Below are 57,671 nucleotides of genomic sequence, written 5' to 3'. Positions count from 1 at the left end.
CATTATTAACGAAGATGACCGTTATATTCTCACCCCTTGCTGCGGCATGAATGACTTCACTTATTCCAATTGAGGCCAAGTCGCCATCACCTTGGTAGGTAAAAACAAAACGGTCAGGTAAAACCCGTTTCACTCCAGTGGCCACTGCTGGCGCTCGGCCATGTGCTGCCTGAGTCATATCACAATTAAAATATTCATACGAAAGCACCGAACATCCGACTGATGCCACACCAATCGTATCTTCTAAAATATCCATTTCATCTAATACTTCACCAACAAGACGATGGATCATACCATGTGTACAGCCAGGACAATAGTGCGTAGGTTTATCAGTCAACCCGCTAGTCTTTTTAAAGATTGTTTTCATTGTCATACAGGAATCCCCCCGGCAACCGAGATGATTTTATCGTAAATTTCTTCTTGAGTTGGGACAACGCCGCCAGTTCGTCCAAAGAAATCTACCGGTGCACAGCCATTGACAGCTAACTTTACATCTTCAATCATTTGCCCGGCACTCATTTCAACGGAAACATATCCTCTTACTTGATTTCTAGTTTCGAAAAACGGTTTTTCGGGGAAAGGCCAAAGGGATATAGGCCTAATTAAACCAACTTTAATGCCACTTTTTCTAGCGCTATTAATAGCATTCATGGTAATTCTTGCCACTGTTCCGAAAGCAACCATGATATAATCTGCGTCATCAGTGAAGTAGGTTTCATAGCGAACTTCATTTTCCTTCATCATGGCAAATTTTTTCTGAAGCTTCCAGTTACGCTTTTCGAGACTTTCCGCATCTAGCTCAAGTGATGTAATAGTTTTAGGACCTCCATCACCACGCGTTCCCGTTGTGGCCCAATCCTTTTTATAATCCCTTTTTTGTATACTTTCTCCAAATTCAACAGGCTCCATCATTTGTCCTAACATGCCATCCCCCATGATGATAACAGGTGTTCGATATTGATCAGCGATATCGAAAGCAACCTGTATTAGTTCTACAATTTCCTGTAAAGTTGCTGGTGCTAATACTGGAATATTGTAATCACCATGCCCGCCGCCTTTTGTTACTTGAAAATAGTCCGATTGTGCTGGTTGAATATTTCCTAACCCTGGACCACCACGGACGATATTACAGATAACAGCAGGGAGTTCTGAACCCACTAAATACGATATCCCTTCTTGCTTTAAACTAAAACCTGGACTTGATGAAGAGGTCATTACTCTCGCCCCAGTACTGGCAGCACCATAAACCATATTAATCGCAGCTATTTCGCTCTCCGCCTGCAGGAACAGACCGCCTACTTCTGAGAGTCTTCTTGCCATATAAGCTACTAGTTCGCTCTGCGGCGTAATTGGATAGCCGAAAAAATACTTACAGCCTGCATGGACAGCTGCTTCCGCGATCACTTCGTTTCCTTTCATTAACACTTTCCCCATTTGTAACGCTCCCTTTCATTACACAGTCTGCAATACTTTTACTGGTTTATAAACTGATATAACAGCATCTGGGCAAATTTGGCCGCATTTTGCACAACTGATACAATGCTCCTGGTCCTTTACTGCAGCCGGACGGTAACCGTTTAGATTGATATAATCTGCTAGAAAAATAACATTGGTTGGACATACCTTGACGCATAGCCCGCAAGACTTGCAATTGTCTTGATTAAAAACGACCCTTTTTTCCATGTCAGTTCTCCTCCATTTCCCAAGGTAATTTCATAAATCTTTCAATAAACACAACTTTATGTGTGTTTGTAAAGTCTTCTGCATCCTCTTTCAATTGATCGGATATCGTAGTACATAGAAGTGGAATGCTAAGCTTTTCAGATACAGTCTTACATAATTGATATCCCCTTGTGATATCCTCGATAGTGGTTTCTCTTCCAATATTTGTATTGTTAATGATTCCTTTTACCTTTAATCGAGCGGCATTCTCAATTTGCCTTATTGTATAAATGGCCCCTTCTAAGGTACTAACATAGGGACGATTACCATTTAGAACAAATAACAAGTCAGGTCTTAATTCATTCCAATCATGATAATATTGCCCCAACGCCATTGCTCCATCTTTATCACCACCTGCATCCACAATTAATCTGTAGCGAGCATCATGCAATACTCGATAGATCTCTCCTGAGACAATCGGCAAATCTGCTGATGCAAGCCGCCCTCTTGGTGCAATCAATTCGACATCATGGGCCCGTAAGATGTCGGCTGCATCTCGCGAACGAAAATAGGGGTTAATGATATCTAGATCATTAATAGCTACTTTTTCATGTTTTAATCTTTCGGTTAAGGCCATATTGATTGCCAATTCTGTTTTTCCGCTTCCAAAATGACCGGATAGAACGGTAATCCTTTTATGTTCATACACTGATAGAGCCACTTCCTTTTCCTTTTTGTAAGCGTTTGCATAAAAAGATGCGTAAATTATTACAACTATAACTCCCCTTAATTATAAATTATCTACAGTCAACACACGTAAAATAAAGACACACTTTCATTGGATTGTCATAATTGATATTTAAATCAGGCGGAATTTATATCCGTTATTGACAGGATATTTTTAAACACACGACTCATACTAAGATTACCTTGAAAGAAAACAGGCTGGAGGGAATTTTAGTGGACAAAATACGAATTCCATTTTTACTTATCATATGTTTTCTAATTTTGCTTAATTTCCCCTTTCCTTCGTTAGCAGGGGAAACTACGCCAGAGAGGCAAGGAAATGTTACTCTGCGTATACTTGAAACCACTGACTTGCATGCTGATTTAATCAATTATGATTACTATCAAACGAAAGTAGATAACCGAATTGGTCTAGTTAAAACGGCTACACTAATACATGAAGCAAGGAGAGAGGTTAAAAATTCATTGTTATTCGATGACGGCGATCATTTGAAAGGAAATCCTCTCGGAGAGTACCTTGCGAGAATAAGAGGCATGCATAAAGGTAAAATCCACCCCGTCTATCGAGCCTTTAATTATTTGCATTATGATGCGATTGCCTTAGGAAATCATGAATTTAATTACGGTCTAACCTTTTTAAATAAGGCCATCAAAGGTGCCAAGATGCCTGTATTAAATGCTAATGTTTTTTCAGTTAAAACTAAAAAACCATACTTTACACCATATGTAATTTTAAAAAGGAATGTAGTGGATGATAATGGCAGGAAACACGAGCTTAAAATTGGGGTTATCGCTTTTATGCCTACCCAAATCATGAGATGGGACAAAGCAAACCTTGAAGGTAAAGTCATTCCTAAGCCAATCGTTGAAACGGCAAAAGATTTTGTCCCGATTATGAAATCTGAAGGCGCTGATATCATTATTGCCCTTGCCCATACTGGTATAAGCAGTGAACCATACAGCCCTGAAACAGAAAATGATGTTTATTATTTAACGAATATTTATGGTATTGATGCAATTCTGGCTGGACATTCACATAGTGTCTTCCCAGGTCCCGCCTATCAGCATTTACCTAATACGAATATGGAAATGGGAGTAATCAATGGAAAGCCAGTCGTAATGGCGGGGGCTTTTGGAAGCAGGCTGGGAATTATTGATTTAGAGCTAAAGCAAATCGCGGGGAAGTGGTCCATTTTATCTAGAAAATCCTTCACTAGACCCATTACAAATGAAAATGGACAATCAATTGTAAAAACAGATCAGCGGTTATATAAATTAGTAAAACCCGAGCATGAGGAAACAGTCGATTTCATAAAGAAGCTAGGGCTGTAAAAAAAGTCAAAACCGAGCTGTACCCGGTTTTGACTTTTTAATTTCTAATAAAAGACAAACAGAACGATAAAGTAGACAGCCATCGTAATTAATCCAACAGGAACACCAAATCGAGCCCATTCTTTACTTGTAATGTTAAGCTTACCTGCGGCAATTATATTGGGAATATTGCCAGGTATTAGCATACCACCACTAATTATTAGACCAAGTAATACAGCCCGAATGGTACTCTCGTCCATTGCTGGACTAATTTCAGCCGCAGCAAGTGTCGCATTATCTAGAATGGCAGAGATCATATTAATCCAGTATAAAAGAAAAGAGTCTAGGCCAAGAATATATTCATTAATTAACGGCTCAAATCCATGCCCAAGAAATGTTAATCCCATGACAAACAAGTAAATTTTTAAGGAGCGAATAATAATTTCTTGATAACTTTCTGTTTTTTGGTCTGCATCTAAACCATTTTTGCTTTCCTGCGGTTTAATTAAAAACAGTGTTAAGAAGCCAAAAATTACAACAGCGGTAATGACTTCTGGACCTATTAATTTTAATAAATAGAAGAAATCCTCATTTAATTTACTGAGGGTGATGGTAGCTAATGGCTCACCAATTGGTGTTAATGCTGCTCCAAGACCAATCGAAAAACATGCTAGCACAGTAAACCGTACTTCAGACTTTCGATCGAGTGGAAGTACATTGATGATAATTACCAATACAATCGCCGCTATGATTGCCGTAATAATGCTTGAAATAAGGCCTAAAAAAATGACGGTTATTGCGAAAAATATCCGTGGTGTCAGGATTCTACTCATTGTTAGAATAGACTTTTCTAATTGAACTTGGCCCCACTTACAAATTAATCCAGCAATTAATACCGCAAGTGTAATATTAATCGGATCAAGTAACGCCTTTTTAATTAAATGTAAATCCATCATTCCACTAATGACAGCTGCCAAAATCCCCATAATAAATAGAAAAATTTCTAAGTTGTGTTCAACTTTTTTCACTAAAAAAGGTAAAAACAAAACCATAAGTAAAATAATAACCAAACCTATCATTGCCCCAGATCCTTTATTCTAAAATTATGTATGATACTTATCCCATTATACACTTTTTGAATAAAACGAAATATTAAAAATATTTTATCCTATTCAAAAAAAGTAAAAATAGAGGCAGAAATATTTCCCTCTTTTTCTGCCTCTATAAATTCTTAACTCACCGTTTATTCCATCCAGTGTGTATGAAAAATACCTTCTTTATCAGTACGCTGATACGTATGTGCACCGAAATAGTCCCGCTGTGCTTGCAATAAATTAGCTGGAAGCGTTTCAGTCCGATAACTATCATAGTAAGCAATCGCACTCGCAAATGAAGGAACTGGAATACCACGCTCAATTGCTACAGAAAGAACTTGACGTAATGCATGCTGGTAGCTCTCCACTATTTCTTTAAAATATGGATCTAATAGAAGGTTGGCTAAGTGAGCGTCACGATCATAAGCATCTTTAATTTTTTGAAGGAATTGAGCACGTATAATACAGCCGCCCCTGAAAATCATTGCTATATCACCGTAGCGAAGATTCCAATCATACTCCTCGGAAGCGACTCGCATTTGCGCAAATCCTTGTGCATAAGAACAAATTTTGCTCATATATAATGCTTTTCGTACAGATTCAATTAGTTCCTCTTTATTCCCGTCGAATGGTTTTACCTTAGGCCCGTTCAACACTTTACTAGCACTTACACGCTCTTCTTTCATTGCAGAGATGAAACGTGCAAAGACTGACTCGGTAATAAGCGGCAGCGGAACACCTAAATCCAAAGCATTTTGACTTGTCCATTTTCCTGTACCCTTTTGTCCTGCTGTATCTAAAATGACATCAACCAAAGGCTTTCCAGTTTCTTCATCGACTTTAGTAAAAATGTCAGCAGTTATTTCAATTAAGTAACTATCTAATTCACCTTTATTCCATTCAGCAAAGACATGATGAAGTTCTTCTGCACTAAGTCCAAGTACATTTTTTAGAATAAAATAAGCTTCAGAAATTAATTGCATATCACCATATTCAATGCCATTATGCACCATTTTCACATAGTGACCGGCACCGTTTGGTCCAATATATGTACAGCACGGATCTCCCTCAACCTTGGCGGAAATTGCCTCTAAAATAGGCTTTACAAGTTCATAAGCTTCTTTTTTTCCACCTGGCATAATAGATGGTCCCTTCAATGCACCTTCTTCACCACCAGAAACGCCTGTTCCAATGAAATGGAATCCGGCTGATTCAAGTTCCTTATTCCGTCTAATGGTGTCCTGGAAGAACGTATTACCACCATCGATTAGGAGATCTCCTTCTTCAAGGAATGGTTTTAAGGACTCAATTGTTGCATCGGTTGCAGCCCCTGCTTTAACCATTAATAAAATTTTTCTAGGCTTTTCTAAGGAGTTTACAAATTCTTCGATGGTTTGGGAACCAACAAAGTTTTTTCCTGCTGCTTCATGTTTTAGAAATTCTTCTGTCTTATCATAGGAGCGATTAAAAACAGCTACAGAATATCCTCTACTTTCTATATTTAGGGCGAGATTTTTCCCCATAACAGCTAATCCAATTACACCAATTTGTTGTTTAGACATTTATATCCCTCTTTCTTTTTTTAGACTTATTCACTTTTGGTTTACCCTTCTTCTTGTAATAGTTTGCTCCAATTGTAAAGTATAACACTTATTAACTGTTTAATATTATTGATAAAGCTTACAAATTTCATGATAAATTTTTTATAATAGTCACTTAATGTTCAAGAACGTCACTTTTTGTTCAATATTAAGCATATTTTTTATTTTATAATAGTTGTATTGATGTAAATTTGTTAAGATGGGTGTGTTTTTTATGGAAAAGTTACTTTATATAACGGCGAATCCAAAGGGTTTAGCGAAATCAAAGGGATTACAAATCGGAGAATCCTTTCTTGAGGCGTTTCGTGAGGACCGTCCCGATGTGGAAATAAAGAAAATAGATTTGTTTGCCTTAGACTTCCCGCAAATGGATGCAGATTTAGTTTCGGCAAGAGGAAAATTAGCTGGTTACGGCTATACACTAGATGAATTAACCGTTTTAGAAAGAGAAAAAATTTTAAAAATGCATGCACTTGCAGATGAATTTATTACTTATGATTACTTTGTATTTGTTTCTCCCATGTGGAATCTAAATTCGCCAGCAATACTAAAAGCCTTTTTGGACAATTTATTTATTTCAGGGAAAACTTTTGCTCACACCCCTGATGGTCCAAAAGGTCTATTATCAAATAAGAAAGCCCTTCATATTCAAACAAGGGGCGGCAAATATATTAATACTCCCCTTCAGGAAATCGAATCAGGGGACAGGTATTTAAAGATTGCCCTCCGCTTTTTAGGGATTGAAGTAATGGATAGCGTAATTGCAGAGGGATTTGATATAAATCCACAAAAGGTACCAGAAATTATTGCTAAAGGTAAAGCACATGCAAGAATAGCAGCGAAAGAATTAGCTAAGGGTTTAGCGATGCATATGTAAAGACATACAAAAGGCTTCCTTTTTCTAGGAAGCCTTTTTGTTAAATAGTTTTACTCTTATACAATACAGGGATTATATTATATAATAACAATGGTTTCAAAATTTTAAAATTTACCTGCTTATCACCAACATTATTAATTATCAGGGGACTCTAATGTTAAAAGACTTTATTTCAAATGCTGCTCTCTTAATTGCTTCTTTTTCCATTATGGGAGTGTTATTTAAAGATAAGCCATTGTATGTTACCTCACCATTATCCTCAAAATTATACTGGGGTCTTTGTTTTGGCCTGCTAGGGAATATATTAATGTCTTTCAGTATTCAAATTAATGCAACGACTATTGCAGATTTACGGCATTTAGCCATTGTGATTGCAGCGGCTTTTGGCGGTGTGATCCCTGCTTTATTTGCAGCCCTTCTCATTTCTTTAGGAAGAATAATTCTGTTTGGTTTTAATTCTTCAGCTCTCCTTCCATCCGCAGGAGCCATTCTGATTGGCCTGTTTTGTGGTTTGATATCTAAGCTGAACATTAGTCGCACCTATAAGGCTTTCATAATGAATTTAATCGGATTGTTCATTATCTCAATTATTTTTGCCATTGGGATTGACGATTATCTAATTTTAAAGAATGTTTTAACCCTTCATTATCTTATCTCTTTATTGGGTGGTTTTATTGCGTATCATTTTTTTGTGTTTGTAGTTGATTCAAATGAAGCTCAAAATCAATTGAAACAAAGCTTAACTAAATTAAAAGAAACTGAGGAGCGCTTCCGTTTAATCGCAGAAAACTCAAGTGACATGATTACCATGCACAATGAAATGTCAGAGTACATATACATCTCACCAGCCGTTAAGGAAATCATCCATTTTGAATACCCAGAATTATTAGGTGAAAAAATGGAGAACTTCATTCATTCCGAAGACATAAAACGGACAAATGAAATGTTTGCAAAAGCAATAAATGAAGGAGATGCTGAGTGCACTTATCGATATCGCTCAAAATTTGGCGATTACGTATGGATCGAATCGACTTTAAAAAGCGTTCCATTTCAAGCAGATGGTACGAAGCGAGTTATCAATGTTTCAAGAAATATTACCGATCGAAAATTGACGGAGCAAAGGTTACAAGAAGCTAATGAGCTGCTAAACCGACTATCCTATATGGACGGTTTAACTGGCATTGCGAATCGACGTTATTTTGATGAAGTGCTCAAAAAGGAATGGTTAAAGGCTTATCGGACCAAATTACCATTAACCTTGCTGATGTTCGATATTGATTATTTTAAAAAGTTTAATGATACATATGGACACTTACAAGGTGATGCTTGCTTACAATTGGTTGCAGAGACTATAAATGATTTAGTTGAAGAAAAGCCTAGGTATACGTTTTGCCGTTATGGAGGAGAAGAATTTTCTCTAGTCTTACCTGAAACCAAAACCGAGGACGGAATAAGAATGGCGCAGCGAATTCATGAGCGAATTCAGTCACTTAAAATTCCCCACAAAAGCTCTGAGATTGCTGAAATTATCACACTTAGTATTGGGTTATCTACAATAGTTCCTATTTCAACTGAATCACCAGAATTGCTTATTAAAGCAGCGGATTCTGCCTTGTATTTATCCAAAACAAACGGTAGAAACAAAATTTCAATCCATTGATAAATGTAGGAAGGATTGAGGAAAACTACTCCACAATCCCTCCTATTTTTTATTTCTAGCTAATTTTTCTAAATATTTTGCGAATTTTGTTGTAAGTTGTGGAAAATCCATGTAAAATTTTCCTATTAGCCCCGTTTGGATGGTGAAGGAAATGGAAATTACGAAACACCTTTTCTTAAATCTTTCCTTATTAATTATTCTCTTATTTATTTGTTTAATGTTTCTTGAAAAATGTAAAAAGCTTTCTCTATCTAAATTTTCATTAATTCTTTTGTTAATTCCAACATTATGGCTTTGTATTCAATTCTCGTACACCCCAGTCCCATACGCAAGGTATGATCTCAGGATTATCCCTTTGGTCCTCGGTGGTCTTTATGTTGGAATTGGTCCCTTGCTTTTCGCTGCAATTTTTATTCTAAGAAGTATATATGGATTAGACTTAGGGTTTGTTCAAACTGTTCTTCTTTATGGTCCAGCTAGTGTAGTACTATGGCGCTTATATCCGTGGTTTTTAAAACAGGCCCCGAATCGAAGGATACTTGTATGCGTTTGTGCTGGAATGACTCTTGGTGTTTTAACCGTCTTTGGTATGAGCTTTAATAATATTTACTCCAATTGGTTTGATGCCTGGTTTGCTTATCTTGTGATCCCTCCGCTTGGGATTGGTATTATTTCATATGGGATTGAATTTGTTAGAAAAAATAATGAAATGCAGCAGCAATTAATTAAGGCAGAAAAATTAAAAGCTGTTGAACAAATGGGAGCGGCTATTTCTCATGAAATACGAAATCCACTAACAGCGGCAAGTGGATTTGTTCAACTACTTCAAGATGACTATCTATCCAGACAAAAAAGAAAAGAGTACCTATTAATTGTTAAAGAAGAATTGGTTTCGGCAGAAAAAGTCATTCAGGATTACTTAACATTTGCAAAACCTTCTTTGGAAACGATCGAAGAGCTAAACGTAAAAAGCGAGCTAAGACAAATTATTAATATTCTTCAACCCTTAGCGAATCAAAATTCTGTAGAAATTATCACTGACTTTTCTGTTATTGGTTTTATTAAAGGAGATGGTCAGAAGTTCCGCCAATGTTTTGTTAATGTTCTTAAAAATGCAATAGAATCAATGCCTAATGGCGGCTATTTAACCATCTCCACCATGTATAGCCAAGCTGATGTATCAATTCAAGTGACAGATACTGGTGTTGGTATGACTAGTGATCAACTTCAGCGATTAGGCGAACCTTTCTATTCTACTAAAGGAAAAAATGGAACTGGCTTAGGAATGATGGTGGTATATAGTATTGTTCGGGCTATGGATGGAACAATCTCAGTAGAAAGTGCAGTAGGAAAAGGGACTTCCCTTCTTTTTAGGTTTCCAACGATTCAGACTATGGTGCATCATCAACAGACCGACAGCATTTGATTGCTGTCGGTCTGTTTTTATATTATCTTAACCCCTTGTGCAATAAATCTTTACTTCCCAATAAACATTTGTGTCCAGTGCTTTCCAGTTTGTTCAAATCCAACACCAATATGTGTATAATTGGCACTTAAAATATTTTTGCGATGACCTTCACTATTCATCCAGGCAGTTACGACTTCTTGTGGTGTCCGTTGCCCTTGAGCAATATTTTCGCCTGCGGATTTATACGTCACACCAAAATCCCTCATCATGTCGAAAGGAGAACCGTAGGTTGGACTCGTATGTGAAAAGTAATTATTTTGTTGCATATCCAATGATTTTTTCTGGGCCACACCGTTAAGCTGTGTATCGGCTTTTAAAGCTGGCAGCCCATTTTTACTGCGTTGAGCATTGGTTAAATCGATAACTTGTTGTACATATTGACTAACTGAACCAGAAGTTTGTGCATTATTTTGTGATTGTTTTGCTGGCGCTTGTTGTGCTGGTGCCTGCTGTGCTGGTGCCTGCTGTGCTGGTGCTTGTTGTGCTGGTGCAGGTGTTGGCTGAGCCGGCTGGGTTACCTTTGGTACTGGTACTGGGGCCGGGGCTGTTGCAATAGGTGTTTGTTGCCCTGTAAAGTTCTGACCTTGTTGCCCCCTATTTACAAACCAATTTCCTTGTCTTGGATTGATGCGGATATACTGATATTTTGCATCGCGAATTAGTACTGCTCTTGTATGCGGATATTGGTTACTATTCAAATTTGTCTGATAGGCAGAAATCATATCATCATTATTTTTATTTATTCTGCTTGTTTTCCGATTATTGAACAGATTTGTATCTAGGTCACTTTCATTGTTGTCCCGATTTGTATAATCCTCGGTTAATGGTCCGTTATGATCAATACCGTCATCCCTGCCATTTCGTACATTAACAATATCGTTATCCCTATTATTTGAATTCATTCCCACTCTATTAGTGGTCTTATCATTTATATCATTACGATCGTTATTGCATGCAGCAAGTCCCATCGTAAGAACTGCGGTTAAAATCAGCCCAATTGATTTTTTTATCAATTTGAAATACCCCCTTTAAAAAAGTTTACTTACGTTCTTATTGTTGATTTTTTCAAGGAAAGTATTTATGGTAATAAACGTATGATAAAGATGAAATAAACAAAAAAAACACCAGATTGATGTAAATCTGGTGTTTTTTTAACATAACCTTAAATATAAATGTTATCGTTTCATATCAATCATAAATTTATAACGGTCCGCTCGATAAACGGATTTAACAAATTCTAGGGTTGCTCCATCTTCAAGGTAGGCATTTCTTTGAATCAGCATTACTGGAGCCCCCTTTGTGATGTTTAAGTTCATCGCTTCATTTTCATTCGCAACGGAGGCCTCTATAATTTGTGAGGCTCTGGCAATTCTTAGGTTTAATTGCTCTTCAACATATGCATAAATAGATTGACTCACAATTTCTTTTGTAAGCCCCTTAATAAGATCGACTGAAATATAGTTTGTTTCTAATGCCATAGGGATATTATCTGCTAAGCGAATCCTTGTAATTTCATACACCGGTTCATTTACGGAAATCTTTAGTTGTCCTGCAATCTGGCTTGTCGCGGGCACAATATCAAAATTATTAAGCTTATTAGCTGGCGTGAATCCTCTCGCCCTCATATCTTCTGTAAAGCTAATAATCCCTTGCAGCGGCTTTTCAATCTTCCGCTCAGCTACAAATGTTCCCTTTCCCTGCTGACGATATAAATAGCCCTCATTGACTAATTGCGTAAAAGCTTGTCTTACTGTCATTCGGCTGATTTGGTACTTTTCAGCATATTCTCTTTCCGGAGGCAGTGAATCTCCTGCTCTTAAGTCACCATTATCAATTAAGCCTTTAATAAGCTCTTCTAACTGATAGTAAATGGGAATAGGGGAATTCTTGTTAATCATTTTCCATATTTCACCCTTCTAAAAATAACTAAAGAATTAAGTATTGAATAATTGATGCTAACCCTGCAGACTGTCAAGAACATTGAATTGTAAACCTGAAACAGCTGCTTTATCCGCAATAATTGTAACATATGGGTGTTGTTTTAACACAGAAGCTGGAAAATTTTCCGTGACATTTTCAGTCAATAATTTAGCCATTGCCTGATTCTTACTTTCACCTGAAACAAGCAGTAGAATTTCTTTGCTTTTCATAATGGTGGAAATCCCCATTGTAATGGCCCTTGTTGGTACTTCTTCGATTTTATTAAAAAATCTTGCATTAGCTTCAATGGTGGATGGAGCTAACTGGATGACGTGGGTTTTGGTATTAAATAATGTGCCTGGTTCATTGAAACCGATATGACCATTACCGCCAATTCCAAGGATTTGCAAATCAATTCCTCCATGTTGGGTTAGTAATTGTTCATACCGGAGGCATTCTTCATCAATATTCAAACTGTCCCCATGCGGGACATGGGTATTTTGTTTATTGATATCAATATGATTAAACAATTGTTCATTCATAAAGTAACGATAACTATTTTTATCTTCACCTGAAAGACCAATATACTCATCCAAGTTAAACGTGGTGACTTGTTGATAAGAAGTCCCATTTTTCTTATGGTCTTCAATTAAATTTTTATAAGTTCCAATAGGAGTTCCACCTGTTGCAAGCCCTAACGTTAGTGTAGGATTTTGACAAATCTTTTCAATTATATATTTTGCAGCTCGCTGACTCATTTCAGTATAATCATTTACTTCAATTATTTTCATTGTGTGTTTCCTCCCTTTTGTAAGCAAGCGCTCCCCGGCAAAATGTCATGTATACCTCCATTTGATCGTCAAGGATGACAATGTCAGCATCCTTCCCAGCTTCTAGGCTGCCTTTTCGATCAAAAATTTTCAATTGCTTTGCTGGATTGACTGAGGCCATTTCAATTGCCTCGGGCAAGGTACATCCCGTAAATGTTATAATATTCTTTACAGCTTGGCCTAGTTTTAAGATACTTCCTGCAAGTGTACCATCGGCAAGAACGGCCTTTCCATCCTGAACTATTACGTTTTGCCCGCCAAGGTCATACATACCATTTTTTAAGCATTTTGCCCGCATGGAATCAGTAATTAAAATCAAGCCTTCGCTATGCTTATTTTTATAGGCAAGATTGACCATCTCAGGGTGAACATGTACCCCGTCTACAATAATTTCTGCGATTAGTTCCTTTCTTAAGAAGGCAGCTCCTACCACTCCAGGTTCTCGGTGATGCAGTCCTCTCATTTGATTATAGAGATGAGTAACATGATTTGCCCCAGCATGTATTGCTTCGTCTACCTCTTCAAACGTTGCGTCAGTATGGCCAATGGAGGCAATAATTCCACTTTCTTTTAAATAGCGTATCAATTCCAGTCCGCCTGGCTGCTCTGGGGCAAGTGTTACAAGTTTAATCGTATGATTGGACTGTCTTTGCCACTCTTTAAACAAAGACAAATTAGGTTCAATAATATACTGTTGTGGTTGTGCCCCTGCCTTATTTGCATTTACAAATGGTCCTTCAAGATGAAGACCAAGTATTTCAGCTTTTCCGTAATCAGCTTGCTCACTAATATATTTACCCGCATTTAATAGGGCTTTTTCGATTTTTTTATCTTCTTGAGTCATAGTGGTAGCTAAAAAACTAGTTGTTCCTTCTTTCGGTAATGCGTTAACCATGGTATCCAATGCATCCGTTGTTGCATCCATTGTATCTGCACCATTTACCCCATGAATATGCATATCGATAAAGCCTGGGACAGCCTTGAATTGAGCCGGAACTTCAATCACTTCAAAATCATCAAGATTTGAAAGTTGCTCCATGGAACCTATTTCCGTTATTTTTTGGTCTTCTATTTTTATATATCCATCTTTGATCACATTATCGTTTGTATAAATTTGTATCCCGATAAGTATGCTAGTCTTAATCATTTTTTGATACTTCCTTTCAGATTATATCTTTATTTTAACCTCTATAAGTATAGTTGTCTATACCAATTATTAACTCAATAGTTTATTTACTATTTATAGTTATTTGTACTAATCGGTTACTTATACCTTTTGAAATTTGCCCTCCTATTCAGGGTACACGGCAAAAAAATCGACAGGTTTTCCTGTCGATTTTTTTATGCATATAATTTGGATTCTTCATTTTGGAAAAAGCTTTTCATGGCATGAAATACATCAGCCTTTTGCTTAAGAATATAATAGCGGAATTGTTCATCTTTGATATTTTTGTATGCTGACATTAAAGTGGAATGGCGATTGTATTGATTCACTTCCCCATATCCAAACATATTGGAAACCTTCATCAATTCTTCAACTAATTTCACGCAACGGGCATTATCTGAGGTGAGATTATCACCGTCTGAAAAGTGGAATGGATAAATGTTGAACTTTCGTGGATTATATTTTGCATCAATTATTTCTAAGGCTTTACGATAGGCTGATGAACAAATGGTTCCACCGCTTTCACCTTTTGAGAAAAAGTCCTCTTCTGAAACTACTTTCGCCTCAGTATGATGCGCGATAAACTCAATTTCTACGGTCTCGTATTTTGTTCGTAAAAAGCGTGTCATCCAGAAGAAAAAGCTGCGGGCCATATATTTTTCCCATATTCCCATACTACCGCTTGTATCCATCATGGCAATGACCACTGCTTTAGAATCTGGTTTAACAACCTCATTCCATGTCTTAAATTTCAAATCGTCCTTATAAATTGGGTGGAAGGCTGGCTTGCCACTCATGGCATTCCGCTTAAAAGCTGACATCATGGTACGTTTTTTATCAATGTTCCCCATTAGCCCAGTTTTTCGAATATCATTAAACTCAATGTTTTCAACTAAATGTTCTGGCTCCTCTTTTTTCTTTAAATTTGGCAGCTCTAGTTGTTTAAATAAGGCTTCTTCTAGTTCCATTAAAGAAACTTCTGCCTCAAAATAATCTTCACCAGCTTGATCTCCTGCGCCTTGGCCTTTACCGGGTCCTTTTTGCGCACTCGAACCGTCCCGTGCCACTACGTCACCGACTTGACTATCACCGTCACCTTGGCCCACGTGTTTGTTTTTATCATAGTTATAACGAATTTTATATTCGTCCAACGACCGAATTGGTATTTTTACCACATCTCGACCATTTGACATGATAATACTCTCTTCTGTAATTAAGTCTGGAAGATTATTGCGAATTGCCTCCTGGACTTTTTCCTGGTGCCGCTGCTGATCATCGTGGCCTTTACGGTGGAGGGACCAATCTTCTCTAGAAATCACAAATTGATGGTTATCGACAGACACTGTAAACCCCTCCTTATAAAATTTTTCTTCCAACTTGCACAAATTTTTAGTAAATACATAGAATAACGCGAGTAAAAAGCAATCAATTAAAAGATGGATTACTTTATCCTATGCAGAAAGAAAGAATAATTTACTAATAATTTCGACAATTAGGTTTTTACCTATAAATACAAGACAAGTTATTTGTAAATAGAATAAACTATAGTAGGAAAAAAAGGGACTGACAGATTCCTTCTGTCAGTCCACCTATTCTAATTCTCAATTATCTATTTAACAGACTTCCTACATAGCGTAACAGTTCATTCGCTGATGTGGAGTTATATCCGTGTTCGTCAATTAACCTCGCAACAACATTATTGATTTTCTTCAATTGCTGCTCATCAGGTGTTTTAGATGAGGTGGTAATTTTGACTACATCCTTAAGATCTGCGAATAATTTCTTCTGGATTGCTTCGCGGAGACGGTCGTGAGAGTTGTAATCAAAGCGCTTGCCCCTTCTAGCATAGGCAGAAATTCGGATTAATATTTCCTCTCTAAATGCTTTTTTGGCATTCTCTGAAATCCCAATTTGTTCTTCAATCGAACGCATCAGCTTTTCATCTGGATTAATTTCCTCCCCAGTTAACTGATCACGAAGCTTCACTTTATTACAATAGGCTTCGACGTTATCAAGATAATTGTTCATTAATGTTATAGCAGATTCTTCGTATGAATAGACAAATGCTTTTTGAACTTCATTCTTAGCAATCGTGTCATACTCTTTCCGTGCTATTCCAATATAATTTAAATACCGTTCTTTTAGCTCTGTGGTGATAGACGGATGCTGATCAAGCCCGTCTTTTAATGACCTTAAAACATCTAAAGCATTAAGAGAAGGCACTTCTTTCCTTATGATTGTCGAGGAAATCCGGTTTATGACATACCGTGGATCAATTCCACTCATTCCTTCATCCGGATACTCCTTCTTAAGCTCATCAACGTCTGAATGATTATATCCTTCCACGTTTTCCCCATCATAGAGGCGCATTTTCTTCACTAAATCAATGTCACCTTTTTTCGGTTCCTTTAAACGAGTTAAAATCGTAAACATTGCGGCCACTTTTAGTGTGTGGGGGGCAATATGAACATCAGACACATCACTTTCACGGATCATTTTTTCATATATTCGTTCTTCTTGGGAAACCTTTAAGTTATACGGAATCGGCATGACAATAATCCTGGAATGGAGTGCTTCATTCTTTTTGTTAGAAATAAATGACCGGTATTCAGTTTCATTCGTGTGAGCGACAATGAGCTCATCGGCTGAAATTAATGCGAACCGGCCGGCTTTGAAATTCCCTTCCTGTGTTAATGACAGTAAGTGCCAAAGGAACTTTTCATCACATTTTAACATTTCCTGGAATTCCATCATACCGCGGTTGGCTTTGTTCAGCTCTCCGTCAAATCGATAGGCTCGAGGATCAGATTCTGAACCAAACTCGGCAATGGTTGAAAAGTCAATGCTTCCGGTTAAATCGGCAATGTCTTGGGATTTTGGATCTGATGGACTAAAGGTCCCGATTCCCGTTCGTTTATCTTCGGAGAAAAAGATTCTCTCCACTAATACATCTTCAATTCTGCCGCCATACTCCTGTTCAAGCCGCATCATATTTAACGGCGATAGATTCCCTTCTATGCGGATGCCATACTCTTCCAAAAAATCACTGCGTAAATGATGTGGAATTAAATGCAGGGGATCTTCATGCATTGGGCATCCCTTAATAGCAAACACAGAACCTCTATCAGTGCGAGAATATTGTTCTAAACCTCTTTTTAACATCGTCACCAGTGTTGATTTACCACCACTAACTGGGCCCATTAACAGTAAGATCCGTTTTCTAACATCAAGCCTTTTCGCTGCTGGATGGAAGTATTCTTCCACAAGACGTTCTAGTGATTCCTCTAAACCAAATAATTGATTACTAAAGAAATTGTACTTTCTCGCCTCTTTTTCCTCTTCAATTCCAGCATCCTTTATCATATTATAAACTCGTGAATGTGCTGATTGTGCAACCCATGGCTTCTCTTTTAGCAACAGCAAATAGTCTCCAAATGATCCTTCCCAACGAAGTTTTTCCTCATTTTCTCGATATGTCTCAATCTTTTTTAAAATATCCATAAGGCCCTCCCCCTGTAGCTTTGTCAGAGACGATTAATATACTCTATGCACTAAGCAACTTGAACATGCGTAACCAATGAGAGTTAGTGTCTATCTTTTTTATTTAGATATTAGGAATATTGCTCTTTTCATTTTTTTAAGTTAGGCTATAATAAAAATATATGTGAAAAATGTATGTCAAGGGGGAATTACATAACATGAATACATTCATCGTTATTTTAGTCATGATTGCATTTTTAGCAGCAATCTTTACAGCAGGATATAATGACAAACCAGGTACAAATAAGTAATCCTGTTTTACCATCTTATCTGCTTCTAATCATGATATTCAATTGTCAATAAAAAATGACTGCCTTAGGTGGCAGTCATTTTTTATTGTTTATCCAGTTTATTACTTTGAATAAACTCCTTCATATACATCCTATTTTTTCTTTCGAGCATATTGGCAATTTGTTCGGTCCAGCGGTCTTTTCTTTGCCCGCCTGTCCGGTTGTCATAGTATTGTGAAATCAATTCATCATATTGAATAAGTTGACTATTATAGATCTCCCTATCTTGCTCATATTCATCCTCATGGTAAATATGCTCAAATGGCAGTCTTGGTTTTTGATCAGTAATGGCAGCCGGGTATCCGACTGCGAGTCCAAATATTGGAATAACTCGATCTGGAATTTTTAACAGTTTTTTTACTTCTTCTAAGTTATTACGGATTCCACCTATGTAACATATTCCTAACCCCATAGACTCAGCGGCCATTACGGCATTTTGTGCAGCTAATGCTGTATCGATTAGAGCGACCATAAATTTTTCTGTACTTTCTAGTGCAGGGGTAACATTTTTTTGCTCTCTTTCCCCAATTACAGTATGTCGATAAAGATCTGCACAGAAAACAAAAAAGTGACCATTTTTTGCAACGTATTCCTGATTCCCAGCTAGTTCAGCTAATCTTTCCTTCTTTTCCTTATCTTTAATTCCTATAATGGAATATGCTTGTATAAAACTAGATGTTGCGGCTGCTTGGGCACAAGATACGATTGTTTTAATCTGCTCATCTGTTAACGGCTTGTCCTCAAAATAACGGATAGAGCGATGATTGAGAATGGTTGCAATGACCTCATTCATGGGCTTTCCTCCTTTCTTTTTTAAAAAGAGACCCATGTTGTGGGCCTCTGTATTTTATTTGAGATGTGGATAGTCTTGTTGCCGCAATGCTTCATAAATAAGAATCGCAGCAGTATTAGATAAATTTAAGGAGCGAATATTTTCATTCATTGGAATTCTCATCACTGTATCCTTATTCTTTTCAATAACATCCTTTGGCAAACCTGTAGTTTCCCGCCCAAAAATAAAATAATAATCTTTAGACGGGTCACTATAATCAAAGTCAGTAAAATGCTTTTGGCCAAACCTCGTTATATAAAAAAACTTTCCACCTGCATTTTTTTCATAAAACTCGTCTAAGGAATCATAGGAAGTAATAGTAACGTATTGCCAATAATCCAATCCCGCTCTTTTTAACATCTTATCATCCGTTGAAAAGCCGAAGGGCCGAATGAGATGTAAACTAGTGTCAGTTCCTGCACAAGTTCGAGCGATGTTGCCAGTATTAGAAGGGATTTGTGGCTGATATAAAACTATATGGTTAGACAAAAAATTCACCTCTGATAAAAACTCTAAAGGCAATTATACCACTCTGACTTATGCTTTCAAGAATCATGCGTCCATGATGGAATAAAATTTATATTTGATATTGGGTGTATAGGCCGATGAGTCCTCATATGCCCAGTACCGCATCCGGCTATTATACGTATGGGCATTCACTAAAGGCATTCCATCAGCATCTTTACCTGTAACAATGGTATTATGGTTAAACCGTCCATCCCCTTCAAAATCATAGCAAATAACGTCTCCCAATAATAACTGCTCAGGGCTACTGACTTCCCTAGCCCTTAAGCCACTTTTGGAATTAGGTAAGTATAAGCGCAGAGAATTGGCAATGGCCCAACTATAGCTCCAGTTATTTGTTCGTAACCACCAGCCGGAACCACGATTAGGATAGCCTCTCATCGGTGCCCCGCCAACATGCAGACATTGGGAGATAAAGTTAGTACAATCATTTTCAAATTTTTTATATGCAGGATTATAGCTGTTCCACCAGCGTTCCGCGTATTGGACAGCTTTCAAACGATTATATTGATAGCTCAACCGTTCATCATAGTCAGGAAGGTCAGGTAGAATGGGTTCATGATCTAAATCTTGGTCAAGGTTCGGAACGATTTCCTCATCCATCACCAATGCTTCTTTATAAAACTTAGCCACTCTGTCTTCCAATTCTTCTTCCATATATATTTTGTCCTTTTGCTTTATTAAATACTGATAATGGGTTTGGTAGTGTATCGTTTGAAATTCCTCTTCAGTGGATACCTCCATTATTTTTCCTGCTGCCTTTACTTTTACAATTTCTGCAGACCTTTTTGCTAGTAAAGCTAGTTTCTGTTCAGCTTTAGGAAAAAATATTTTTAGGTTTCGCTTATTGGAAACAAATTGATCTAATCTCTTTTCAAATAAATCCTGAAGTAGTTCTTGCATTAATACTCCTCCCCTCTTTTCATTCATATGAGGGGAGAAAGAAATTAACCATAAAAAAAGGGCTAAACCAAAATTGGTTTGGTCCTTATCCTTGAATGAGGCTTAATCCCTTTTCAATTTCTGTTTGGACATTACTATCTGATTCACTGTCTTTTGCTTTTAATAATGCCGCACGAGCGGTCATTCCGCCAATCTTTCCTAATGCCCAGGCAGCGGTTCCTCTTGAAACTGGACTTGCTTCATTTTCTAATACTTTGATTAAGTCAGGTATGGCCGTTTCATCTTTAAAATGGGCAAGTGCAATGATTGCATTCCGTTGGATTGGCTTTTTTCCTCTCCATGATCCTGAAACAGTGCCAAACTTATTTTTAAATTCACGATTGCTTAAAGTTAGGATAGGTTTTAATAACGGTTTTGTTACTTCCGGATCTGATTCCATTTCACTATGAAAGTGAAAGTTTTTCCCCTTATTCGCCGGGCACGCTGTTTGACAGGAATCACAGCCATAGACACGGTTACCAATCTTCTCCCTAAATTCGTCTGGGATAAATCCTTTTGTTTGTGTTAAGAAGGAAATACAACGCTGAGCATTAATCTGTCCGCCTTGGACCAAAGCTCCTGTTGGACATGCCTCTAAACATTTAGTGCAAGAACCACATTGGTCTTCGATTGGAGTGTCAGACTCAAAAGGGATACTTGTAATCATTTCACCAATATAAACATATGAGCCAAATTCAGGAGTAATAATCGCACAGTTCTTCCCGCTCCAGCCAATCCCCGCGCGTTCTGCAACAGCTCGATCGGAAAGTTCTCCCGTATCGACCATTGATTTTAAGCGTGCCTCAGGGACCTTCAATAAAATAAAATCCTCCAGCTTTTTAAGTCTGTCCTTAAGGATATGATGATAATCAAGTCCCCAGGAGGATCTGCTAAATATGCCCCTCCTCTCACCCTTCTTGCCTTTCACCGATTCTGTCATTTTGGATGGGTAGGCTAAGGCAATTGAAATGATCGAACGTGGTTCTTCAAGCAGCATTGAAGGTGTGACACGTTTATCAATATCCGGTTCTTCAAAACCCGATTGATAGCCGAGTTCCTGCTGTCTCACTAATCTATTTTTCAATTCCATAAATGGCTCAGCCGTTGTAAAACCAATTTTATCAATTCCAATTTCTTTACTGTAGCTGATAAGTTCTGCTTTGAATTTACTTACATCCACCTGAATCCCTCCTCTCTACCATTGTTCATCTATTTAAGTTGTTAAAGTTATTAGTAGCACATCTATTTATGATAAACTATTTTCAATAAATTTTGGAGGTGGAATGGTTGGAAATTCAACTTTCATCAGTGATTACTGAGCTTTTTCCTCATTTTAAGCTTGGGGTAATTGAATACCATAATATAACGGTAGGATCTTCACCTCAAATGATTAAAGGCAGGCTCCAGCTTTTTCAAGAATCAATCTTTTTTGATTTAGAAGATGCTCATGTTACAGACCTGCCTGGCATACAAGAATGGCGAGCCATTTTTAAAACAATTGGTAAAGACCCCAACCGCTATCGGCCTTCTTCTGAAGCATTATTTCGCAGAGTTCAAAAACAAAATTATCTTTCTTCTGTTCACAGTGCGATTGATATTAATAATTTTTTCTCCTTGCAGTATCAAGTGCCAATTGGCATCTACGATCTTGATTTAATGCAGGGACCAGTGGAAACCCGTATCGGTGAAGCGGGTGAGTCGTACTTGGGTCTTAACGGAAGAACGAACTCCTTAGACCAACTTATTATAGCTTCTGATCAACTCGGACCGTTTGGAAGTCCTTTTGTCGACTCCGAAAGAACCCAAGTAACAGTTGCTACTAAAAATGCCATGCAGCTCATTTACCTGCGACCCACGACTGATTACGAAAAGGCTCAAAAGCTCACTGAATCATTAATGAACATGTTTACTCAGGTCCATGGGGGAGATAGTTCCTTCAAAATTATTGGATGCCGTTAGGGGCATCTTTTTTTATATAAAGTTAAGTAACATAGTTGATTATTAGGATTATTCCTTCATAGACTTGATGAAAGACTAATCAGGCGAGTTTCCGATGCGATTAGTCCCTCATTGGCTGGATGCAAAATCAACATCTTCTTTTACAAAGCCAATATAAAAAAACGCAATGCATCGTTCTCTTATGTAACGATACACTGCGTTAGTTAATATGTATGGAGCGGGTGATGGGAATCGAACCCACTACATCAGCTTGGAAGGCTGAGGTTTTACCAGTAAACTACACCCGCATTTTTGTTGAAATATGTGTCAAAGTGATGAATGAACTGACTTAAATAATATTACACATTACTACGTTAATCGTCAAGTAGATTTTGCGAAATTTGTCGATTTTTCATTCTAGTGAATAAAAATGCTCCCTTTGAATGGATTTGAAAGACCCAATTTGAACATATTATGAGGGTTATCTATAGTTATTTAGGAGGTTGCTATGAAAGCAATTATTATTGATGAATATGGCGGGAAAGACCAGATAAAGGAAAGGGAGATTCAAAAACCTTCACCTGGACAAGATCAAGTAATTATTAAGCTCCATGCCAGCTCTATAAACCCTATCGATTGGAAGCTGCGTGAAGGATATTTAAGAGGAATGCTGCCTTTTGAATTTCCAATTATATTAGGCTGGGATGCAGCTGGGACAGTCGATATGCTTGGTGAAAATGTCCTTAATTTTAAAAAAGGTGATCGGGTATTTGCCAGACCAGAAACAACTAATAGAGGAACCTATGCAGAATATACCGCCGTTGACGCTCATCTGCTCGCAAAAATTCCCGATTCAATAAGTTTTGAAGAAGCAGCTTGTGTTCCACTCGCTGGATTAACGGCATGGCAATGCCTTTTTGATTTTGGACAAGTCAAACGAGGTGATAAGGTGCTGATTCATGCAGGAGCCGGCGGCGTTGGAACATTTGCCATTCAATTTGCTAAAAATGCCGGTGCCTATGTTGCCACAACAGCAGGAACCCATAATATCGAATTTTTAAAATCACTTGGTGCAGATGTGGTTATTGATTATAAAAAAGAGGATTTTGAAACAGTTCTTCACGATTTTGATTTTGTACTTGATTCCTTAGGAGGAGAGAATCAGGAAAAGAGCTTTAGCATTCTAAAGGAAGGCGGAAAACTAGCATCTATTGTTTCTGAACCAGACAAAGAAAAAGCTGGAATGAAAAAAATAGAATCCAGATTGGTTTGGCTTATTCCAAACGGAGAACAGCTAGGAATAATCGCTGACCTGTTAGAGCAAAAGAAAGTTAAAGTCATTATCGGACACAGATTCCCCTTAAGTGAGGAGGGAATTAAAGAGGCTCACGCCCTTAGTGAAAGCCACCATGCCAAGGGGAAAATTGTTATTAATATAAGTTAAAATAAAGAAATAAAAAACGTCCCTTACAAAATGTAAGGGACGCTTTTCCCACTGCTTGGCAAGCAGTCTCATTATACCGGTGGTCGGGGTCGAACCGACACTCCTCACGGAACACGATTTTGAGTCGTGCGCGTCTGCCAATTCCGCCACACCGGCGTAATTAATTTTTTGTAAAGCAATGCCGAGGACCGGAATCGAACCGGTACGGTAGTCACCTACCGCAGGATTTTAAGTCCTGTGCGTCTGCCAGTTCCGCCACCCCGGCGTATTAAAAAAACTGGACTTATTAAATCAATATGGAGGCGGCAACCGGATTCGAACCGGTGGTAAAGGTTTTGCAGACCTCTGCCTTACCACTTGGCTATGCCGCCATATAAGATATATTGGAGCGGAAGACGGGATTCGAACCCGCGACCCCCACCTTGGCAAGGTGATGTTCTACCACTGAACTACTTCCGCAAATTGGCTGGGCTAGCTGGATTCGAACCAACGCATGTCGCAGTCAAAGTGCGATGCCTTACCGCTTGGCTATAGCCCAATGTTAATATATATTAGTTCTATATTCAAGATAAATTTTATGGGGCGGCTGATGGGAATCGAACCCACGAATGCCTGAACCACAATCAGGTGCGTTAACCACTTCGCCACAGCCGCCATAATAAAATTGTTTGGCAGGGGTAGTAGGAATTGAACCCACACCAAAGGTTTTGGAGACCTTCGTTCTACCTTTAAACTATACCCCTATAAATGGTGGAGGGGGACGGATTCGAACCGCCGAACCCGGAGGGAGCGGATTTACAGTCCGCCGCGTTTAGCCACTTCGCTACCCCTCCACATATAATATTCATTTTGCCAGCAACAAGTGCCGACGAGAGGAATCGAACCCCCAACCTACTGATTACGATTCAGTTGCTCTACCAATTGAGCTACATCGGCAAAAGCTAAAATAAATGGTGGCTCAGGACGGAATCGAACCGCCGACACAAGGATTTTCAGTCCTTTGCTCTACCGACTGAGCTACTGAGCCAACATATGGCGGTCTGGACGGGACTCGAACCCGCGACCTCCTGCGTGACAGGCAGGCATTCTAACCAACTGAACTACCAGACCATATTGCGGGGACAGGATTTGAACCTGTGACCTTCGGGTTATGAGCCCGACGAGCTACCGGACTGCTCCACCCCGCGACAATAATAATATTGCTATTTAAAATTATGGTGGAGGATGACGGGATCGAACCGCCGACCCTCTGCTTGTAAGGCAGATGCTCTCCCAGCTGAGCTAATCCTCCAAATGGTGACCCCTACGGGACTCGAACCCGTGTTACCTCCGTGAAAGGGAGGTGTCTTAACCGCTTGACCAAGGGGCCAGATAATAATTATTTTATGGCGGAGAGCAAGGGATTTGAACCCTTGAGACAGGGTTACCCGCCTACACGATTTCCAATCGTGCTCCTTCGGCCACTCGGACAGCTCTCCATAAAAATGGCTCCGCAGGTAGGACTCGAACCTACGACCGATCGGTTAACAGCCGATAGCTCTACCACTGAGCTACTGCGGAATAATAAGATTACAGCCTGGCAACGTCCTACTCTCACAGGGACGCGTGTCCCAACTACCATCGGCGCTGAGAAGCTTAACTTCCGTGTTCGGTATGGGAACGGGTGTGACCTTCTCGCCTTAATTACCAGACTATTTATTCGACACTATTTTATTATAATGTCTTTTTCATATTTTTCAAGAGAAAATTGAAATTTTTTCATTCCCTCAAAACTAGATAATGCAGAAGAAGTTTGTAAAATCGAATTCACCTAATATAAATGGTTAAGTCCTCGAACGATTAGTATCAGTCAGCTCCACATGTCGCCATGCTTCCACCTCTGACCTATCAACCTGATCATCTTTCAGGGTTCTTACTAGCTTGACGCTATGGGAAATCTCATCTTGAGGGGGGCTTCATGCTTAGATGCTTTCAGCACTTATCCCGTCCGCACATAGCTACCCAGCGATGCCTTTGGCAAGACAACTGGTACACCAGCGGTGCGTCCATCCCGGTCCTCTCGTACTAAGGACAGCTCCTCTCAAATTTCCTGCGCCCACGACGGATAGGGACCGAACTGTCTCACGACGTTCTGAACCCAGCTCGCGTACCGCTTTAATGGGCGAACAGCCCAACCCTTGGGACCGACTACAGCCCCAGGATGCGATGAGCCGACATCGAGGTGCCAAACCTCCCCGTCGATGTGGACTCTTGGGGGAGATAAGCCTGTTATCCCCGGGGTAGCTTTTATCCGTTGAGCGATGGCCCTTCCATGCGGAACCACCGGATCACTAAGCCCGACTTTCGTCCCTGCTCGACTTGTAGGTCTCGCAGTCAAGCTCCCTTGTGCCTTTACACTCTACGAATGATTTCCAACCATTCTGAGGGAACCTTTGGGCGCCTCCGTTACTCTTTAGGAGGCGACCGCCCCAGTCAAACTGCCCACCTGACACTGTCTCCCACCCCGATAAGGGGTGCGGGTTAGAATTTCAATACAGCCAGGGTAGTATCCCACCGACGCCTCCACCGAAGCTAGCGCTCCGGCTTCTCAGGCTCCTACCTATCCTGTACAAGCTGTACCAAAATTCAATATCAGGCTACAGTAAAGCTCCACGGGGTCTTTCCGTCCTGTCGCGGGTAACCTGCATCTTCACAGGTACTATAATTTCACCGAGTCTCTCGTTGAGACAGTGCCCAGATCGTTACGCCTTTCGTGCGGGTCGGAACTTACCCGACAAGGAATTTCGCTACCTTAGGACCGTTATAGTTACGGCCGCCGTTTACTGGGGCTTCGATTCAGAGCTTCGCTTGCGCTAACCCCTCCTCTTAACCTTCCAGCACCGGGCAGGCGTCAGCCCCTATACTTCGCCTTGCGGCTTCGCAGAGACCTGTGTTTTTGCTAAACAGTCGCCTGGGCCTATTCACTGCGGCTCTTCGAGGCTATGAACCTCAAAGAGCACCCCTTCTCCCGAAGTTACGGGGTCATTTTGCCGAGTTCCTTAACGAGAGTTCTCTCGCTCACCTTAGGATTCTCTCCTCGCCTACCTGTGTCGGTTTGCGGTACGGGCACCTTTTATCTCGCTAGAGGCTTTTCTTGGCAGTGTGGAATCAGGAACTTCGGTACTAAATTTCCCTCGCTGTCACAGCTCAGCCTTCACGGTGAACGGATTTTCCTATTCACCAGCCTAACTGCTTAGACGCGCATATCCAACAGCGCGCTTACCCTATCCTCCTGCGTCCCCCCATCACTCAAACGATAAAGAGGTGGTACAGGAATATCAACCTGTTGTCCATCGCCTACGCCTTTCGGCCTCGGCTTAGGTCCCGACTAACCCTGAGCGGACGAGCCTTCCTCAGGAAACCTTAGGCATTCGGTGGATGAGATTCTCACTCATCTTTCGCTACTCATACCGGCATTCTCACTTCTAAGCGCTCCACCAGTCCTTACGGTCTAGCTTCAACGCCCTTAGAACGCTCTCCTACCACTGACACCTGATGGTGTCAATCCACAGCTTCGGTGATACGTTTAGCCCCGGTACATTTTCGGCGCAGAGTCACTCGACCAGTGAGCTATTACGCACTCTTTAAATGGTGGCTGCTTCTAAGCCAACATCCTGGTTGTCTAAGCAACTCCACATCCTTTTCCACTTAACGTATACTTTGGGACCTTAGCTGGTGGTCTGGGCTGTTTCCCTTTTGACTACGGATCTTATCACTCGCAGTCTGACTCCCACGGATAAGTCTTTGGCATTCGGAGTTTGTCTGAATTCGGTAACCCGATGAGGGCCCCTAGTCCAAACAGTGCTCTACCTCCAAGACTCTTACTACGTGAGGCTAGCCCTAAAGCTATTTCGGAGAGAACCAGCTATCTCCAAGTTCGATTGGAATTTCTCCGCTACCCACACCTCATCCCCGCACTTTTCAACGTGCGTGGGTTCGGGCCTCCATCCAGTGTTACCTGGACTTCACCCTGGACATGGGTAGATCACCTGGTTTCGGGTCTACGACCACATACTCAATTCGCCCTATTCAGACTCGCTTTCGCTGCGGCTCCGTCTTTTCAACTTAACCTTGCATGGGATCGTAACTCGCCGGTTCATTCTACAAAAGGCACGCCATCACCCATGAACGGGCTCTGACTACTTGTAGGCACACGGTTTCAGGAACTATTTCACTCCCCTTCCGGGGTGCTTTTCACCTTTCCCTCACGGTACTGGTTCACTATCGGTCACTAGGGAGTATTTAGCCTTGGGAGATGGTCCTCCCTGCTTCCGACCGGATTTCTCGTGTCCGGCCGTACTCAGGATCCACTCAGGAGGGAACGAAGTTTCAACTACAGGGTTTTTACCTTCTATGACGGACCTTTCCAGATCGCTTCATTTACCCCGTTCCTTTGTAACTCCATGTTGAGTGTCCTACAACCCCAAGAGGCAAGCCTCTTGGTTTGGGCTATGTCCCGTTTCGCTCGCCGCTACTCAGGGAATCGCGTTTGCTTTCTCTTCCTCCGGGTACTTAGATGTTTCAGTTCCCCGGGTATGCCATCAATACCCTATGTATTCAGGTAAAGATACTGCTCCATTACGAGCAGTGGGTTCCCCCATTCGGAAATCTCCGGATCAAAGCTTACTTACAGCTCCCCGAAGCATATCGGTGTTAGTCCCGTCCTTCATCGGCTCCTAGTGCCAAGGCATTCACCGTGCGCCCTTTCTAACTTAACCTAAAAGGTTATTTCTCTTAATTACTTAAGAGAGAAAACTAAAATGGCGATTACTCGATGTTTTCTTGCTTCTTCTTACGATTATCTAGTTTTCAAGGAACAAGGCTACTGACTTCAATCACATCGTGAATGAACTTCAGAGCGTTACTTCATGCTGCCTTGCGACGAGCTGAGGGATTACTTCCTCGAGCTACTGCGGCGCAGGAGCAATTGAATTGAGAGATTGCACTCTCAAAACTAAACAAACAAAAAGCGGTCAACTTTTATCAGTCCACAAGGACTGCATATTCCTTAGAAAGGAGGTGATCCAGCCGCACCTTCCGATACGGCTACCTTGTTACGACTTCACCCCAATCATCTGTCCCACCTTAGGCGGCTGGCTCCTTACGGTTACCCCACCGACTTCGGGTGTTACAAACTCTCGTGGTGTGACGGGCGGTGTGTACAAGGCCCGGGAACGTATTCACCGCGGCATGCTGATCCGCGATTACTAGCGATTCCGGCTTCATGTAGGCGAGTTGCAGCCTACAATCCGAACTGAGAATGGTTTTATGGGATTGGCTAGGCCTCGCGGCTTTGCTGCCCTTTGTACCATCCATTGTAGCACGTGTGTAGCCCAGGTCATAAGGGGCATGATGATTTGACGTCATCCCCACCTTCCTCCGGTTTGTCACCGGCAGTCTCCTTAGAGTGCCCAACTGAATGCTGGCAACTAAGAACAAGGGTTGCGCTCGTTGCGGGACTTAACCCAACATCTCACGACACGAGCTGACGACAACCATGCACCACCTGTCACTCTGTCCCCCGAAGGGGAACGTCCTATCTCTAGGAGTGTCAGAGGATGTCAAGACCTGGTAAGGTTCTTCGCGTTGCTTCGAATTAAACCACATGCTCCACCGCTTGTGCGGGCCCCCGTCAATTCCTTTGAGTTTCAGCCTTGCGGCCGTACTCCCCAGGCGGAGTGCTTAATGCGTTAGCTGCAGCACTAAGGGGCGGAAACCCCCTAACACTTAGCACTCATCGTTTACGGCGTGGACTACCAGGGTATCTAATCCTGTTTGCTCCCCACGCTTTCGCGCCTCAGCGTCAGTTACAGACCAGAAAGCCGCCTTCGCCACTGGTGTTCCTCCACATCTCTACGCATTTCACCGCTACACGTGGAATTCCGCTTTCCTCTTCTGCACTCAAGTCCCCCAGTTTCCAATGACCCTCCACGGTTGAGCCGTGGGCTTTCACATCAGACTTAAAGGACCGCCTGCGCGCGCTTTACGCCCAATAATTCCGGACAACGCTTGCCACCTACGTATTACCGCGGCTGCTGGCACGTAGTTAGCCGTGGCTTTCTGGTTAGGTACCGTCAAGGTACCGGCAGTTACTCCGGTACTTGTTCTTCCCTAACAACAGAGCTTTACGACCCGAAGGCCTTCATCGCTCACGCGGCGTTGCTCCATCAGACTTTCGTCCATTGTGGAAGATTCCCTACTGCTGCCTCCCGTAGGAGTCTGGGCCGTGTCTCAGTCCCAGTGTGGCCGATCACCCTCTCAGGTCGGCTACGCATCGTCGCCTTGGTGAGCCGTTACCTCACCAACTAGCTAATGCGCCGCGGGCCCATCTGTAAGTGTCAGCGTAAACCGACTTTCAGCTTTTCCTCATGAGAGGAAAAGAATTATCCGGTATTAGCATCGGTTTCCCGATGTTATCCCAGTCTTACAGGCAGGTTGCCCACGTGTTACTCACCCGTCCGCCGCTAACTCTCAAAAGCAAGCTTTTGAAAGTCCGCTCGACTTGCATGTATTAGGCACGCCGCCAGCGTTCGTCCTGAGCCAGGATCAAACTCTCCAATGAAGTTGAGTTGATTAGCTCATAAATGTTGCGTTGGCTTAGTTTCATACGAAACTAATATTATTGTTTGTTGACGTTTTTGTTTGTTTAGTTTTCAAAGAACAATTGTTTATCACTCTCACAAGCGACTTTATTAATATAACATAAAGGCGTTTGTGATGTCAATAACTTTTTTTATAATAACCGTCACTTACGAAAGCTTTAATAGATGGCATCGCAGCGACGGTTATTAATATACCAAGTATTTATAAAAAGGTCAATACGTTTTATTGCTTTTTTACAATAATTTTTAAAAAGAATCATTTCGCACGATAACACCTATGAAAAACACCATGTCCTTTTGTTTCAATATTGACTACTTTAATCACATGTTTTTCAATTAAAAACTCCAGCAGCACTGCTAAATCAACAGAATAAGGAATTAGTTCTTTTTCATTCATAATTTCATTAAACATCCAATATTCTTTCCCACTTAAAACCTCTAATAAATGTGCCGTCCCAATATTCGTTCGAGAATGGATCATAAACTCACTAGCAAGGAACAAAAGCTCAAGTCTCTTCTCTAGCGTTTCTTCGCTATTAACCAACTCTTCATATAATTTATAGATTTCAGGTTCTATTTGTTTTACTTGCTGCCAAACAGTGAGTTCCGGATGAAGACCGTTTTCAATTACAGCTAATCTAGCAAGATGATGCAAGGAATGAACAACATGATTATATGCATCCAAAAATTGTTTACTCTCAAATAAAGCTTTCCCATCTACATACCGACGAATTAATTTAGCAAACTCCAAACCCATCTTAATTTTCCGTCCGTTAAACGGAAATTCTCGAAGTTCTGTTTTTAAATCTGCTACGAATTCATTTCGATCAAAAAGAATTTTTGCCTCATGAATCCATTCAAAAATTTTTCTATTCGTTCCTAGTAAAAGCCATTCTTGCAGCTTCGATTCCGCAATGATATGCATGGCCGCCTTTTTGTCGTCATACGAATAGTGCTTAATAAATACTGGCTTGTCTGCCTCTTTAACTATAATTAACAAGATTACATCAAACGAATCTGTTATATGACTGGATATTGTTTTTTTTTCAATCAACAAAACTCCAAGAGTATTGGATTGACTCGCCCTTTCTTGATAGATAGGCCGAAGAATGTCTTCCATTCATCATTCCTCCATTTTTTCAGGTAAGCATAATAAGTTCGACACAGGCAGGAAATTTCCTTCTTTTGACGAAACATTTTTCGACATTCTTTGCATCGTGTTTTTTCTTAGAATCTAAATATGGTATAGTTTTCTCAAGGGAGGGAATATCTTGGCAAAGCATTCGAGTAAAATAAATAAAATTCGTACCTTCGCATTATCATTAATTTTTATTGGTTTTATTGTTATGTACATAGGTATTTATTTTCGAACTTCACCTATTATTATGACCATTTTTATGCTGCTAGGTCTGCTTTTTATTATTGCTAGTACTGTTGTTTATTTCTGGATTGGCATGTTATCAACCAAGACCATTCAAGTAAAGTGTCCTAACTGTGGAAAAATGACAAAAATGCTTGGAAGAGTGGATATGTGCATGTACTGTCGTGAGCCATTAACCATGGACCCTAAACTCGAAGGTAAACAATTTGATGAAACATATAATTCTAAAAAAGGGAAAAAATAAAGAGAGGATGACATTACCTAAAAGGCTTTTTGCCTAAAGGTTTAGTCATCCTCCTTTTTTGTCTCAATTAATTTACCGTTCCAAAATCAATGAACCTCTTTACTTGCACACTCTGGACAAGCGCCGTAAATTTCCATACGGTGATTCTCGACTTTAAAGCCCGTAACATGGGAAGCAAGATGCTCCACTTCATCTAAACCTGGATAATGGAAATCCACAATCTTACCACAATGCTCACAAATAACATGATAATGTTGTGTTGTCACAAAATCAAAACGTGCGGATGCATCACCATACGTTAATTCCTTTACAAGACCCACTTCACGAAATACTCGTAAATTATTGTAAACCGTCGCCACACTCATATTAGGAAATTTACCTTCTAATGCTTTATAAATCTCATCTGCAGTTGGATGTGACATTGAGTTTATTAAATATTCAAGTATCGCATGACGTTGCGGAGTAATTCTCACCCCAGTGTCCTTAAGGGTATCCAACGCTTCTTTTAATTGATTCATCGCCATGCACCTTCTTTCTAAAAGATATTATTAAATTATAATTGTTATAATTAATTTTACTAATTGATTTGTACTTTTGTCAATATTGTTATCTAACTAACTTACAAATATATCTAATGATCTCCATGCAAAGATTGTTCAACTGCTCCAAGTTGTTGATTTACATACCTGGCTGTCACAAACAATAAATCTGATAAACGATTCAAATAAGCTAACACAAGCGGGTTTACATCTTCACCTAATGAAACTGCACACCGTTCGGCTCTCCTTGCTATAGTTCGGGCTACATGAAACGCTGCGCCAGCCGGATGTCCTCCTGGCAGGATAAAATTCATTAATAGCGGCAACGATTGTTCCCATTCATCTATTTGTCCTTCTAAAAACGTTATATCGGAAGCAGCTAGAGACCATTTAACTTCCTTCCCTTTTGGGGTTGCTAATTCAGCTCCAACATGAAAAAGGTTTGTTTGTATTTTATGATATACCTTTTCAATTATTTCTTTCCCTTGAAAATGTTCCTTGCTTAAATAGCTTAAAGCCAATCCAATCATTGAATTGGCTTCATCTACTGTACCGTATGCTTCAACCCGTAAATCATTCTTAGAAACCCTTTGTCCATAAATTAGAGAAGTGGTTCCCTTATCTCCGGTTTTTGTATATATTTTCATTTTTATACCTCCATCACAACATGTTGTTGACTCTTTCTTACTACTTTATGTATTCATGGTATTACATACATTTCTTTAATCTTTACTGAATATATTTTTCTCCATCATATCACCTGTTAAGCAAAAAAAAGAATAGTTTTCACCTTGATTATAGATAAAATTTTCATAAAATTGAAACTCCTCCCTTTTTCCATAAAAAAAGGGGTCACTTTGACCCCAATAACTTACCTGAGGAGGTATGCCCTAATAAAATGATATTCAATTGTCACTTACATGCATTGGACAAATGCCTTTCTTAATAAAAATAGGCTTTAAAAAGGCAAGTTAATCTTTATAATAATGGATCCTATTCTCTAAATTTGGAGCTACATCAAAATAAACCAAAAAGGGAATAATACTATTATTATTTACTGAGTTGGGAGGAAATGATTTGACGAATACAGAAAAAGCCTTATCAATATTAGCTTTAGGCGGTATTAATGAAATTGGAAAAAACATGTATGTTATTCAGTATGCAGATGATATCTTCATAGTCGACTGTGGAGGAAAATTTCCTGATGAAAGCTTACTAGGTATTGATTTAATTATCCCTGATATTACTTACCTGGAAGAAAATCAAGAAAAAATAAGGGCTTTGATTGTAACCCATGGACATGAAGATCATATTGGCGGTGTTCCCTATTTTCTAAGGAAATTAAATGTACCCATTTATGCTACTCGTTTTACTTTAGGACTAATTGAATTAAAACTAGATGAGCACCGGTTAAGAGGAAACACTGAACTTATTCCGATCCATTCTGATTCAAATCTAAACTTCGGACAAGTGCAGGTATCATTTTTCAAAGTAAGCCATAGTATACCGGATTGTCTTGGTATTGTTTTTCATACACCTGAAGGGAATGTTGTACATACTGGGGACTTCAAGTTTGACTTAACTCCAGCAAACCATCAGTTTCCGGAAATTCACAAAATGGCTGGTATAGGTCAGGAAGGTGTACTAGTTTTGATTTCTGAAAGTACGAATGCTGAACGTAAGGGATTAACCCCCTCCGAGCAAATGGTGGGAGATCATTTGTACGAAGCATTCACGAAAGCTCAAGGAAAACTCTTTGTCTCAACATTCGCTTCGAATGTGAATCGTCTTCAGCAAGTTGTCGAAGCAGCAATCAAAACGAACCGCAAGCTTGCGCTCCTTGGCCGGAGTATGGTGAATGTCGTTTCTGTTGCGATTGAACGGGGATATTTAAATGTTCCTGAAGGGATGCTTATAGAAGCAAATGAAGTCGACAGGCTGGCTCCAGAAAAGGTTGTCATCCTTTGTACCGGAAGTCAAGGGGAACCAATGGCTGCCCTTTCACGGCTCGCTAGTGGAAACTATCGGGATGTTTCCATTTATCCTGGAGACACCGTTATTTTAGCGGCCTCACCCATCCCGGGGAATGAGAAAGATGTTTCCCGGATCGTCGACAACTTATTCCAATTAGGCGCTAAAGTGATCTATGGGTCGGGAAGTTCAACTGGAATGCATGTTTCAGGTCACGGCTATCAAGAAGACTTGAAGCTTATGCTTACACTAATGAAACCTACCTATTTCATCCCTATTCATGGGGAGTATCGGATGCTGCATCACCACCGTCTGTTAGCTGAATCAGTTGGGGTAGAAAAAGGGAATACCTTTATAATAAAAAATGGAGATGTCGTAGACGTTCAAAACCAGGTTGCACGTAAAACCCGAACCGTTCCGGCTGGTGACACCTACGTAGATGGGATGGGTGTTGGGGATGTGGGGGAGATTGTGTTACGTGATAGAAAGCATCTGTCCGAAGATGGCATGCTCGTCATTGTGATTACCATTAGCAAGGGAGACCGAAAAATTATCTCCGGACCGGACACGATTACTCGTGGTTTTGTATATGCAAGAGGTTCAGATGATCTCCTTAAGGAAGTTAACCGGCTTGCTAAAAAAACAGTCCATGATTTGCAAGCAGATAATGTTAGGCAATGGAATGTTATTAAGCAGAATCTTAAAAAAGCGATTGGACAATATTTATTCTCACAAACGAAAAGAAGACCGATGATCCTTCCGATTATTATTGAAATATAAAATATTATAACTTATGAAGATAATGAAAAAAGGATGAGCACAAAAAGTGTGTTCATCCTTTTTATTGTTAGAGAAAGAATTAATTATTTAAGTCATGTAATCCAGGACTATGTTCATTCGGCATTTCCGGCAGCACCGGTACAGGGTATCCTTTTGGCGGCGGAACTACTGCAAGTGTTCCGTCATTTCTACTTGGCGATTCTCCTTGGAATATCTGACCAATGAGTGTCTCATCTAATCTGAAATTGAATTGAGCATTATGGAAGCCCATTTCTACATATTTTCGGCATTCGGGATACTTATTAATGTCGTAATTAGGGACTGGAAAAAGTTTGGCCCAGTCTACACCAAGTGTTTCTAGAGCTTTGGCAAAAGCATTTTGATGGGCATTATCGCGGACAATTAGGAATGCTAACGTTTCCCTAAATGTTTTATTCGAACTCATTTCATAAATCCGCGACTTTTGCAGAACCCCTGTTGATTCTAAAACGACATTATCCAATAAATCGCTAATTAAATTTCCATGACTATACACATAATTACCATTCCAGGGATTACCCGCTGCATCGACAGGGAGCGAACTTTGTGCACCCATAATAAAATGATGTGGATTTGCATGTTTAATGGCCTCTTCAAGCGGGGCACCCGTATGACCGCCAGCACCAACAGCCTCTTCCCCTGCTCCATTCAAAAGCTGATTGATCGTTGTTTGCACGAGTTCTACATGGCTAATTTCCTCAAGGAAAACACCTCGAATTAAATCGCGGAACTGCTTTTGATTGCCACGAAAATTAGAACTTTGAAAGAAGAATTGCATCATGGTCCGCATCTCACCAAATCTTCCTCCTAATGTTTCTTGGAGAACCTTAGCAGCAGCAGGATCTGGCTTGTCAGGTACAATGATATTAATTAAATCTTCTCGATAAAAATACATAATAATCCCCCCTATCAATAATTACTCATTTAGCTTTATCCGATCTGCTTTTTCTTATTCGAAATCTAATTGACCATTAGCTAAAATTTGTCAGGGGGTGAAAAAATATTATTTGCCTATTTATTTTAAAGTATTAAGCTAGATTTTCTTTTACAAATCGTAACGCTTCTTCCACATGTCCTTGAACTTTTACCTTCCGCCATTCTTTGGCTATTTTTCCTTTTTGATCAATGACAAATGTCGATCGTTCAATTCCCATATACTCTTTTCCAAAGTTCTTCTTTAATTTCCAAACCCCATACATTTCCGCCACACGATGATCTTCATCCACTAAAAGAGAAAATGGCAAATCATACTTATCAATAAATTTCTCATGCTTTTCTTGCGGGTCCGGGCTGATTCCGAGAATAATGCAATCTAGTTCTGTAAAACTCTGATGAAGATCTCGAAAGTCACAAGCTTCTGTCGTACATCCCGAAGTCATATCTTTGGGGTAAAAATACAAAACTACACTTTTCCCTTGAAAATTCGATAATTTAACATTTTCTCCATGATTATCTTTTAATTCAAAATCCGGAGCTAGTTTTCCAACTTCTATAGTCATTTACTTGTTCTCCTTTACAATAGATGATTATTGTAAAGTTTAACCTATTCGCTCACCATTTAACATCCTAATGCTTATTTTTCCCGGTTAAACATCACTCTTGCAACGAAGGCAGCTGGCAGTGTATAGCCAATCAACGCCTCGATTACCGCAATAATACGTCCTAATCCCTGTGGCAATACATCACCATTACCGACTGAAAACAGGGTCATTGCACTAAAATAAAAACTGGTTTCAAAGATGTTAGTTCCAGGATGATTATTCACTTCCTTTAGCAATGGAGTACCGATTAAATTAAATAGAAGATAAATGAGTCCAAAGCCAAGAATGATCGTCAAGTAAACCGTCCCTAAGTAGAGAAAATTTTCAACAGAAACAATTTTTCCTCTAATCGTATTAGGAATGAATAACGTTCGTAAGCTCATAAAAATGCATAAAATAACGATTGGCAGCAAGAAATAAAACACGAATACCACCCCTATTGTCCATACGCGTTATTCTATTCCTATGCAGGCTTGGCCGATAAAATATCAAAAACTACGCATAGTGCTTGGTTTCAATTTAAAAATATAATCGGAATTTTAACAAATTTTCTAAAATATAAAACAGATAGAAGTCATTTAAAAAAGTGCTAAAATAGTATGGTACTTATTTAAGGAGGAAAATTATGCAATTTACTCAATCAGAAAACTTACATAATGAAGCGTTAAAACACATTGTTGGAGGGGTCAACAGTCCTTCCAGATCATTTAAAGCCGTGGGCGGAGGTGCACCTGTAACAATGGAACGTGCTAAAGGCGCCTATTTCTGGGACGTGGATGGTAATAAATATATTGATTATCTAGCAGCGTACGGACCCATCATCACTGGTTTTGCTCACCCGCATATAACTGAAGCTATTACCCGAGCAGCTGAGACAGGTGTTCTTTACGGAACCCCTACACCTCATGAGGTAAAATTTGCAAAAATGCTAAAGGAAGCAATCCCTTCATTAGATAAGGTGCGGTTCACCAATTCTGGTACAGAAGCGGTTATGACGACAATTCGAGTTGCCCGTGCCTTTACTGGCAGGGATAAAATCATCAAATTTGCCGGTTGTTATCACGGACACTCCGATCTCGTCCTTGTTGCGGCTGGATCAGGTCCATCAACACTTGGAACGCCAGATTCGGCGGGTGTACCAAAAAGTATTGCCCAAGAGGTGATCACCGTTCCATTTAATGATATTGAACCTTTTAAGGAAGCTTTAGATAAATGGGGAAGTCAAGTAGCTGCTGTCTTAGTGGAACCAATTGTCGGAAACTTTGGGATTGTTGAACCAAAACCCGGCTTCTTAGAACAGATTAATGATTTAACACATGCTGCGGGTGCACTTGTGATTTATGATGAAGTCATAACTGCTTTTCGGTTTATGTATGGCGGAGCACAAGATTTATTAAGTGTTCAACCAGACTTAACAGCTCTCGGAAAAATCATCGGCGGTGGTCTGCCAATTGGTGCTTATGGCGGCCGCAAAGAAATCATGGATGAAGTTGCACCGCTTGGACCAGCCTATCAAGCGGGAACACACGCAGGCAATCCTGCAAGCATCCTTTCCGGTATCGCCTGTCTTGAAGTGTTAAAGGAAGAAGGAGTCTATGACCAGCTGGATCAGTTAGGTGCAATGCTTGAGGACGGAATCTTAAAGGCTGCTAAAGAATATGAAATTCAAATTACTATTAACAGGTTAAAAGGTGCATTTACTGTATATTTCACAAATGAAAAAATTGTAAATTATGAGCAAGCGCAAAACACCGATAGTAAAATGTTTGCTAAGTTTTTCAAGCTGATGCTTCATCAAGGAATCAATCTTGCGCCATCAAAATACGAAGCGTGGTTCCTTACAACAGCCCATACGAAAGAGGACATAGAAGTTACAATACAAGCGGTAAGAAATGCATTTTCTTTACTAAGGTCCGAATAATTATGCATTTTTTATTCACAACTGGGAGTGGAAAACACTCCCTTTTATTTTTAGGTAATTAAATGAAAACGTTTACAGGCGCAACTTTAGACCTTTTATGAACATACAATACTACATTAATTTCCCATCCATTTTTTTGTATAATTATTTGATTTCTGAAAATTCTTATGATATCATATAGATTATTATGTTTCTCAGTCTTTGTAATATTATGTCACACGATTTATTCTGCAAAAACGGCTTTTTCTTAATCTAACAGTTTCATAGGAGGTGAAGCGGCTTTAACGGTAAACCGATGAAGCCAATATAATGACACAAAAATGGACCCCTTCTCAATTTAAAGACTTCCATAAACAAGAACACGATGCGTGTGGAATAGTCGCTTGCCTTGAAAAGACCAAAATTCCGACAAGAAAAAATATCTTTGATGTGATAGAAGCTCTTGTTACTATGAACCACCGCGCTGGTTTTATTAATGGCGAAGGTGATGGTGTGGGAATTCATATGGATATCCCAACTGACCTATGGAAACAGAAATTGAGGGCAGCCGGACTAGATCCGATACTTGCAGAACAAGATGAATTTGCAGTAGGCCATGTTTTTATCAGCCAAAAAGCAAACTGGAATTCTACTAAACAAGAATTAGAAGAAAAATTAGAAAAATATAATCTAAGATTAGTGTTTGAGACAAATACAGTTACAGACCCATCTGCACTTGGGCCAATTGCTATCCAGGAAAATCCTGTGTTTTGGCAATTTGCCTGTGTTTCCACAAAGAAAGACAAGGAATTAACCAAGAGCCTTTTCGATGCCTTAATTGATTTTGAGTTAAACGAACATGTTCATGTTGCTTCATTAAGTCAGAATCATGTTGTCTATAAAGTAATGGGCGCTGGAGATATTCTTCCACGTTACTACCAAGACCTAGCCAGCCCGCTAGTTGCATCGACCATCACATTGGGTCATAATCGCTACTCTACGAATACCCTATCTAGCTTTTTCCGGGTACAGCCTTTTAGTGTACTGGGTCATAACGGGGAAATTAATACGATTGCAAAACTTCGCGATGAAGCAAGAATGATCAAAGTCCCCCTTGTAAAAGACGGTAGCGATTCTCAAGATTTAAGCCGTACAATTGAAACATTAATAAGCCGTGACGGCTATTCACTTTTTGAGGCGATGGATCTTCTTTTTCCGCCGATTATAAATGAAATTAAGGCATATCCTGAGCATATGCAAGATTTATATACTTATCTTCGTGAGGCATGGGGTCATTTCGCTCAAGGACCTGCAGGCATTATTTCACGTTACGGTGATGAAGCGGTATTTAGCGTTGATGCTCTAGGGCTCCGCCCACTTTGGATGCTTGAGACGGAATCCTCCTACCTCTTTTCTTCTGAACCAGGAATTATACCATCAAGTGAGTATGTAAACGATCCGAAGCCATTAGCACCAGGTGAAAAGGTTGGATTTAAATGGAATGGTGAAGAATTGGATGTCTATGAGCACTCGGCATACCAAAATGAAGTGTATAACCGCTATTCACAACGCTTAAATTTAAAGAACTCAAGGTCTCGGTTACAACCACCTGCATTAGCTAAAACAGTTACGATGAATTATCCTGACAAAATTCATAACGGTCAATATAAAGCATTTGGCTGGGAACGTGATCATATTCAACTCATTGAACAAATGGCTGAAAAAGGCGTCGAACCAATCAGGTCACTGGGACATGATGCACCACTCGCGGCCCTTAATCCTGAACGTATAAATATTGCTGATTATATAAAAGAAAGTGTTGCTGTTGTTACAAATCCAGCGATAGACCGCGATCGTGAAACAGAACATTTCTCCACACGGGTAATTATTGGAAAGCGTCCGGATTTATTTACTGATATAAAACCAGCTGCAGTGATCGAGCTTACCACTCCACTCCTCTTGGAAGGAAAAGCAGGCTTTACATGTTCCGAAGACTTAGGACAGCCTAGCTTTGATCAAGTAGTTCAGCATTTTCAAGAGCAAAAACTAGCAGCATTTATTTCAACTACCTTTACTGACAATGAAATGGTTAACGAGGCATTGGAAAGATTGGCTAACGAAGCAGTTCAAGCCGTCCAATCCGGAAAAACATTACTTGTCCTTGATGATGCAAAAGCACACCAAGAGAATTCTTATTGGATTGATCCACATTTAGTCACGTCGGCGATCGATCAAGCATTGGTGAAAGCAGATTTAAGAAGAGACTGTTCCTTAGTATTAAGGTCTGCAGCGATTCGTTCACTTCATGATATTATTACAGTATTTGGTTTGGGTGTAGATTTAATAAGCCCATATTATATGTTCTTGACAGTTCTTGATGACACAACAAAACCTTTAACCAACCTTTATAGTGCGTTGACAAAAGGAATAGAAAAAGTCATCTCAACAATTGGCATCCATGAGTTGCGTGGCTACGGCAGATTATTCTCAAGCATTGGATTACATGAAGAAGTAGCCAATGTTTTAAATATAGTCAACTTTTTCGGTTCAAAGGAACTTGAAACTGATTTTGCTGCAATGAAATTAGATTCTCTTAAACGAGCTGAAGACTATCAGAATGAGAAAGAAAGAGTCGGAAAAACGTTCCATCTCTTCCCTCGTATCTGGAAAGCAATCGGTGAAATTGCTGCGACAGGTGATTACAGTGTTTATCGCGATAAAATATCGGAGCAAGAAGAACAAAATCCAACCACGATTCGTCATTTAGTGACTCTTAAGAAAACCGATAAACAGCTAACTCCTGATGAGGTAGATATTCGTGTTGGAGAACATGATTTACCATTTATAATATCATCCATGTCGTTCGGTTCCCAAAACGAAACAGCGTTTAGAGCCTATGCCGAAGGTGCGGATCGCTTGAATATGGTGAGTTTAAATGGTGAGGGCGGCGAAATTAAGGATATGCTTGGTAAATATCCGAAAACAAGGGGTCAGCAAATTGCCTCCGGCCGTTTTGGAGTTAACGCAGAACTCCTAAACTCTTCAAATTTGCTTGAAATTAAAATTGGTCAAGGTGCAAAACCCGGTGAAGGCGGCCATTTACCTGGTTCAAAGGTTACCGCAAAGGTTGCTGCCGCACGTAATGCTACACTAGGTTCGGATTTGATTTCACCATCAAATAACCATGATATTTACTCTATTGAGGATTTAGCACAAATGATCCTTGAATTAAAAACAGCAAACGACCAAGCAAAAATTGCTGTTAAGGTACCGGTCGTACCAAATATCGGAACCATTGCTGTCGGAATTGCGAAAGCAGGGGCTGACATTATTACCCTTAGTGGTTTTGATGGCGGAACAGGGGCAGCTAGGATCCATGCCCTGCAATATGTTGGCTTACCAGTAGAAATAGGTGTAAAAGCAGCCCATAATGCCCTATTGGAAAGTGGACTGCGCCATAAAGTAGAAATTTGGGCCGATGGCGGCATGAAGAGCGCAATGGATGTCATGAAGATTATGTTACTTGGAGCTAACCGAGTCGGTTTTGGTACATTGTCAATGCTGGCAATTGGTTGTACAACATGCCGAGGCTGTCATTTGGATACTTGCCATGTTGGGATTGCCACTCAAATTGAATCCGAAGCCCAAGCAAAGGAACATGGACTACGCCGTTTTGTACCAAGACAATTAGAATTAGCTGTCCAAGGGATTATGAACCTGTTTACAGCTTTTGGAACAGAGTTAAAAGCACTCACCGCGTCATTAGGAATTAAAAATCTTCAAGACGCCGTTGGGCATTCAGAATTATTAGAGCAGGTTAAGGGAGAGCGTCAACTTAGCCTATCTTATTTACTAAAACCATTAGAAATTAGTCAGTTAGCTAAATTTGAGCCGTCAAAATCGATTGAAGAAGTTAAGATGCAGGTGGCTGCTGGAGCTGAATATCTTGATGGCAGTGTCGATCAACTTCTTTCCTCTCGTGAATTTGCTAGTGTAACATCCGAACAGAGGGTGTTAGGCAGCAGGGTATCTTGTCATCGTGTTCGCGGCAGATTGGATGGTTCATACAAACAACTAGCACCAATACAACTTAAGTATAAGGATGGATCCATTCCGGGTAACGGGTTAGGAGCTTACAATAGTGAAGGAATTGACATCACTGTAAACGGCGGTGGTCAAGACGGTGTCGGAAAGACTTCCTTTGGTGGAAATATTCATGTTCTTAAATCTAAGGGAATGAATGGCCGCTATTTAAATGGATCTGTAGGTAAGGGCTTTGGATACGGTGCACAAAAAGGCCTCCTTGTTGCTCAAGGAAATGCAGATGCCCGAGCTGGAATCCGCCTCTCAGGTGCTGATTTAATTATCGGTGGTGCGGTGAAAAAACCTCTTCCTGAAAAAGAAGCTGGCAACATCGGCGCTAACGCTAATATTAAAGGTTTTGCCTTTGAATATATGACAAATGGCCGTGGTTTAGTGTTAGGTGACCCTGGTCCATGGATTTGTGCCGGTATGACTGGTGGTGTCGTTTATGTTCGCTATCAACCTGAATTGGGCCTTACGAAAGAGGCGATTACAAGAAGGGTTGCCAAAGGCGCCAAAGTATCTGTCACTGAACTAAATGAAAAAGGCAAACAAGATATTAATGAGCTATTAACTCAATATACTAATTTGTTAGCAGACAATGGCCAACTTGATGAAGCTAATCAGCTCCGTGGTCTGTTAGCCAACCCAGAAGATCATTTTGTTCAAATCCTTCCTGTCAAAGAACAAGCTGATCCATCTGTTTCCACAGAGTGATCCTACTCAAAAAGACGTCCGCACAAAATTTGCGGACGTTTTTTCTTACACATTTTTCGGGTATAAAAAGAATATATATCAAATGAAAATCTCTTGATTATCTGGCTCAATCCATGTATAGTACTAATTTGTTATATTTACCTGAGCAAAATACGTCCTACTGAAAGGAAATTATTCAAAATGAAGTTAGGTGCCCGCATCTTAAAAACGGGAATTGCTATTATCTTATCACTATACTTAGGTCAATTATTGCATTCACCTTCCCCAGTCTTTGCTGGGATTGCTGCTATATTTGCCATTCAACCGACCATTTACCGCTCCTATTTGACTATCATTGAACAAATCCAGGGAAATATTATTGGCGCCATACTGGCAGTAATTTTTGTTCTTCTTTTAGGGAATCACATCATTGTTATCGGTTTGGCTGCCATCATTGTTATCATTTTAAACCTAAAGCTGAAACTAGGGAATACCATTGGACTTTCACTTGTCACATTAATATCCATTATGGAGACACAGAGTGGTGACTTTATTCACTTCGCGGGTATTCGTTTTACGACTATCATGATTGGTGTATTCTCGGCATTTATCGTTAATCTTGTATTTATGCCGCCCAAATATGAGAATAAGCTTTATTTTAAGATTGTAGATACAACTGAGGAAATTATTAAGTGGATCCGCTTAAGCACACGGCATGACTATGATCATTACCTTCTTAAAACTGATATTACAAAATTTAAAGACAGCATTCAGGTTATGGGTCAGTTCTATTCCATGTACAAGGAAGAACGAAGTTACTTTAAAAAGAATAATCCTGAAAAATCAAGAAAACTAGTTATTTATAGGCAATTGAATATAACAGCTAAAAAAGCGCTTGATACGTTAAAAAGGCTCCATCGTTTTGAAAACGAACTTCTTCAGCTTCCAGAAGACTATACCCACACCATCCAAGAACAACTGGACAGCCTTATTTATCATCATGAACAGGTCTTGCTTCGTTTTATTGGAAAAATACCAACACCCCCTCCATTTGAAACGGAAGAGATTGTGTACTTGAATAAGCAAGATTTATTGGACACTTTTTTAGAACATCAAAAGGAAAACAGCGATCCTAATAATCCAAGTCCCTATCATTTAATGCAAATCGTTGCCTCTATTATTGACTATGGTGAACAAGTAGAGCATCTTGATACCTTAATCACTAGTTTTCATTCTTATCATCACAATGAAGTATCAATTGAAGAAGATCCTGAATAACCAAAGAACCCAAAGGTACAGGTGTTCCCTTGGGTTCTTTGGCTTTAAATTAGTGTGAAACTATAATTTGCATTTAACGTCTATAGGTTAAATACCGTTCATACCAAATATCAATAAAATCTGGTGCAAAAGGGCCGTTACGCTGCCTGATCCATTGAATGAGTTTGTCCACATTCCTTTTAAGAATCTGATCAATTACATCCGGATAATTCATTTCGCGGCGATGACGTTCATATTCATCTTCGTCTAGTAAATTAAAGGTCATATCAGGATAGACCTTTATATCGAGGTCATAATCAATATACTTTAGTGCTTCACCATCAAAAATAAATGGTGAACTGAGATTACAGTAATAATAAATGCCGTCTTCACGGATCATCCCAATTACATTAAACCAGTATTGTGAATGGAAATAACAAATGGCAGGCTCTCTTGTAATCCATGTTCTCCCATCTGATTCTGTTACAAGTGTCCGATCATTTCCACCAATCACTAAATTTTGCGACCCTTTTAAAACGGTTGTTTCTTCCCAGACGCGATGGATGTGCCCATTATGTTTATAGCTATGTATTTGCATCGGTTCACCTTCTATGGGTACTACCATGTTCTCCCCTACCTTCATTCCTGAACGCTTTGTAACCTATACAACTAATAATTAACGACAAAAGGCAACAAAGTAAAATTCCTATTTTCTATTATTATAACGGTTAAGACTAGAATTTAAAACAAAAGAGCCATAATTCAATGGCTCTTTGTAAAAATTTGCGTATTTTTTTCCATTTTTTACTTCTGAAACTAGACGGATGGGCTTAAATTCATTAGCCGATAAGTATTTATTACCTCTTCTGTCTGCTTTTCAAAAATCAACTGAATTTCCTTTAACTCTTTTTTCATCAGCTGAATATCTGTCTGAATACTTTCAAGATCTGTAGCATCTTGCAAAGTCTGGAGCTCCTCTTCAATTTGTTGACAACGTTCTACCTCTGCTTGCAGGTATAGTAATTTTTCCATTGTCGCCATTTGCTCGGAAACTAATCTGTTAAAATGATTCATTTCCCTCACCGCCTTATTTTTAAGCTAATATATGTATTCTTGAATAACTTACTTAATCCTTTGACTATTTCTGTAAACATAAGGGAAGTTTTGTCGAAACCGAAAGTTTTGCATAAGTTTAAACAATTCCATTTAAACTGCAATCAAGAAAGAAGGCACCCTTATATAATAAGAGCACCTTCTTCATCATAAGTATTTTATTATTCTTGACCAAATTGGCCGCTGCTGTTTTGGTTCTTGCGAGATTCTGCTTGTTGATTTTGTTGTCTTACTTCTTGTGCGTTTGTCTCACTTGCAAATTCAGTTCCAAATTGGCCTTGTGAACCGCTTTGTGAACCTCCACGTGCAGATTGAGCGTTTTGTTGTCTTACTTCTTGTGCATTTGTCTCACTTGCAAATTCAGTTCCAAATTGGCCTTGTGAACCGCCTTGTGCAGATTGAGCATTTTGTTGTCTTACTTCCTGGAAATTTGTCCCAGAAGAAGTTTTGTTTGGCTGTTGATTGAAGTTTGCCATTGTTATCACCTCCACGAAATTAATATGTCCCGTTTCGTGGAGATTATCCATAAAAATTATTTAAAAATAATTAAACAAGTAAAGAAATTCCTCCATCCACAATAATCGTTTGTCCGCGAATCATGCTGGATTGTTCAGATAACAGGAACATAACGCTGTTAACCATATCATCAATTTCAACCATTCTTCCGGCTGGCGTTTTTTTCCTTGCTTCCTCAAGTAACTCTTCTCGGTTCGGAAAATGTTTCAATGCTTCCGTATCTACTGCACCACCAGAAACAGCGTTTACAATAATATTCTTAGGGGCTAATTCAACAGCTAAATACCTCGTTAAAGCTTCTAATGCTGCTTTAGATACACCAACGACCGTATAGTTTTCCAAATAACGTATCGATCCTAGGGAACTAATGCTGACGATTTTGCCTCCGCCATTTCGTTCCATTAATTTAGCCGCTTCTTGGGCGCAAAATAATAATGCCTTACTATTAATATTTAAGGTCCAATCCCAATGAGATTCTTCAAGTTCCATTACCGGACGTTGAACGCCAGAAGCAGCATTGTTTACGAATATATCTAAACGGCCAAATTTCTGGTCAATTTGGGCAAACATATCTTTAATTTTTGCTACATCACCAACATTTGCCTTTACTATTAGTACCTTTCTGCCAATTGCTTCAATTTGCTCAGCTACCTCAAGAGCGGCCTTTTTACTTCTCGCATAATTAATAACAAGATCGTATCCAGCTTCCGCTAACCGGAGAGCTGTGGCCTTCCCAATTCCTCTGCTGCTGCCCGTAACAAGTGCTACTTTTTGTGTCATTTTTTAATCCCCTTCTATTTTAGAGTTAGTTATGTATTGTTTCATTTTATCTTTTCAATGAATAGTTGACAATTATTATAAAACACTAATATTAAATGCTTATGGAAAGAGAGTGGTAAATGATGTACGTAGGACGGGATATGACTGAACTTTCAATGATGTCGAAGACTGATTGGCAAGATAGCGAGCTTGCATTTTTTCATCATTCCTTACAACAGATTGCCCCTTATTTAAATAGTGAGGGACAAACTATCCACCGTGAAATAATTGAGGAAATCGAAAATCGCGGCGGCATTAAACGTAATGAGGCAGATTATACCCATGGAACAAAGACCGTTTATGATTGATAATGTCTTGCCTAAAAAATGGATGTGTCTTTGTCAGTGACGAATGGCCTGATGGGATGGTGTATCCGAACTTGTTGCTACTTCGGACAGGGTTAGCTTATCTAGGGGGCTGCCGTGTCCGAACTTGATGCTACTTCGTATAGATATAAATAAATAAACGCCGCAAGTGCGGCGCTCTATTCTAATAACTCAAGATACAACTTAAATATTTTCTGATAGGGCACCGGGAATGCATACTGCTCCATTTCTTTAAAGGTGACAAGTTTCCAACCTTCACTTTCTTTAAACGTGGAAGGTAACTTTCCTGTGTAGATACTTATATTCCAAATCAAATGTGAAAAAACATGATCAATCTGTCCAATTATTTTCTCAAGCTGAACGTCCAAGTGAAGTGTCTGTTGAAAAAGACTGAATACCTGCTCTCGATCATTTTGAATTTCGTGTAAAAGCTCAACATTTGGAAATTCCCATAAATTAGCCAATAGACCATCAGCAGGTCGTTTATGAATTAATATTTTCCCAGCTGGATCAGTTAATAATGCCGCAGCAAGTCGAACATTTCGAGTTTTAGATTTTTTAGTTTTTACGGGAAGTTCCTGCTCAACACCTTCATTAAAGGCTTGGCAATGTTCGCGTACAGGACATAATAAACAGGATGGTGATGTCGGGGTGCAAATAAGTGCCCCTAATTCCATTAACGCCTGATTGAAGGATGACGGGTCTTCATGTGATATTAATTCACGAACTGCCTTTTCAAATATTTTTCGAGATGCTGGTTTAGCAATATCATCCCAAATGGTTAAAATACGGGACATTACTCTCATGACATTTCCGTCAACAGCTGGCTCAGGAATGCCATATGCTATGCTTAAGATTGCTCCAGCTGTATATGGGCCCACACCTTTAAGCTCGGCAATCTCTTGCGGTGTATTAGGAACTTCTCCATGATATTTTTCTTTTACTTCTTTAACTGCAGATTGGAGATTTCGCACCCTTGAGTAATAACCAAGACCCTCCCAAGCTTTTAACACTTTATCTTCGTTAGCCTCAGCCAAATCATTTATGGTTGGAAACCACTCAATAAAGCGGTTAAAATAAGGGATTACCGTGTCAACTCTGGTTTGCTGCAACATAATTTCAGAGACCCATATCTTATACGGATCACGGTCTTTACGCCAAGGTAAATCTCGTTGTTCATTTTTGAACCAAGAGATTAAATCATTTTGAAAAGCTTTTATATTGATTTTTTCAGAATTTTCATGTTCAATTATCATAACTTTTATTCCTCCAGCTTGTTAAACACTAAGAAAAAAGGGAAAATAAATAAATAAGCATTTCATTTTACGATAAGCTAAATTAGCCTTTTTGACAAGAACCTATAAAGGAGGAATTTCTTCTTGGATACTGGAACACATATTGTCATGGGCATAGCCCTAGGCGGACTTGCCACATTAGATCCCGCTGTTGCCAGCAGCCATGCTACTGCAACAAGCGTGTTAATTGGCACAATTGCAGGTTCACAAATACCAGATATTGACACTGTTTTGAAGTTAAGAAATAATGCAATCTATATTCGCAACCATCGCGGTGTTACACACTCGATCCCAGCCGTGTTATTATGGCCAATCCTAATTTCAGCAATTGTTTTCATGTTTTTTCCAAATGCCAATCTTCTACATTTATGGGCTTGGACATTCGCAGCTGTTTTCATTCATGTATTTGTTGATATTTTCAACGCTTATGGTACACAAGCGCTAAGACCTTTCTCATCGAAATGGGTTGCTCTTGGCGTCATTAATACATTTGATCCGTACATTTTTGCTATTCATATTGCCGGGATTGCAATTTGGGTATTAGGAGCTAATCCGGGACCTACATTTTTAATCATGTATACGGTCATAATTGGGTATTACCTCAAAAGGTACCAAGCGAAAAAAAGAATCTTGGTTGAGGTACGTACAATCATCCCAGATGCGACAGAGATCATAATTGCCCCAACAATGAGATTTCATCAATGGAGAATTGCTGCTATGAATTTGGAGGAGTTCTTTGTCGGGAAGGCAATTAATAATAAAGTGGAAATTCTTGATCGCTTTATTCGTATTCCTGTACCTAATACACCAGTAATTGAAGCAGCTAAAAAAGATAAAAACCTTTCAGCCTTTTTGTCCTTTTCTCCAGTATATCGCTGGGAAGTCGATGAGTATAATGATTATTATGAGGTAAGGTTTATTGATTTACGTTACCGAAGTAATGGCCACTACCCGTTTGTAGCCGTGGTTCAACTAGATACTAACCTTAATCTTATCAGTTCTTATACAGGCTGGGTATTTAGTGAAAAAAAACTACGGAAAAAATTAAGTATTATTCCCAGTTAGAAAAGGGCTCATGAAGCCCTTTTTATTTTTGACCCTTATTGTCCTCAGATAGGTATTTTTTATATTTAGGATTTGTGGCGACAAAATCATGCAGTTTATCCCCATAATTTTCAATCCATTTGTTAACGATTCTTTCTGCCATTTCACTGCCCTTATATTCCCATCCAGCTTTAGCGTAAGAAGTTTCAAAATCGTCCCATAACAGCTCCACCCATGTTCTTGCTTGGTCATATGATAACTGCCGATTTTTATCCATTAACTGCTGTATTAATCTTTCATGCCCTTCGTTCATCATAAGTACACCTCTTTACCATTTTCTTATAACATAACTGATTAAAAAAACACAAATACTAAAGATACGTGGTAAGCAATGAGATTGCTTTGCTTTTCACGTTTTTCTCATTCCCTAATTGGAGGTATAGCATGAGAAATAAGGCTTCGAATTTCCCAAATCAAAATAATAACAAGCTCGAGGGAGAACCGAGAGCAAAAGCTGAGTATGCTTCCCGAAGAGCCGACGGAACCATTAATACACATCCACAAGAGCGGATGCGTGCCTCTGGAGAGCGTGACGATGAATCTCCGCAAGCAGTATGGAAATAGAAAAAGAAAAGCGCAAGCGTCCGTTTAGCGGCGTATGGACTGGAGCGCTTTGACTGAGATAAAGGAAACACGGAGAGCGTTAGCGATCCGATGTTGACTTATCGTAGGGAAAAGAGCGAAGTACACTAGCCGCTGGGCGCTGGAGCTGGACAATTCTCAAGGTAGGTACTATTTTATTTGATAAACCAGAGAACAAACTTCTCTGGTTTATCTTTCCTTAAACATTCAATTCCTGTCTATATTAGTTATTTCAATGATTTTAAAAGGGAAATTGGTAATGCCTCTTCCTTACCATCACTATTAAGCCGATATCCCCAAGCAAAGACACCATTCATATAATCAATTTTAAAATACTGCCCAGGATCCCCTTCAATTTCGTAAATTTCTCCGGATTTATAAGATTCAGGATTAAGCAAATACGCTTGCGCCATTTGTGCCTTTCTTTCAAGGACTGCAAATTCATTCACCATTCCCATTTGTTCAGCTTTTCTTGCTTTTTCTTTAAGCGCGGCAATTTCCTGTTTTAATTCGTGCTCGGTCATTTCACTGTAGCGTCTCTCCTGCTGCATGTTCTTTCACTCCCCTTTTCCTCTTTATTTTAGTATAGTAATATTTGTACAATTTATAAAGGTAGAACTATTATTGAAGGAGCACATAAAATGAAATCAATCCTTATCACAGGAGCTGGCTCGGGTTTAGGAAAAGAACTAGCCCTGCTTTTTTCGAAAAAAAATTTTCACATTTTACTCGCTGGAAGAACAGTCGAAAAATTAGTCAGTGTTAAACATGAAATTGAAGTTACTGGAGGAAAAGCAGATACTCTGTCCATCGACATCCGTAACACTAAAGACATACTTTCTAAAATGGAAGAAGTAATCAATAACTACAAAATTGTTGGATTGGTCAATAATGCCGGTGTGGGTCATTTTGGTCCTTTTGAGGAATTAGACAAAATGCAAGTTAATGACATGTTAGAGACCAATGTATTAGGGACCATTTTCATGACTAAGGCCGTCATCCCCGTTATGAAGCAGAATAAAGAAGGACAAGTTATCAATATCATCTCTACTGCTGGTTTGCGTGGAAAAATAAATGAAGCAGTCTATGCTGCAAGCAAATTTGCAATCAGAGGTCTTACAGAAAGCTTGCAAAAAGAATATGCAGGCAGTAGTATCCAGTTTACAGCTGTGTATATGGGTGGCATGGATACCCCATTTTGGGATGAAAGCACCCATATTAATGATAAGTCACGACTAAGATCACCGAAGGAAATTGCAGGAATCATTATGAACCAATTGGATAAGGATACAATTGTTATAGAAAAAGAAAACTCATGATCAATTTTTGTCATGAGTTTTCCTTTTCCGCTAAAAATTGCTCTATAAGATCCATTGAAAAGCCTTTTCTGTATAAGGTTTGTTTCATCTTTTGCTGGTATTCAAAGTGTTCAAACTTAGAAAATTTCTTGTGTGCCTTCTCACCTTGAAATCGAATGGCTTCCATTTCTTCATCATCTTGTTTAGGGACGTTAGCCTCATTAAGAGCTATTGAAATAATTTCATAAGAATACCCTTTTCTAAGTAATAAGTTTTCCAGCTTTTGCTTTTGGACTTTAAGGGAATCCTTGGCATTCTTTTGGAAAAACTTTTCACTTATTTTAACTGCTCTTTCAATTTGCTGCTTCAAAGGAAATTCCTCAAGTGCTGTTACAATAATTCTCTCCGTCATTCCTTTTTCCTTTAATTCTGATTTGATTACATTAGAGCCTTTATCTGTTGTATTAACCTGTGTCCTCACAAAAGCTAAAGCAAATTCTAAATCATTAATGTACTTTTGAGCAGTTAATTTATGTATGACCTCTTCAATGATTGGCTCTTCGATTTCCTTTTTTGCAAGATAATCCACTATTTCCTTCTCGGATCGCATTCTTCTTGCCAAGTAATTGATTGCTTGATTATAGGCCTTGCGAATGTCATCCTGATATTGAATTTCTAGGAAGGAAAATTCATCAATCTCCATTCCCTTTTTTAATTGAAATTTAATTAATACATTACTGTCAACACTGAAAGCATATACTTCACCTTTGCCATCGCTATAATCCATAAACACATTAAACCGATCTTGATTTTTCTGTTGTGTGGTGATTTTTGTAATAATGGCCATATCGTTCACCTCAAACCTACTTTACCATACTCATCATGATTTTTTAAAAATAAATTCCCCTAAAAAAGTATCATTCTTTTCCTTAAAGGTAAAAATGGGAATAAGTACATATTTAGTGCTTTAACTTTTACCACTTAGTTTATAACGATTAACAAAAAAATGTTGAAAGGAATGAGCAAAATGGGCGAAAAGAAGAAAAAGGACAGCAGAGATGGCGGAAAATACTCCTTAACTAGTATGCAAGAAGTAAAATATCAACGAGAGTTTAGAATGGCTGACCGTGCAGCAGGTTTTCATGATAAAAAGACACGTCTTTAAAAATTAATTATTTCCATTAATGGACCTCTTTCAAAATGTAAAAGCTAGTAATGGGAGCAGCATTAAGGCTCTCACTAGTTCATACTGAAAGGGGGTTTTTTTCATGGGTCGTGCACAAGGACAAAAACACAATAAAGGTTCACTTCCACAAACGCCAAAAAACTTAAAAACTGATGGAAAAGACGTGGAGTATTCAGCAGAATTTGCTGACCATGCCGATCTTGAGGCACAAGCACGAGCTAATGCTGCGAACCAGCGTGTAAAAAACCGTAAGAAATAAGAAAAGCGAAAGCGCCCTGGTCAGCGGCGTATGGCCTGGAGCGCTCCAACTGAGATAAAGGAAACACGAAGAGCCGGAGGCGATTCGATGTTGACTTATCGTAGGGCGGAGAGCGAAGGACACTAGCCGCTAGGGCGTTGGAGCTAGACAATTCTCAAAGTAAAAACTATAAATTTTTTATTTTTCTAAAAAAAAGAAGCAGGGCGCCCTGCTTCTTAACTATGTCTGGGGGAAAGAATTGTTACTGAGTTCTATTAGAGAGGTTGCCGCTCAGAAAAGCGGTTAGAACTCAAATGGATCCGTTAATAACAAGAATGGTCATAACTTCACTAACTTCTTTCCACCCCCAATATACACTCTAAGGAATAGGGTGGCAACGGCTTTCACAGTTTTTTAACATAATAACAGTAGAAAATTGAATAAAATGTGAATGGAATAACAATATCCTTAAATTGACTGTTCCACGTATTACTTTCGCATTAAAAAACTATTTCGGCACGATTATTTATTTTTTCATATTCCCCAATAATTTGATAATAAACTAGACCTTCTTCCAGCTTTGAAAGACACTCGATCTCATTCCTTGCAGCCTTAATTATCCATGTTCCTTCTTCTACTTGTTCAACCACCGTAATCGAAAGGTTTGTCACTTGGTTAGTTAACCCGTGTACTAACCATTGTTCTTCAATTTGATTCTCTATCTGATCTGTGATAGATTCTTTTGTTTGAAGAAAACTTCGTTGGGCAGGGCGATTTTGACATACATATACTAAATCCTCGATAACAGCACTTGCTGTAGGGTACATTCCTGCCCCGGGACCTTGAAGGGTAATGGTACCAACAATATCCGACTGAACATTTATCGCGTTTTGTACGCCTTCTACATGATAGAAAGGATGCTCTTTTCCAACCAGAACCGGTTTAACCGATGTGAGTAATTGGTCATTCTCCCTGCTGATACTCGCAATATGCTTAAACCTTAGACCAAGCAGTTCCGCTGTTTCAATCAGCTGGCTTGTTATGGAGGTAATCCCTTCAAAATCAACCTCCTGCCACTTGGGCTCTTCTCCAAAGGCTAGTCTACTTAGGATCATAGCCTTATAAAAAGCATCGTAACCCTCTACATCATTCTTTGGATTAGCCTCAGCATACCCATTCTCCTGGGCATGTTTTAAAGCTTGTGCAAATGACTGCTTCTCTTCTCGCATCTCGGTCAAGATAAAATTTGATGTTCCATTTAAGATACCCTGAACCTGCTGAACACGGTTGATATTTAATAATTGCCGAAGTGTCTGAATGACAGGAATTCCCCCGGCTACAGTTGCTTCAAACCCAACTGAAACATGATGTTGTTCCGCTAACTCAAGTAGTTCGTTACCATAATGGGCAAACATCTCTTTATTAGCTGTAATGATGTGACTTCCTCGTTCAATCGCTTTTTTCAAATATAAAAAAGGTGGCTCCTTTTCAACAATTGCCTCGATGACGATATCGAGTTGAGGCAAGTTTAAAATATCAGCAAAGTCCGTTGTAATCAAAACATCCTCACGAATGTTTCTTTCCTTCTGCTCATTTCTGATTAGGACAGCTGCAACCTCAACTTTTTTTCCCAATACAGCTGTTAATTCTTCAGCATGAGATAGTATCGTCCGATAGACACCTTCACCAACCGTACCAAAACCAAGGATTGCCACTTTTATTGCTGACATGTTAATCCACCCTTCATTTAACTAAACACTTAATATGTATTTTTTATAAGAGAAAAGCCCTCTTCATAAGAAGAGGGCTAGACTCCTCCTCTTATCTATCAGGTTATAGGATAACCTGCAGGAATTAGCACCTTTTCAAGGAATACCTTGAAGGTTGCCGGGCTTCATCGGGCCTAGTCCCTCCGCCGCTCTGGATAAGAGTTTATTTATTTTTCACAAAATTCTCAAGTTATAAAGAGTATTCTAGTTTAATTAATTATAATTGTCAATAATATTGAAAAAAATGTTTTATTCAAGCAGCTTGCTCTCTGCTAATTTTATTTGTTTCTCCACTTGTTCTGGTGCTGTTCCACCAAAGCTGTTCCGAACAGCCACAACATGTTCTGGTGCTAATACCTCATAGATGTCTTCTTCAAACAATGTGCTGAATTCCTGATATTCTTCAAAGCTCAAATCGAGCAAAAATTTGTTCGACTGAATGGCATATAGAACGATTTTCCCAATCACCTCATGTGCCTCACGGAACGGTAATCCCTTCCTAACTAAGTAATCTGCAATATCAGTGGCATTAGAAAAATCATTGTTGATGGCTTTGCGCATAATATCTTTTTTTACTGTCATAGTTTCAATCATAGGTGCTAACAGTTTTAAAGAACCTTCCAGTGTTTCGACTGTATCAAACATGCCTTCTTTATCTTCTTGCAGATCCTTGTTATAAGCTAAGGGCAAACCTTTTAGCACAGTCAATAATCCAAGTAAATTCCCGTATGTTCTCCCTGTTTTCCCTCGTAATAATTCAGGTACGTCTGGGTTTTTCTTTTGTGGCATGATACTTGAACCTGTACAGAAACTATCATCAAGTTCAACAAACTGAAATTCCTGGCTTGACCAAATAACTAATTCCTCGGAAATTCTGGAAATATGAGTCATAATAATCGAGCCTATTGATAGGAATTCGAGGATAAAATCTCGATCACTGACCGCATCCATGCTGTTTGGGTAAATTGTTTCAAAGCCTAGCAGCTCCGCTACACGTTGACGATTTATTGGAAATGTCGTTCCTGCCAATGCACCTGAACCAAGTGGAAGCCAATTGACCCGCTTCAATGAATCAATTAATCTTTCTTTATCTCGTTCAAACATCCAAAAATAGGCCATTACATGATGGGCAAAAGAGACGGGCTGCGCTCTCTGTAGATGGGTATATCCAGGAATTAATGTCTGAACATTCTCTTTCGCTTGTGCAAGTAAGGCTTGTTGGACATCTTCAATCAATTTAATCAGTTCTGTCGTTTTCGTACGTAAATAAAGATGCATATCGGTTGCCACTTGATCATTACGACTTCTGCCTGTATGCAGCTTTCCACCTACCGGTCCGATTTTTTCAATTAAGAGCTTTTCAATGTTCATATGAATGTCTTCATCTTCAATTAAAAAGTCAACCTGGTTATCATCCACCATTTTTTTAATAGCAAGGAGTCCATCTTTAATTTTTAAAGCATCTTCCATCGGAATAATGTCACATTCACCCAGCATTTGTACATGGGCCATACTTCCGGTAATATCTTCTCTTGCTAACTTTTGATCAAAAGAAATTGAAGCTGTGAATTCCTCCACCAGCTTGTTTGTTTCTTTGGTGAAGCGTCCGCCCCATAACTTAGACATGTGAGATCCTCCTCAAAATGTAAAGAAGACAGCCCCCGAAATAGGGTTCGAGGGCAATCTGGATTATTTTAATATCGTTTCTTTGTTATTTACTTCGGAATAGACTTTTGTTGGCAGTCCCCAAAGTTTGATAAATCCGACCGCAGCATTATGATCAAAAGCATCACCTTTTGCATAGGTGGCTAGTTCCTCATTATAAAGGCTGTGTGGTGATTTTCTACCCACAACGGTATGATTTCCTTTATAAAGCTTGACACGAATGGTTCCCGTTACAACCTTTTGTGTTTCGTTAATAAAGGCGTCAAGAGCAGGTTTGATTGGTGAATACCAAAGTCCTTCATAAATAATCTTTGCCATTTGCTGCTCAACTTGGGTCTTGAATTGAGTAACCTCGCGAGTCAAGGTTAAACATTCAAGTTCACGGTGGGCATTGATTAAAATTAACGCTGCCGGATTTTCATACACTTCTCTTGATTTAATTCCAACTAATCTATTTTCAATATGGTCGATACGGCCAACCCCATGTTTTCCGCCGAGCGTATTCAGGGTTTCAATTAATTGGACGAGTGGAAGCTGTTCTCCATTAAGGGCAACAGGAACTCCCTGCTTAAATTCTATTTCAATATATTCAGGTGTATCAGGTGTTAACTCAATTGGATTCGTCCAATCATAGGCAGCTTCAGGCGCCTCTGCCCATGGATCTTCTAACACCCCTGCTTCACAGGCACGTCCCCAGATATTTGCATCAATCGAAAATGGATTATCTAAATCAACAGGAATTGGAATTCCGTTTTCTTCAGCATATTTAATTTCCTCGTCACGCGTCATGCCCCATTCACGAACGGGAGCAACAACCTTTAGGCTTGGATTTAATGCTTGAA

Annotated in this window: 50 protein-coding genes, 17 tRNA genes, 3 rRNA genes and 1 riboswitch (2 of these 71 cut by a window edge); of the genes, 17 read left to right on the top strand and 53 right to left on the bottom strand. The window is 39.4% G+C overall.

Going from position 1 to position 57,671, the window contains the following annotated elements:
* The 4 genes in view from AC4E8C_RS05955 to AC4E8C_RS05940 are tightly spaced (at most 18 nt apart) and all read right to left on the bottom strand, a layout consistent with a single transcriptional unit that may run on beyond the window.
* Positions 1–373: the 5' portion of a thiamine pyrophosphate-dependent enzyme gene (locus AC4E8C_RS05955; protein WP_490211025.1), read on the bottom strand. It extends 389 nt beyond the left edge of the window; only the first 373 of its 762 coding nucleotides appear in the window; the start codon lies at positions 371–373; its stop codon lies beyond the left edge, outside the window.
* Positions 370–1,434: a 3-methyl-2-oxobutanoate dehydrogenase subunit VorB gene (locus AC4E8C_RS05950; protein WP_490211023.1), complete on the bottom strand. Its 1,065-nt coding sequence runs from the start codon at positions 1,432–1,434 to the stop codon at positions 370–372. The genes AC4E8C_RS05955 and AC4E8C_RS05950 overlap by 4 nt, the downstream gene beginning before the upstream one ends.
* Before the next feature lie 18 nt (positions 1,435–1,452).
* Positions 1,453–1,683 (bottom strand): 4Fe-4S dicluster domain-containing protein, encoded by a 231-nt coding sequence (locus tag AC4E8C_RS05945; protein WP_490211021.1) that lies wholly within the window; start codon positions 1,681–1,683, stop codon positions 1,453–1,455.
* Between the two features lies 1 nt (position 1,684).
* On the bottom strand, positions 1,685–2,371 hold the full coding sequence (locus AC4E8C_RS05940) for a hypothetical protein (protein WP_490211020.1): 687 nt from the start codon (positions 2,369–2,371) through the stop codon (positions 1,685–1,687).
* Positions 2,372–2,622: 251 nt separating this feature from the next.
* Between AC4E8C_RS05940 and AC4E8C_RS05935 the strand changes: the two genes are divergently transcribed.
* Positions 2,623–3,741 carry a metallophosphoesterase gene (locus AC4E8C_RS05935; protein ID WP_490211018.1) on the top strand — a complete coding sequence of 373 codons (1,119 nt, stop codon included), beginning with the start codon at positions 2,623–2,625 and terminating at the stop codon, positions 3,739–3,741.
* Positions 3,742–3,785: 44 nt separating this feature from the next.
* Here the strand turns inward: AC4E8C_RS05935 and AC4E8C_RS05930 are convergent, their stop codons facing one another.
* Both AC4E8C_RS05930 and gndA read right to left on the bottom strand, forming a co-directional pair.
* On the bottom strand, positions 3,786–4,799 hold the full coding sequence (locus AC4E8C_RS05930; protein ID WP_490211016.1) for a DUF1646 family protein: 1,014 nt from the start codon (positions 4,797–4,799) through the stop codon (positions 3,786–3,788).
* A gap of 164 nt (positions 4,800–4,963) precedes the next feature.
* Positions 4,964–6,376, bottom strand: coding sequence for an NADP-dependent phosphogluconate dehydrogenase (gene gndA, locus AC4E8C_RS05925; RefSeq protein ID WP_490211014.1), 1,413 nt, complete (start codon positions 6,374–6,376; stop codon positions 4,964–4,966).
* A gap of 253 nt (positions 6,377–6,629) precedes the next feature.
* Here gndA and AC4E8C_RS05920 point away from each other — a divergent pair, with 253 nt between their 5' ends.
* The 3 genes from AC4E8C_RS05920 (at position 6,630) to AC4E8C_RS05910 (ending at position 10,378) form a co-directional block, all read left to right on the top strand.
* Positions 6,630–7,292, top strand: coding sequence for an FMN-dependent NADH-azoreductase (locus AC4E8C_RS05920; RefSeq protein ID WP_490211012.1), 663 nt, complete (start codon positions 6,630–6,632; stop codon positions 7,290–7,292).
* A 154-nt stretch (positions 7,293–7,446) separates the two neighbouring features.
* On the top strand, positions 7,447–8,952 hold the full coding sequence (locus AC4E8C_RS05915; RefSeq protein WP_490211010.1) for a GGDEF domain-containing protein: 1,506 nt from the start codon (positions 7,447–7,449) through the stop codon (positions 8,950–8,952).
* Between the two features lie 151 nt (positions 8,953–9,103).
* Positions 9,104–10,378, top strand: coding sequence for an ATP-binding protein (locus AC4E8C_RS05910; RefSeq protein ID WP_490211009.1), 1,275 nt, complete (start codon positions 9,104–9,106; stop codon positions 10,376–10,378).
* A gap of 50 nt (positions 10,379–10,428) precedes the next feature.
* On the opposite strand, the gene AC4E8C_RS05905 is transcribed toward AC4E8C_RS05910, so the two are convergent.
* The 10 genes from AC4E8C_RS05905 to queG all read right to left on the bottom strand — a co-directional run bounded on the left by AC4E8C_RS05905 (position 10,429) and on the right by queG (position 21,644).
* Entirely contained in the window at positions 10,429–11,433 is a 1,005-nt protein-coding gene (locus AC4E8C_RS05905; protein WP_490211007.1) for a CAP domain-containing protein, read from the bottom strand.
* 162 nt (positions 11,434–11,595) lie between these two features.
* Positions 11,596–12,318, bottom strand: a complete 723-nt coding sequence (locus AC4E8C_RS05900) for a GntR family transcriptional regulator (RefSeq protein WP_490211006.1) — start codon at positions 12,316–12,318, stop codon at positions 11,596–11,598.
* 57 nt (positions 12,319–12,375) lie between these two features.
* Positions 12,376–13,131 (bottom strand): glucosamine-6-phosphate deaminase, encoded by a 756-nt coding sequence (nagB, locus tag AC4E8C_RS05895; protein ID WP_490211004.1) that lies wholly within the window; start codon positions 13,129–13,131, stop codon positions 12,376–12,378.
* Positions 13,118–14,317 carry an N-acetylglucosamine-6-phosphate deacetylase gene (nagA, locus tag AC4E8C_RS05890; protein WP_490211002.1) on the bottom strand — a complete coding sequence of 400 codons (1,200 nt, stop codon included), beginning with the start codon at positions 14,315–14,317 and terminating at the stop codon, positions 13,118–13,120. Before nagA ends, nagB begins: the two co-directional genes overlap by 14 nt.
* Before the next feature lie 194 nt (positions 14,318–14,511).
* A complete protein-coding gene (gene yhbH, locus AC4E8C_RS05885) occupies positions 14,512–15,678 on the bottom strand; it encodes a sporulation protein YhbH (RefSeq protein ID WP_490211001.1) in 1,167 nt (388 codons plus the stop codon).
* Between the two features lie 262 nt (positions 15,679–15,940).
* Complete coding sequence (locus AC4E8C_RS05880) at positions 15,941–17,836, bottom strand: PrkA family serine protein kinase (protein ID WP_490211000.1); 1,896 nt, start codon at positions 17,834–17,836, stop codon at positions 15,941–15,943.
* A 372-nt stretch (positions 17,837–18,208) separates the two neighbouring features.
* Positions 18,209–18,958, bottom strand: a complete 750-nt coding sequence (gene nfsA, locus AC4E8C_RS05875) for an oxygen-insensitive NADPH nitroreductase (RefSeq protein ID WP_490210998.1) — start codon at positions 18,956–18,958, stop codon at positions 18,209–18,211.
* 54 nt (positions 18,959–19,012) lie between these two features.
* Positions 19,013–19,486 carry a tRNA (uridine(34)/cytosine(34)/5-carboxymethylaminomethyluridine(34)-2'-O)-methyltransferase TrmL gene (gene trmL / locus AC4E8C_RS05870; protein WP_490210997.1) on the bottom strand — a complete coding sequence of 158 codons (474 nt, stop codon included), beginning with the start codon at positions 19,484–19,486 and terminating at the stop codon, positions 19,013–19,015.
* Between the two features lie 63 nt (positions 19,487–19,549).
* Positions 19,550–20,425 (bottom strand): amidase domain-containing protein, encoded by an 876-nt coding sequence (locus AC4E8C_RS05865; protein ID WP_490210996.1) that lies wholly within the window; start codon positions 20,423–20,425, stop codon positions 19,550–19,552.
* Between the two features lie 85 nt (positions 20,426–20,510).
* Positions 20,511–21,644: a tRNA epoxyqueuosine(34) reductase QueG gene (queG, locus tag AC4E8C_RS05860; protein WP_490210994.1), complete on the bottom strand. Its 1,134-nt coding sequence runs from the start codon at positions 21,642–21,644 to the stop codon at positions 20,511–20,513.
* 107 nt (positions 21,645–21,751) lie between these two features.
* On the opposite strand from queG, the gene AC4E8C_RS05855 reads away from it, so the two are divergent.
* On the top strand, positions 21,752–22,423 hold the full coding sequence (locus AC4E8C_RS05855) for a B3/B4 domain-containing protein (RefSeq protein ID WP_490210992.1): 672 nt from the start codon (positions 21,752–21,754) through the stop codon (positions 22,421–22,423).
* A 213-nt stretch (positions 22,424–22,636) separates the two neighbouring features.
* Here the strand turns inward: AC4E8C_RS05855 and AC4E8C_RS05850 are convergent.
* Positions 22,637–22,710, bottom strand: a tRNA-Gly gene (locus AC4E8C_RS05850).
* A gap of 200 nt (positions 22,711–22,910) precedes the next feature.
* On the opposite strand from AC4E8C_RS05850, the gene AC4E8C_RS05845 reads away from it, so the two are divergent.
* Positions 22,911–23,846 (top strand): NADP-dependent oxidoreductase, encoded by a 936-nt coding sequence (locus tag AC4E8C_RS05845; protein ID WP_490210990.1) that lies wholly within the window; start codon positions 22,911–22,913, stop codon positions 23,844–23,846.
* A gap of 74 nt (positions 23,847–23,920) precedes the next feature.
* Here the strand turns inward: AC4E8C_RS05845 and AC4E8C_RS05840 are convergent.
* The 20 genes from AC4E8C_RS05840 to AC4E8C_RS05745 all read right to left on the bottom strand — a co-directional run bounded on the left by AC4E8C_RS05840 (position 23,921) and on the right by AC4E8C_RS05745 (position 31,607).
* Positions 23,921–24,002, bottom strand: a tRNA-Leu gene (locus AC4E8C_RS05840).
* A 23-nt stretch (positions 24,003–24,025) separates the two neighbouring features.
* Positions 24,026–24,111 (bottom strand) — tRNA-Leu (locus tag AC4E8C_RS05835).
* Positions 24,112–24,143: 32 nt separating this feature from the next.
* A tRNA-Cys gene (locus AC4E8C_RS05830) sits at positions 24,144–24,217 on the bottom strand.
* A 13-nt stretch (positions 24,218–24,230) separates the two neighbouring features.
* Positions 24,231–24,305 (bottom strand) — tRNA-Gly (locus AC4E8C_RS05825).
* Between the two features lie 4 nt (positions 24,306–24,309).
* Positions 24,310–24,384: transfer RNA gene (locus AC4E8C_RS05820), tRNA-Gln, on the bottom strand.
* A gap of 40 nt (positions 24,385–24,424) precedes the next feature.
* Positions 24,425–24,500, bottom strand: a tRNA-His gene (locus AC4E8C_RS05815).
* Between the two features lie 15 nt (positions 24,501–24,515).
* Positions 24,516–24,589, bottom strand: a tRNA-Trp gene (locus tag AC4E8C_RS05810).
* Positions 24,590–24,594: 5 nt separating this feature from the next.
* Positions 24,595–24,679: transfer RNA gene (locus AC4E8C_RS05805), tRNA-Tyr, on the bottom strand.
* A 30-nt stretch (positions 24,680–24,709) separates the two neighbouring features.
* A tRNA-Thr gene (locus AC4E8C_RS05800) sits at positions 24,710–24,782 on the bottom strand.
* 15 nt (positions 24,783–24,797) lie between these two features.
* Positions 24,798–24,873, bottom strand: a tRNA-Phe gene (locus tag AC4E8C_RS05795).
* Between the two features lie 6 nt (positions 24,874–24,879).
* Positions 24,880–24,956, bottom strand: a tRNA-Asp gene (locus AC4E8C_RS05790).
* A gap of 3 nt (positions 24,957–24,959) precedes the next feature.
* Positions 24,960–25,033 (bottom strand) — tRNA-Met (locus tag AC4E8C_RS05785).
* Positions 25,034–25,061: 28 nt separating this feature from the next.
* A tRNA-Val gene (locus AC4E8C_RS05780) sits at positions 25,062–25,137 on the bottom strand.
* A gap of 3 nt (positions 25,138–25,140) precedes the next feature.
* Positions 25,141–25,215 (bottom strand) — tRNA-Glu (locus AC4E8C_RS05775).
* A 17-nt stretch (positions 25,216–25,232) separates the two neighbouring features.
* Positions 25,233–25,324 (bottom strand) — tRNA-Ser (locus tag AC4E8C_RS05770).
* 7 nt (positions 25,325–25,331) lie between these two features.
* Positions 25,332–25,406 (bottom strand) — tRNA-Asn (locus AC4E8C_RS05765).
* Between the two features lie 14 nt (positions 25,407–25,420).
* Positions 25,421–25,537, bottom strand: a 5S ribosomal RNA gene (rrf, locus tag AC4E8C_RS05760).
* A 128-nt stretch (positions 25,538–25,665) separates the two neighbouring features.
* Positions 25,666–28,603: ribosomal RNA gene (locus AC4E8C_RS05755) — 23S ribosomal RNA — on the bottom strand.
* A 294-nt stretch (positions 28,604–28,897) separates the two neighbouring features.
* A 16S ribosomal RNA gene (locus tag AC4E8C_RS05750) occupies positions 28,898–30,447 on the bottom strand.
* The 16S, 23S and 5S rRNA genes sit together here with 16 tRNA genes alongside, the layout of an rRNA operon.
* A gap of 296 nt (positions 30,448–30,743) precedes the next feature.
* Positions 30,744–31,607, bottom strand: a complete 864-nt coding sequence (locus AC4E8C_RS05745; RefSeq protein WP_490210988.1) for a nucleotidyltransferase-like protein — start codon at positions 31,605–31,607, stop codon at positions 30,744–30,746.
* A gap of 148 nt (positions 31,608–31,755) precedes the next feature.
* Here AC4E8C_RS05745 and AC4E8C_RS05740 point away from each other — a divergent pair, with 148 nt between their 5' ends.
* Positions 31,756–32,112 (top strand): YgzB family protein, encoded by a 357-nt coding sequence (locus AC4E8C_RS05740; protein ID WP_490212485.1) that lies wholly within the window; start codon positions 31,756–31,758, stop codon positions 32,110–32,112.
* An 86-nt stretch (positions 32,113–32,198) separates the two neighbouring features.
* On the opposite strand, the gene perR is transcribed toward AC4E8C_RS05740, so the two are convergent.
* Both perR and AC4E8C_RS05730 read right to left on the bottom strand, forming a co-directional pair.
* Positions 32,199–32,636 (bottom strand): peroxide-responsive transcriptional repressor PerR, encoded by a 438-nt coding sequence (gene perR / locus AC4E8C_RS05735; RefSeq protein ID WP_490210987.1) that lies wholly within the window; start codon positions 32,634–32,636, stop codon positions 32,199–32,201.
* A gap of 107 nt (positions 32,637–32,743) precedes the next feature.
* Complete coding sequence (locus AC4E8C_RS05730; protein WP_490210985.1) at positions 32,744–33,298, bottom strand: cob(I)yrinic acid a,c-diamide adenosyltransferase; 555 nt, start codon at positions 33,296–33,298, stop codon at positions 32,744–32,746.
* Positions 33,299–33,728: 430 nt separating this feature from the next.
* Here AC4E8C_RS05730 and AC4E8C_RS05725 point away from each other — a divergent pair, with 430 nt between their 5' ends.
* Complete coding sequence (locus tag AC4E8C_RS05725) at positions 33,729–35,402, top strand: ribonuclease J (RefSeq protein WP_490210983.1); 1,674 nt, start codon at positions 33,729–33,731, stop codon at positions 35,400–35,402.
* 79 nt (positions 35,403–35,481) lie between these two features.
* Here AC4E8C_RS05725 and AC4E8C_RS05720 read toward each other — a convergent pair whose 3' ends face one another.
* The 3 genes from AC4E8C_RS05720 to AC4E8C_RS05710 form a co-directional block, all read right to left on the bottom strand.
* A complete protein-coding gene (locus tag AC4E8C_RS05720; RefSeq protein ID WP_490210982.1) occupies positions 35,482–36,336 on the bottom strand; it encodes a manganese catalase family protein in 855 nt (284 codons plus the stop codon).
* 133 nt (positions 36,337–36,469) lie between these two features.
* Complete coding sequence (bcp, locus tag AC4E8C_RS05715; RefSeq protein WP_490210981.1) at positions 36,470–36,940, bottom strand: thioredoxin-dependent thiol peroxidase; 471 nt, start codon at positions 36,938–36,940, stop codon at positions 36,470–36,472.
* A 74-nt stretch (positions 36,941–37,014) separates the two neighbouring features.
* Positions 37,015–37,407, bottom strand: coding sequence for an ion channel (locus AC4E8C_RS05710; protein ID WP_490210980.1), 393 nt, complete (start codon positions 37,405–37,407; stop codon positions 37,015–37,017).
* Positions 37,408–37,607: 200 nt separating this feature from the next.
* Between AC4E8C_RS05710 and AC4E8C_RS05705 the strand changes: the two genes are divergently transcribed.
* From AC4E8C_RS05705 to AC4E8C_RS05695, 3 genes are all read left to right on the top strand, one after another.
* Complete coding sequence (locus AC4E8C_RS05705; protein WP_490210978.1) at positions 37,608–38,903, top strand: glutamate-1-semialdehyde 2,1-aminomutase; 1,296 nt, start codon at positions 37,608–37,610, stop codon at positions 38,901–38,903.
* A 309-nt stretch (positions 38,904–39,212) separates the two neighbouring features.
* Positions 39,213–43,682 (top strand): glutamate synthase-related protein, encoded by a 4,470-nt coding sequence (locus AC4E8C_RS05700; RefSeq protein WP_490210977.1) that lies wholly within the window; start codon positions 39,213–39,215, stop codon positions 43,680–43,682.
* A 180-nt stretch (positions 43,683–43,862) separates the two neighbouring features.
* Entirely contained in the window at positions 43,863–44,939 is a 1,077-nt protein-coding gene (locus AC4E8C_RS05695) for an FUSC family protein (protein ID WP_490210975.1), read from the top strand.
* A 73-nt stretch (positions 44,940–45,012) separates the two neighbouring features.
* Here AC4E8C_RS05695 and ntdP read toward each other — a convergent pair whose 3' ends face one another.
* From ntdP to fabL, 4 genes are all read right to left on the bottom strand, one after another.
* Positions 45,013–45,543, bottom strand: a complete 531-nt coding sequence (gene ntdP / locus AC4E8C_RS05690) for a nucleoside tri-diphosphate phosphatase (protein WP_490210973.1) — start codon at positions 45,541–45,543, stop codon at positions 45,013–45,015.
* A 191-nt stretch (positions 45,544–45,734) separates the two neighbouring features.
* Positions 45,735–45,992, bottom strand: coding sequence for a YgaB family protein (locus AC4E8C_RS05685; RefSeq protein WP_490210972.1), 258 nt, complete (start codon positions 45,990–45,992; stop codon positions 45,735–45,737).
* 200 nt (positions 45,993–46,192) lie between these two features.
* Positions 46,193–46,507 carry a gamma-type small acid-soluble spore protein gene (locus AC4E8C_RS05680; protein WP_490210970.1) on the bottom strand — a complete coding sequence of 105 codons (315 nt, stop codon included), beginning with the start codon at positions 46,505–46,507 and terminating at the stop codon, positions 46,193–46,195.
* 70 nt (positions 46,508–46,577) lie between these two features.
* Entirely contained in the window at positions 46,578–47,327 is a 750-nt protein-coding gene (gene fabL / locus AC4E8C_RS05675) for an enoyl-[acyl-carrier-protein] reductase FabL (protein WP_490210968.1), read from the bottom strand.
* Between the two features lie 122 nt (positions 47,328–47,449).
* Between fabL and AC4E8C_RS05670 the strand changes: the two genes are divergently transcribed.
* Complete coding sequence (locus AC4E8C_RS05670; protein ID WP_490212484.1) at positions 47,450–47,674, top strand: hypothetical protein; 225 nt, start codon at positions 47,450–47,452, stop codon at positions 47,672–47,674.
* A 176-nt stretch (positions 47,675–47,850) separates the two neighbouring features.
* Here AC4E8C_RS05670 and mutY read toward each other — a convergent pair whose 3' ends face one another.
* Entirely contained in the window at positions 47,851–48,948 is a 1,098-nt protein-coding gene (mutY, locus tag AC4E8C_RS05665; protein ID WP_490210967.1) for an A/G-specific adenine glycosylase, read from the bottom strand.
* Between the two features lie 123 nt (positions 48,949–49,071).
* On the opposite strand from mutY, the gene AC4E8C_RS05660 reads away from it, so the two are divergent.
* On the top strand, positions 49,072–50,052 hold the full coding sequence (locus AC4E8C_RS05660) for a metal-dependent hydrolase (protein ID WP_490210965.1): 981 nt from the start codon (positions 49,072–49,074) through the stop codon (positions 50,050–50,052).
* 22 nt (positions 50,053–50,074) lie between these two features.
* On the opposite strand, the gene AC4E8C_RS05655 is transcribed toward AC4E8C_RS05660, so the two are convergent.
* Complete coding sequence (locus AC4E8C_RS05655) at positions 50,075–50,344, bottom strand: YfhJ family protein (protein WP_490212483.1); 270 nt, start codon at positions 50,342–50,344, stop codon at positions 50,075–50,077.
* Between the two features lie 131 nt (positions 50,345–50,475).
* Here AC4E8C_RS05655 and AC4E8C_RS05650 point away from each other — a divergent pair, with 131 nt between their 5' ends.
* Positions 50,476–50,655 carry a small, acid-soluble spore protein K gene (locus AC4E8C_RS05650; RefSeq protein ID WP_490210963.1) on the top strand — a complete coding sequence of 60 codons (180 nt, stop codon included), beginning with the start codon at positions 50,476–50,478 and terminating at the stop codon, positions 50,653–50,655.
* A gap of 245 nt (positions 50,656–50,900) precedes the next feature.
* Here the strand turns inward: AC4E8C_RS05650 and AC4E8C_RS05645 are convergent, their stop codons facing one another.
* Positions 50,901–51,224, bottom strand: coding sequence for a YfhH family protein (locus AC4E8C_RS05645; protein ID WP_490210962.1), 324 nt, complete (start codon positions 51,222–51,224; stop codon positions 50,901–50,903).
* Between the two features lie 90 nt (positions 51,225–51,314).
* Between AC4E8C_RS05645 and AC4E8C_RS05640 the strand changes: the two genes are divergently transcribed.
* The gene (locus AC4E8C_RS05640; RefSeq protein ID WP_490210960.1) at positions 51,315–51,992 is read left to right on the top strand and encodes an SDR family NAD(P)-dependent oxidoreductase; all 678 of its coding nucleotides are present in this window, start codon (positions 51,315–51,317) and stop codon (positions 51,990–51,992) included.
* A 10-nt stretch (positions 51,993–52,002) separates the two neighbouring features.
* Here the strand turns inward: AC4E8C_RS05640 and recX are convergent, their stop codons facing one another.
* The gene (gene recX / locus AC4E8C_RS05635; protein WP_490210959.1) at positions 52,003–52,818 is read right to left on the bottom strand and encodes a recombination regulator RecX; all 816 of its coding nucleotides are present in this window, start codon (positions 52,816–52,818) and stop codon (positions 52,003–52,005) included.
* A 180-nt stretch (positions 52,819–52,998) separates the two neighbouring features.
* On the opposite strand from recX, the gene AC4E8C_RS05630 reads away from it, so the two are divergent.
* Both AC4E8C_RS05630 and AC4E8C_RS05625 read left to right on the top strand, forming a co-directional pair.
* Complete coding sequence (locus AC4E8C_RS05630; protein ID WP_490210958.1) at positions 52,999–53,136, top strand: YfhE family protein; 138 nt, start codon at positions 52,999–53,001, stop codon at positions 53,134–53,136.
* A 103-nt stretch (positions 53,137–53,239) separates the two neighbouring features.
* Entirely contained in the window at positions 53,240–53,416 is a 177-nt protein-coding gene (locus AC4E8C_RS05625; RefSeq protein WP_490210957.1) for a YfhD family protein, read from the top strand.
* A 479-nt stretch (positions 53,417–53,895) separates the two neighbouring features.
* On the opposite strand, the gene AC4E8C_RS05620 is transcribed toward AC4E8C_RS05625, so the two are convergent.
* The 3 genes from AC4E8C_RS05620 to AC4E8C_RS05610 form a co-directional block, all read right to left on the bottom strand.
* Positions 53,896–55,125: a homoserine dehydrogenase gene (locus tag AC4E8C_RS05620; protein ID WP_490210956.1), complete on the bottom strand. Its 1,230-nt coding sequence runs from the start codon at positions 55,123–55,125 to the stop codon at positions 53,896–53,898.
* Positions 55,126–55,213: 88 nt separating this feature from the next.
* Positions 55,214–55,326: riboswitch (SAM riboswitch) on the bottom strand.
* An 87-nt stretch (positions 55,327–55,413) separates the two neighbouring features.
* Positions 55,414–56,790 carry an argininosuccinate lyase gene (gene argH, locus AC4E8C_RS05615; protein ID WP_490210955.1) on the bottom strand — a complete coding sequence of 459 codons (1,377 nt, stop codon included), beginning with the start codon at positions 56,788–56,790 and terminating at the stop codon, positions 55,414–55,416.
* A 63-nt stretch (positions 56,791–56,853) separates the two neighbouring features.
* On the bottom strand, positions 56,854–57,671 hold the 3' portion of the coding sequence (locus AC4E8C_RS05610) for an argininosuccinate synthase (protein WP_490210953.1). Its footprint extends 394 nt past the window's final position; only the last 818 of its 1,212 coding nucleotides appear in the window; its start codon lies beyond the right edge, outside the window — the gene reads right to left on this strand; the stop codon is at positions 56,854–56,856.

The sequence above is a fragment of the Neobacillus sp. SRL179 genome (genome assembly GCF_984799095.1).
Note: the sequence above shows the minus strand (reverse complement) of the source record. Positions and strands in the feature narration are given on the sequence as shown.

What these genes read in the sequence shown, in the direction of transcription:
- AC4E8C_RS05730 (WP_490210985.1), bottom strand. Translation starts at nt 33,298, where the DNA reads ATGAAAATATATACAAAAACCGGAGATAAGGGAACCACTTCTCTAATT.
- AC4E8C_RS05680 (WP_490210970.1), bottom strand. Translation starts at nt 46,507, where the DNA reads ATGGCAAACTTCAATCAACAGCCAAACAAAACTTCTTCTGGGACAAAT.
- gndA (WP_490211014.1), bottom strand. Translation starts at nt 6,376, where the DNA reads ATGTCTAAACAACAAATTGGTGTAATTGGATTAGCTGTTATGGGGAAA.
- AC4E8C_RS05695 (WP_490210975.1), top strand. Translation starts at nt 43,863, where the DNA reads ATGAAGTTAGGTGCCCGCATCTTAAAAACGGGAATTGCTATTATCTTA.
- argH (WP_490210955.1), bottom strand. Translation starts at nt 56,790, where the DNA reads ATGTCTAAGTTATGGGGCGGACGCTTCACCAAAGAAACAAACAAGCTG.
- AC4E8C_RS05745 (WP_490210988.1), bottom strand. Translation starts at nt 31,607, where the DNA reads ATGGAAGACATTCTTCGGCCTATCTATCAAGAAAGGGCGAGTCAATCC.
- AC4E8C_RS05880 (WP_490211000.1), bottom strand. Translation starts at nt 17,836, where the DNA reads ATGGATATTTTAAAAAAGATTGAGACATATCGAGAAAATGAGGAAAAA.
- AC4E8C_RS05900 (WP_490211006.1), bottom strand. Translation starts at nt 12,318, where the DNA reads ATGATTAACAAGAATTCCCCTATTCCCATTTACTATCAGTTAGAAGAG.
- AC4E8C_RS05620 (WP_490210956.1), bottom strand. Translation starts at nt 55,125, where the DNA reads ATGTCAGCAATAAAAGTGGCAATCCTTGGTTTTGGTACGGTTGGTGAA.
- nagB (WP_490211004.1), bottom strand. Translation starts at nt 13,131, where the DNA reads ATGAAAATAATTGAAGTAAATGATTATACTGAAATGAGTCAGCGAGCT.
- AC4E8C_RS05640 (WP_490210960.1), top strand. Translation starts at nt 51,315, where the DNA reads ATGAAATCAATCCTTATCACAGGAGCTGGCTCGGGTTTAGGAAAAGAA.
- AC4E8C_RS05845 (WP_490210990.1), top strand. Translation starts at nt 22,911, where the DNA reads ATGAAAGCAATTATTATTGATGAATATGGCGGGAAAGACCAGATAAAG.
- AC4E8C_RS05920 (WP_490211012.1), top strand. Translation starts at nt 6,630, where the DNA reads ATGGAAAAGTTACTTTATATAACGGCGAATCCAAAGGGTTTAGCGAAA.
- AC4E8C_RS05865 (WP_490210996.1), bottom strand. Translation starts at nt 20,425, where the DNA reads ATGCAAGAACTACTTCAGGATTTATTTGAAAAGAGATTAGATCAATTT.
- bcp (WP_490210981.1), bottom strand. Translation starts at nt 36,940, where the DNA reads ATGACTATAGAAGTTGGAAAACTAGCTCCGGATTTTGAATTAAAAGAT.
- AC4E8C_RS05950 (WP_490211023.1), bottom strand. Translation starts at nt 1,434, where the DNA reads ATGGGGAAAGTGTTAATGAAAGGAAACGAAGTGATCGCGGAAGCAGCT.
- AC4E8C_RS05910 (WP_490211009.1), top strand. Translation starts at nt 9,104, where the DNA reads ATGGAAATTACGAAACACCTTTTCTTAAATCTTTCCTTATTAATTATT.
- AC4E8C_RS05625 (WP_490210957.1), top strand. Translation starts at nt 53,240, where the DNA reads ATGGGTCGTGCACAAGGACAAAAACACAATAAAGGTTCACTTCCACAA.
- AC4E8C_RS05645 (WP_490210962.1), bottom strand. Translation starts at nt 51,224, where the DNA reads ATGCAGCAGGAGAGACGCTACAGTGAAATGACCGAGCACGAATTAAAA.
- AC4E8C_RS05930 (WP_490211016.1), bottom strand. Translation starts at nt 4,799, where the DNA reads ATGATAGGTTTGGTTATTATTTTACTTATGGTTTTGTTTTTACCTTTT.
- AC4E8C_RS05630 (WP_490210958.1), top strand. Translation starts at nt 52,999, where the DNA reads ATGGGCGAAAAGAAGAAAAAGGACAGCAGAGATGGCGGAAAATACTCC.
- recX (WP_490210959.1), bottom strand. Translation starts at nt 52,818, where the DNA reads ATGGCCATTATTACAAAAATCACCACACAACAGAAAAATCAAGATCGG.
- AC4E8C_RS05650 (WP_490210963.1), top strand. Translation starts at nt 50,476, where the DNA reads ATGAGAAATAAGGCTTCGAATTTCCCAAATCAAAATAATAACAAGCTC.
- AC4E8C_RS05685 (WP_490210972.1), bottom strand. Translation starts at nt 45,992, where the DNA reads ATGAATCATTTTAACAGATTAGTTTCCGAGCAAATGGCGACAATGGAA.
- nfsA (WP_490210998.1), bottom strand. Translation starts at nt 18,958, where the DNA reads ATGAATGAGGTCATTGCAACCATTCTCAATCATCGCTCTATCCGTTAT.
- AC4E8C_RS05705 (WP_490210978.1), top strand. Translation starts at nt 37,608, where the DNA reads ATGCAATTTACTCAATCAGAAAACTTACATAATGAAGCGTTAAAACAC.
- AC4E8C_RS05720 (WP_490210982.1), bottom strand. Translation starts at nt 36,336, where the DNA reads ATGTATTTTTATCGAGAAGATTTAATTAATATCATTGTACCTGACAAG.
- AC4E8C_RS05915 (WP_490211010.1), top strand. Translation starts at nt 7,447, where the DNA reads ATGTTAAAAGACTTTATTTCAAATGCTGCTCTCTTAATTGCTTCTTTT.
- AC4E8C_RS05670 (WP_490212484.1), top strand. Translation starts at nt 47,450, where the DNA reads ATGTACGTAGGACGGGATATGACTGAACTTTCAATGATGTCGAAGACT.
- ntdP (WP_490210973.1), bottom strand. Translation starts at nt 45,543, where the DNA reads ATGGTAGTACCCATAGAAGGTGAACCGATGCAAATACATAGCTATAAA.
- fabL (WP_490210968.1), bottom strand. Translation starts at nt 47,327, where the DNA reads ATGACACAAAAAGTAGCACTTGTTACGGGCAGCAGCAGAGGAATTGGG.
- perR (WP_490210987.1), bottom strand. Translation starts at nt 32,636, where the DNA reads ATGGCGATGAATCAATTAAAAGAAGCGTTGGATACCCTTAAGGACACT.
- AC4E8C_RS05655 (WP_490212483.1), bottom strand. Translation starts at nt 50,344, where the DNA reads ATGAACGAAGGGCATGAAAGATTAATACAGCAGTTAATGGATAAAAAT.
- AC4E8C_RS05700 (WP_490210977.1), top strand. Translation starts at nt 39,213, where the DNA reads ATGACACAAAAATGGACCCCTTCTCAATTTAAAGACTTCCATAAACAA.
- mutY (WP_490210967.1), bottom strand. Translation starts at nt 48,948, where the DNA reads ATGATAATTGAACATGAAAATTCTGAAAAAATCAATATAAAAGCTTTT.
- nagA (WP_490211002.1), bottom strand. Translation starts at nt 14,317, where the DNA reads ATGATTAAGACTAGCATACTTATCGGGATACAAATTTATACAAACGAT.
- AC4E8C_RS05945 (WP_490211021.1), bottom strand. Translation starts at nt 1,683, where the DNA reads ATGGAAAAAAGGGTCGTTTTTAATCAAGACAATTGCAAGTCTTGCGGG.